This window comes from Pseudomonas sp. IPO3749 (assembly GCF_013386605.1).
GTDB lineage: Bacteria > Pseudomonadota > Gammaproteobacteria > Pseudomonadales > Pseudomonadaceae > Aquipseudomonas > Aquipseudomonas azotoformans_A.
Genome location: NZ_JACARN010000026.1, coordinates 1 through 53,908, shown reverse-complemented (window position 1 = coordinate 53,908; position 53,908 = coordinate 1). Strand labels below are relative to the sequence as shown.

The window sequence follows — 53,908 nt, the reverse complement described above, 5'->3', positions numbered from 1 at the left end:
CCAGCGCGGGGCAAGCCCGCTCACTACAAGACCAGGTTTGTACAAACAACCTACCGCTTCACAAGATGCCATCACTTTGCATCTATCCCCCCGCCCCCGACTAGCGTAAAAAAGTGCCCCTTACTCCGTGAAGTCAGAGGCCCGCTATGCCTGTCGCCGTCATTGATGGACAACCGCTGCACTACATTGACCAGGGCACCGGCCCGGTCGTCCTGCTGGGTTCAAGCTACCTGTGGGACGCCGGCATGTGGTCGCCGCAGATCGAAGCGCTGTCGCAACAATACCGTGTGATCGTGCCGGAGCTATGGGGCCACGGAGAATCCGGTGCGCTGCCCGCGAAGACCCATTCGCTGGACGACCTCGCGCGCCAAACCCTGGCCCTGCTCGACCAGTTGGACATCCCGCAGATCAACCTGGTGGGGCTCTCGGTCGGCGGTATGTGGGGCGCACGCCTGGCGCTGCTGGCCCCCGAGCGAATCAACAGCCTGGTGCTGATGGACACCTACCTGGGCGCCGAGCCCGAGGCCACGCGCCAGTACTACTTTTCGCTGTTCAAGATGATCGAAGACGCCGGTGCCATCCCCGAGCCGCTGCTGGATGTGGTCGCGCCGATCTTCTTCCGCCCGGGTATCGACCGTGAATCAGCGCTGTACCAGGATTTCCGCCGGCAATTGCAGGGTTACTCCAAGGAGCGCCTGTTGCAGAGCATCGTGCCCCTGGGTCGGCTGATCTTCAGTCGCGAAGACGTGCTGGAGCAACTGCCGCGCCTGGACGCCGACACCACCTTGGTGATGTGCGGCGAGCAGGACAAACCGCGCCCTCCCGCCGAGTCCGAAGAGATGGCGGGCCTGATCGGTTGCAGCCTGATCCTGATTCCTGAAGCCGGCCATATCAGCGCCAGGGAAAACCCGGACTTCGTCAACGAAGCCCTGCTGACCTTCCTCGCCAACAACGCCTGACCCGCCCTCCCCTGTGGTCGTCGCACTCACGCGGCGATCACAGGCGGAAGTGCCCCACCATGCCCTTGAGTTCCGCGCCCAACTGCGCCAGTTGAATACTCGACGCGGCGTTGCCCTGCATGCTCAGCGCCGACTGATCGGCACTGGCGCGAATGCTGGTGACGCTGCGGTTGATCTCTTCGGCCACCGAGCTTTGCTCCTCGGCCGCCGCGGCAATCTGCTGGTTCATCTGCTGGATCAACGACACCGCCACCGCAATGCTGCCCAAGGCACTTTCGGTTTCCAGGGCATCGCTCACTGCCAGCTTCACCAACTCGCCGCTTTGCTGGATCTGCTGCACGGATGACTGGGCCGCACTGCGCAAGGTACTGACCAGTCGTTCGATTTCTTCAGTGGATTGCTGGGTACGCTTGGCCAGGGCCCGCACTTCGTCAGCGACCACCGCAAAACCACGGCCCTGCTCGCCGGCACGGGCGGCTTCGATGGCGGCGTTGAGGGCCAGCAGGTTGGTCTGTTCGGCCACGCTCTTGATCACACTCAACACGCTGCCGATGTGCTGAATTTCCGCGCTCAAGCTCTCGATGCTGGCGCTGGCAGAGGTGCTGGAAGCGGCCAGCAATTCAATGCGCTGCAAACTCTGGCGCACCACCTGCTGGCCGCTGTCGACTTTGTCATCGGCGGTCTGCGCGGCTTGCGCGGCCTCTTCGGCGTTGCGCGCCACATCGTGCACAGTAGCGGTCATCTGGTTCATCGCCGTGGCGACCTGTTCGGTTTCTTCTTTCTGGCTGCTGACCTCGACGTTGGTCTGCTCGGTGACGCTGGACAATGAATGCGCCGAACTGGCCAGTTGCTCGATACCGGCTTGCAGGCCGCTGACCATCTGGCTAAGCCCATTACCCATCTGTTGCATCGCCTGCATCAACTGGCCGATTTCATCACGACGGCTGACCTCCATGCGCCCACTCAAATCGCCGTCGGCAATCTGCTGGGCTACCGCAATCACACTGCGCAGCGGCGCAACGATCAAACGGGTGATCACCCACGCCGCTATCAACCCCACCAACAACGCCAAAGCCGAAGAGCCGATGATCAGCATCGCGCTTTTTTTCAACTGCGCCTGCATCGACTGGTCTTCGGCGTCGTAGGCCTGGTTGACCCGACTGACGACCTCACCCGCCCGATCATGCAGCTGCTTGTAGACCACCTTTTCCTGCGCCAACAGCCCGGTGTACTCGCCGAGCTTTTCACTGAACGCGGCGATATGCCCGGCCACTTCGTTAAGCACGGTCTGGTAGCCGGAATCCTTGACTGCGGTTTTCAGTTGCTCGACCTGGGCGAGGGCCTGGTCGGCTTGCTCGATCTTGCCCTGCTCACCATTGTCCTCATCGACTTTTCGGCTCTGGTTCAAGCGTACGTGGGCTTCATTCATGGCTTGCAGCATCAGGCGCGACACCTGGCTGACCTGCCCCGCCTGCTCGATGAACTCGGCGCCTTCCTTGCCCTGGCTTTCCTTCAAGCCATAGGCGCCGTCATCCGCCAGCCCGGCCTGCAACACGTCAAGGTTGTTGGCCACGCTGGACACCGACCAACTGGCCATCTCCAACGCCAGGTCTTTGGTTTGGGTCAATTCGACAAACTCATCGAACGCCTTGCGGTAGGCGGCCAAGGCCTGTTCGACATCGGTCATGACCGGCACATTGGCCGCGGACTGGGCCTTGAGACTGGCCGCAAGCGCCGCCAAGGCATCAACGCTTTCATGCAGGGCATCGACGGCTTTGGGGTCGGCGTGCAGCGCGTAGTCCTGCTCGATCAGGCGCACCTTGAGCAAGCCGCTGTTAAGCGACGACATGGCCTTGAGGCCTTCGAAACGCTGGCCAACGGTTTGCAGGGACCACACCCCGATCGCCGCGACCAAGGCCGTCAACAGCAATACCAGGGTGAAACCCAAGCCCAGCTTTTTTGCCATACCAAGGTTGGCGAATTGTCGTTGCACGGCCGAAATCATTGCACTTGAATCCTCTTGCAATGGCGGTTGCCATCGAGCCCGGTTTACACAGGCGAGATTCGCAACCACAAGGCACTGAACACAAGTCGTTGGCGCCACAATAATGGCAAAAAGCTACACGCTCGTCGTTTTCAGAATGGTCGAGGTCGATCTGGCAGGCCCCATGGCGCGGAACAACGCCAAGGCCCGTTGATCATCGGCATACGCCACATTGATGCGCAGCCACTCACTGGGCTCGCTGGTTGGGCTGAACAGCGCTCCCGGCGACAATAAAACCCCGAGTCGCCGGGCACATACCTGCAACCGCGATGAGTCCCGTGCCCCCGGTCGCGCCCACACGAACATACCGCCGGCAGGCGCGGTGAACACCTCCCACTCCTCGTCCTCCAGCACCTGCAGCGTAGCTGTCATTTGCGTATTCAACCGCTTGCGCAAACGCTGTACCCATTTGCGATAAGTACCATTCGCCAGCAGCGTGGCCACCACCGCTTCGGCAAAGCGTGAGGTGCCGAAACCGGTCAGGGTCTTGAGGCTGGCCAACTGCGTGATGATCGCGGCGCTGGCGCTCAGGTAACCCACGCGCAAGGCACTGCTCAAGGTCTTGGAAAAGCTGGCGACGTAGATCACCCGGTCATCATGGGGCAATGCCGAAAGCCGCGTGCAACTGGCGTGTTGCAAGTCGCCAAGCACATCCTCTTCGATGATCAGGAAATTGTCGCGTCGCGCCAGCGCCAGCAAGCGCTCGGCGACCGCGCGGCTCAGGCTGGAGCCGGTGGGGTTGTGATACAGGCTGTTGATGAACAGGCACTTGGGCCGGTGTCGCTGCAGCAGCGCTTCCAGCGCCGGAATGTCCGGGCCCGCGGGGGTTCGCGGCACGTGCAGCAGTTGCACACCGTGGAATGCCAATTGCCTATAGAGGTTGGCGTACCCTGGCGTTTCGACCACCACGCAGTCGCCGGCCTTGAGCAAGGTGCGTATCAGCAAGTCCTGGGCATGACTCGCGCCCGCCGTGGTGAGGATACGGTCCTGGTGGGCCGCAATCTGGATTCGGCTCAGCCGCTTGAGCAGTTGCTCGCGCAGCGCCGGCAACCCCAGTGGCGTGCTGTAGTTGAACAGGCCGGCGGTGTCGGTACGGGTGACTTCACGAATCGCATAACTGATGTCATCGCTTTCACGCCAGGCATCGGGCAACCAGCCGCAGCCCAGCTTCAGCTCTCCCAGTGGACTATCGACAAAGCCGCCCCATTCCCGCTCGGCGCCTTCGTACCACTGGCCCTCATGCAGGGCCGGTGGCTGAGCCACGCTGAAACCCGAGCCCGGCTTGGAAACCAGCACACCCTGGGCGACCATCCGCTCGAACGCCTCGATCACGCTGGATTGGCTGAGCAGGTTATCGAGGGCCACCTGTCGAATGGACGGTAAGCGTGTGCCGGGGCTCACTCCACTTGTGCGAATCCATTGCGCCACTGCGCTGATGATTTGCTGCACCACCGGTACAAGGGCTTGTCGATCGATCCCTAAATCCATGCGCCACTCACTTCAACTGTCTGTTATTCAACCCAGAACAGTTAAGCACAGAAGCGCATTTCGGCCGCTCGCCAAGTTTTATTAAAGTATTGATTTTATTAGATTATTTACCTTCTGATACACATTCCGGCAGGGCACGGTGCCAGCTATGGAAACGCCCCACAGCCCCCCAAACCTTTTCGAATGAAGGGCGGCGTGAGGTCCTAGATCGCGGTCGCACCACCGTCCACCGCCAACGCTTGGCCCGTGGTAAAGGCCGCGCCGTCGCTGCACAGATAAAGCACCGCACTGGCGATTTCCTCAACCTTGCCGATGCGCCCGACCGGGTGCATGGCGGCGGCAAACTCAGCCTTGCGGGGGTCGGCTTCATAGGCGCGCCGGAACATATCCGTATCGATCACCGCTGGACAGACCGCGTTGACGCGGATTTTCTTCTTCGCATACTCGATGGCCGCCGATTTGGTCAGGCCGATCACCGCATGTTTGGAGGCCGCATAAATGCTCATCTTCGGCGCCGCCCCCAGGCCCGCGACCGAGGCGGTGTTGACGATCGCCCCGCCGCCCTGGGCCAGCAACAGCGGCAACTGGTGCTTCATGCACAACCACACGCCCTTGACGTTGACGCCCATGATCGCGTCGAACTCATCCAGGCTGCCATCGGCCAGCTTGCCCTTTTCGATCTCGATACCGGCGTTATTGAAGGCGTAGTCCAGGCGACCGTAGGCGGCGATGGTCTGGGCCATCAATTGCTGCACATCCGCCTCCAGCGTGACGTTGCAGCGCACGAACAGCGCCTCACCGCCGGCCTGGTGGATCAGGGCGACAGTGCCCTCGCCGCCCGCCACGTCCAGGTCTGCAACCACGACCTTCAAGCCTTCGGCGGCGAACGCCAGCGCGGTGGCGCGGCCAATACCGGCAGCGGCGCCAGTCACCAGGGCGACCTGGCCGGAAAACGTCATGCTCATAGAAGATGTCCTGTGGGAGAAATTAGCCGTGGGTCGAGTCTAGCCAACGCCGCGCGGGACGCGTCAGCACTATCAAACCGCCGGTTGGCGCCGCATGGATTGCAGTGATAAAAGGCACCGGACGACTATCAGCAACGCCTATCGACCGCCATTCGCACCCTCGGTGAACCTTGCCCCCGGCGCGTTCAAGGTCTATCACTTCAGGTTCATTTCCAGAAGAGTCGCTGCCATGACCGCCCAGACCAACCGCCAATTCCTGCTCGCCAAGCGCCCGGTCGGCGCAGCCACCCGGGACACCTTCACTTACCAGGAAGTCCCGGTAGGCGCGCCCCAGGATGGCCAGGTGCTGGTGCGCAACGAATACCTGTCCCTCGACCCGGCCATGCGCGGCTGGATGAATGAAGGCAAGTCCTACATTCCGCCGGTCGGCATCGGTGAAGTGATGCGCGCGTTGGGTGTGGGCAAAGTAATTGCGTCGAACAACCCGAAGTTCGCCGTCGGCGACTACGTCAATGGCGCGCTGGGCGTGCAGGATTATTTCCTGGGCGAACCGCGTGGCTTCTACAAGGTCGATCCGAAGCTCGCGCCGTTGCCGCGCTACCTGTCCGCCCTGGGCATGACGGGCATGACCGCCTACTTTGCGCTGCTGGACACGGGTGCGCCCAAGGCCGGCGAAACCGTGGTGATCTCCGGTGCAGCCGGTGCCGTGGGCAGCATTGCCGGGCAGATCGCCAAGCTCAAGGGTTGCCGCGTAGTGGGCATTGCCGGCGGCGCCGACAAGTGCAAGTTCCTCGTGGATGAACTGGGCTTCGATGCCGCCATCGACTACAAAAGCGAAGACGTGCCCGCTGCCCTCAAGCGCGAGTGCCCAAAGGGCGTGGACGTGTATTTCGATAACGTCGGTGGCGATATTCTCGACGCCGTCCTCAGCCGCCTGGCACTGAAAGCCCGCGTAGTCATCTGCGGTGCCATCAGCCAGTACAACAACAAGGAAGCCGTGAAAGGCCCGGCCAATTACTTGTCACTGCTGGTCAATCGCGCGCGCATGGAGGGTTTTGTAGTCATGGATCACGCCGCAGGCTTTGCCGCTGCTGGCCAGGAAATGGCCGGCTGGATGGCCCAGGGCAAGCTCAAGAGCAAGGAAGATATTGTGGAGGGGCTGGAGACGTTCCCGGAGACGCTGATGAAGCTGTTCAACGGCGAGAACTTCGGCAAGTTGGTACTGAAGGTCAACTGACACACTGTGGATCGAATTGTGGGAGCGGGCTTGCTCGCGAAAGCGGTGGATCAGCCAACTGATGTAATGACTGAAACTCCGCATTCGCGAGCAAGCCCGCTCCCACATTTTTTACCAGGTTCGACCTGAAATCAGGCGATCTCGGCAACCACTGCCGCCAACGCCTTGGCCGGATCCGCCGCCTGGCTGATCGGCCGCCCGATCACCAGGTAATCAGAACCCGCGTCCAGCGCCTGACGCGGCGTCAGAATACGCCGCTGGTCATCCTGTGCGCTGCCCGCCGGACGAATCCCCGGCGTCACCAACTGCAACGAAGGGTGCGCAGTCTTCAGCGCCTGGGCCTCCAGCGCCGAACACACCAGGCCATCGAGACCGGCTTTCTGCGCCAGGGCAGCCAGGCGCAGCACCTGCTCCTGGGGCTCGATATCCAGACCGATACCGGCCAGGTCTTCACGTTCCATGCTGGTGAGCACGGTCACGCCGATCAACAAAGGCTTGGGACCGCTGCGCTGTTCCAGCACCTCACGGCAAGCACTCATCATGCGCAGGCCGCCGGAGCAGTGCACATTGACCATCCACACGCCCATTTCGGCGGCGGCCTTGACCGCCATGGCGGTGGTGTTGGGGATATCGTGGAATTTAAGGTCGAGGAACACCTCGAAGCCTTTATCACGCAGGGTGCCGACGATTTCCGCCGCACAACTGGTGAACAATTCCTTGCCGACCTTGACCCGGCAAAGCTTCGGGTCCAACTGGTCAGCCAGCTTCAGTGCGGCGTCACGAGTGGGGTAATCCAGGGCGACGATGATAGGAGTCTGGCAGACGGACATTGGAATGGGCTCTCAGGCAAGTCGAAATCGGCGCGGATTGTAGCGCAAGCGGCGCCGTTGCGGGATCCGATGATCGGTAAATACTGACCAAGCGCCATCGGGCGGGCATTTTCTCCAATTATTTCAAAGCTGATACATTCACGACATGCCCCCAACACGCCCCACGGCTAGCCTCGCTCGCACGACCCACCGACCAGCACTTCCAGCCATGGGGCTGGACGCCTATGCTGACCGCAACGACCAGGCAGATGATCGCATTATGCAGACCCCTTCCGTCTCTTTGAACGACGAGCAAAAAGGCGCGGTGATCGCCGATGACAAGCGCTGGAACACCCGCGCGCTGATCGTTGACGACGATGTGCCGATCCGCGAACTGCTGATCGACTACCTCGCCCGCTTCGGCATCCTGGCCACTGGCGTCACCGACGGCACCGCCATGCGCCAGGCCATGCAGGCTGAAACCTTCGATGTGGTGGTGCTCGACCTGATGCTGCCCGGTGAAGATGGCCTGTCGCTGTGCCGCTGGCTGCGTGCGGAGTCGGACATTCCGATCCTGATGCTCACCGCCCGCTGCGAGCCGACGGACCGCATCATCGGCCTGGAGCTGGGCGCTGACGACTATATGTCCAAGCCGTTCGAGCCGCGTGAGCTGGTAGCACGGATCCAGACCATCCTGCGCCGTGTACGTGATGACCGCACCGAACAGCGCGCCAACATCCGCTTCGACACCTGGCGCCTCAACAGCGTGTTGCGCCAACTGGTGGCCGACGATGGCCTGGTGGTGCCGCTGTCCAACGCGGAATTCCGCCTGCTGTGGGTGTTCATCGAGCGTCCGCGCCGGGTGTTGAGCCGCGAGCAGTTGCTGGATGCCGCCCGTGGCCGCTCCATTGAAGCCTTTGATCGCAGCATCGACTTGCTGGTGTCACGCCTGCGGCAAAAACTCGGGGACGATCCTAAAGCCCCGCAACTGATCAAGACCGTGCGCGGCGAAGGCTACCTGTTCGATGCGCGGGATATCGGTTGATGCGCAACGCCCTCAACACGCTGTTCGGTCGACTGTTTGGCGTGTTGCTGGTGGCGATTGTGCTGGCCCATGTGCTGGCAATCTCATGGTTTCGCTATTACGGCCCACCCCCGCCGCCGCCCCAGGAAACCTTTGTCGAACAGCCCGACGGCACGATGAAGCTCCTGCCCAAGCACAAACGTCCGTGGTTTGGCGGCCCGGTGGTGCCGCTGACGTTCCAGTTCATCTCGTTGATCATCGCCGCCTGGTACGGCGCCAAGTTGCTGAGCCGGCCGATTCAGCGCCTGAGCGAAGCCGCCGAGCGCTTGAGCCTGGACCTCGACAGCCCGCCCCTCGACGAGTCGGGACCGCGTGAGGCCCAGCAGGCCGCGTCGACCTTCAACCTGATGCAACGGCGCATCCGCGAACAGGTCAGCCAACGCGCGCGCATGCTCGGCGCGGTCTCCCATGACCTGCGCACCCCGCTCTCGCGCCTCAAGCTGCGCCTGGAACAGATCGAAGACACCAAGCTGCAAGGCCAGATGCGCCAGGACCTGGACGATATGATCGGCATGCTCGACGCCACCCTGAGCTACCTGCACGAACAACGCACCAGCGAAACCCGGCACTGGCTCGACGTGCAGGCGTTGGTCGAGTCCATGAGCGAAAACGCCCAGGACCAAGGCTGCGACGTACAATTCGCCGGCACCTGCGCGCCGCTGCAGGTGCAGCCGATGGCCTTGCGTTCGTGCCTCAACAACCTGATCGACAATGCCCTGCGCTATGCCGGTACGGCGCGCATCGAGCTGACGGACAGCCGCGAGGCCTTGGTGATTCGCGTGATCGACCATGGCCCCGGCATCGCCGTCGACAAGCGCGAGGCGGTGTTCGAGCCGTTCTATCGGTTGGAAGGCTCACGCAATCGTAACTCCGGCGGCGTCGGCCTGGGCATGACGATTTCCAAGGAAGCCGCCGAACGCCTCGGCGGTCGGCTGCACCTGGAGGACACCCCCGGCGGTGGCTTGACCGCCGTGATGTGGTTGCCCAGGGCTTAAAGCGGTTTGTCTTCCCGACGCCCTTGGGCCTGGGTCGCGCTCCAATCCATCAACAGGCTGTAGGCCACCGCCAGCAGGGTCGGGCCGATAAACAGGCCGATGAACCCAAACGCGATCAAACCGCCGAACACGCCAAGCAACACGATCACCAGCGGCAGGTTGCCGCCACGGCTGATCAGGTAGGGCTTGAGCACGTTGTCCACGCCGCTGATGATGAAGGTGCCCCACACGCCGAGGAACACCGCGTAGGTGTAATCACCCTTCCACGCCAGCCAGGCCGTGGCCGGGATCCACACCAGCGGCGGGCCCATGGGGATCAGGCTGAGCAGGAAGGTGACGATACCCAGCACCAATGCACCCGGTACGCCGGCGATCCAGAAGCCGATCAACGCCAACAGCGCTTGGGCAGCGGCGGTGCCGATCACGCCGTTGACCACCCGCTGCACGGTGCCGGCCACCAGTTCGATGTAGTAGCCGGCGCGATCGCCGATCAAGCGTTCCAGCAGGCGGTGGACGAACATCGCCAGGCGCGGCCCATCCCGATAGAAAAAGAATACGAATACCAGGCTCAGGGTCAGTTCTAGAATCCCGCCACCGATTTGCGCACTGCGCGCCAGCAACCAATTACCCACCTGCCCCAGATAGGGCTTGATGCTGACCATCAACGCTGCGCCCTGCTGATCAATGCTGTCCCACATGCCCACCAGCCGCTCGCCGACAAAGGGGATCGAGCCGAGCCAGGCAGGCGCCTCCGGCAAGCCGTCGACCTGGATATCCTTGATCAATGCGGTTGCATCGCGCACATGGTCCGCGAGGTTGAAGCCCAGCCATACCAGCGGCAGCGCCACCAGCAACATCCAACCCAACGTCAGGATGCCGGCGGCCAAGGATTCGCGACCACCCAGCCAACGAATGAGCAGGACCATCAGCGGCCAACTGGCAAACGCCAGCACCGCGCCCCAGAACAGCGCCGACCAGAACGGCGCCATCACCCAGAAGCTGGCACCGAACAGCACCAGCAGCAGGATTTGCACCAGTAGGCGATCGTTATTGAGCATGTAGGATCTCGAAAGGAAGACTGTAGGAAGACAGCTTAGGCGAACGGCACGGGTCCGTTCGCCCTGTTACGCCTAGCGTATCAGATGCAGGTGCAGGCCCTTGGCGTCACCTGTGCCGGTTTCCATGCGTGCAGCGCGCACGCCTTTGTCGACCAACGCCTGGCGCCAGGCTTCGGCGGTCGGGCCGGTCAGGCTCACGCGCAACGTGGCATCCAGGTTCAGGCCACGGGAAATCAGGGTCAGCCAGGTGTCGTCAGGCTCGCCGCCCAATGCCGGGAAATCCAGCTCACCGGTGCTTTTCAACTCACGCAGCAGGGTCGCCGAGGTGGGCAGCAGTTCGGACAGCGGCGCGTTGGCGTCCAACTGTTCTACGTGCAGGTAGGCGCGGCGGTTGCCACGGGTGATGCCGTACAGCGCCACCAGGGAGTTTTCCTGGGGAGCCGCGAGGCGCAGCAGCAGGTATTCCTGCTGCCCGTCGGCACCGACCAGCTTGGCGTTGCCGAACACTTCATTGGCCCACAGGCTGCTTTCGCCGCAATCGCGCGCCTGACACCAGAACAACAACTGCGCGCCCTTCTCCTGCAAGGCTTCACGCGTCGCCTTGAACGCGGCGCTGGAGCTGTGCTCGGCGGGCAGTTCATAGGTGATGGCGGTGGTTTGGCCACGGGCGGTGGCCTGGCCTTCATAACGCAACTGGCCGCTGATCTTGCGGATCGCGCCCATGGGGTAGATGCGTTCTTTTTCTTCGGCGGGACGGTAGTCGACGATTTGCGAGTCGACCTGGCGGGCCACGGTGGGCAGGTCCTGGCTGCCCGGTACGTCGGCGGCGAATACCAGTGGGCTCAAAAGGCTCAAGCCCAGGATACGGATACATCCGTTACGCACGCTCATAAGATCAACGAGCCCTGGCCATCGGAGGTCGCAGCGGTGTTGAGTTTGTTCATGGTTGACTCCCTTTCAATCCGCCCAGCCTCGGCAGTTGACCGCCCCAAGTCAAGGCGCGGAGAAGAACCGATTGAAACAGTCTGCAACAAGGACCGCGCCGGACTCATCATTCAGGTGTAAATGATGGCCGCCTGGCAGCGTGGTGACCGTAAAGGGCAGCTGGGAAAGCAATTCGGAATGTTTCGCCAACATGCCGTCGGCAGCGACCACCAACTGGGTAGGACAACCCACGCGTCGCACGAAAGCCATCGCCTGTTCTTCAGTCAGACGAACCGGCGACGCCAGGGTCAGACGGCTGTCGGTACGCCAGGTGTAACCGCCTGGCACTGGCATCAAACCGCGCTGGGCCAGCAGTTCGGCGGCTTCGCGGCTGACCGCCACCACGCCTTTCATGCGAGCTTCCACCGCTCGATCCAGGGTGTTGTAGACCGGCTTGCGCTTGTCCTGCAGGTTCAATTGCGCTTGCAACGCCATGCCCAGGCGCTCGGCGGCGTTCTCGCCGCTGGCGGTCGGCGGGGTGACGCCGTCGATCAATCCCAGGTGCGTCACTCGCTCCGGCAACGCGCCGGCCAACACCAGGGACACGATGGCGCCAAGGGAATGGCCAAGCAATGCAAAACGTTTCCAACCCAGTTGCTCAGCGACTTGCAGAACGTCAAAGACGTAATCCCACAAGGCATAACCGGCACCGGTAGGACGATGCGCCGAATGCCCGTGCCCAGCCATATCCAGCGCAACGATGCGCAACCCCTGGAGTTTTGGCGCCAGCCGCGCAAAGCTGTTGGCGTTGTCCAGCCAGCCATGCAGGGCAATCACCGGCAAGCCGTCCTCGGGCCCGAACAGATGGGCCGCCAGTTCGATATGCGGCAGGCTCAGGCGCACTTCTTCGACCGGCGTACTCATGCGCAGCTGCGCTCGCGGGCTTCCCAGCGGGAGAACAGGTTCTTGATCAAGGTCGCGGTGTCGTGGGGGCGCTCAAGGGGGAACATATGGCCGCCGGGCATGGTGAGCATTTCGCCCATGGGCAGGCGCCCGACGCCACTGGCGTGGTGACGCATCACCACCCGGCTCTGCCGGCCGCGCACCACCGCCAACGGCACCTTCAACTGGCGCACTTGGCCGGGGCTGGTGTGGGGCACGCCACGGTAGATGCTGATTTCAGTGGCCGGGTCGAAGCGCAGGCGCAGGCGATCGCCCACTTGCAGCAGGCCGTGTTGCAGGTAGGCGTCGAAACATTCGGGGTCAAAGCCACGGAACAGGGTCTTGCCGGCGAAATAGCTGCGCGCGGCGTCCAGGTCGCTGAACTCCTCCCGACGGCCCAAGGTGCGGCCGGCCGGGGTCAGGCGGTCGATAAACCCGAAACGCTTGGCCGCGCGAATCACCCAACGGTCGGCGCGGGTCAGCACCGGTGAATCCAGCATGGCGACGCCGCGGTACAACTGCGGGCAACGCATGGCCGCGTGCAGGTGCAACACGCCGCCGAGGGAATGGCCAACACCCCACACCGGTTCCGGTTGCTGCTCTAGGTGATGGATCAACTCGTCCACCAGGTTCTGCCAGTTGTCGTCCACCGGAAACCTCGGGTCGTGACCGTGCTGCGGCAGGTGAGCCACCGCATATTCCGGGGCCAGGGCGGCGAACAACTTGCCGTAGGTGGCCGAGGGAAAGCCATTGGCGTGGGCAAAAAACACGTGCTGCGACATACCGGATCCATCTACAAAAACAGAGATTGATTGTCACCATGCCCGGCCGGCACAGCAATGACTGTAACTGCCAGGAATGATGACACTCACGCCACGCCTATCGCGCCGGTGGGTTCTCGCCTAGCGGCACCACCGCCATGGTCAGGCGCGACACGCAACTGGCCTTGCCCTCATCGTTGGTCAGGCGGATGTCCCAGACCTGGGTCGTGCGGCCAATATGCACAGCCTTGGCCACCGCCGTCACCCGCCCGCTGCGCACACCGCGCAGGTGGTTGGCGTTGACCTCCAGGCCCACGCAATAAAACTTGCTCGGGTCGATGCACAAGTAGGCCGCCATGGAGCCAACGCTCTCGGCCAACACCACCGAGGCGCCGCCATGCAGCAAGCCGTAGGGCTGATGGGTGCGATGATCGACCACCATGCTCGCGGTCAGGGAATCGTCGTCGAAGCGTTCAAAACGGATGTCCAGCAGTTCGCCGATGGTGTTTTTCTGGATTGCGTTGAGTTGGTCGATATTCGGTTGGGTGCGCCATAGGCTCATTTAAATTGTCCTTATTGGTTTTATTACGGCCCTAATCCTGCCACAGAACCGTTTCGGAACGCTCGCTCCAGGTTTGGAAATATTCGCCGTAAACCGATTCGATCACGTTGCGCTTGATCTTCAAGGTCGGCGTCAGAAAGCCGTTTTCCACCGCCCAGTTGTCTTTGACCACCACCAATTGGCGCAGGCGTTCATGCTTATCCAGCGCTTGGTTGACCTGTTCCAACCAGCGCTCCAGGCTGGCACGCAGGGCTGGCGAGTCGTCCCCGCCCGCCGATAACACGCACAAGCCTATCGGCGCGATCAGTCCCTCGCCCACCACGCACACCTGCTCGATACGCGCATGCTCGGCCAGGCGGTTTTCAATCGGCGCCGGCGCCACGTATTTGCCTTTGCTGGTCTTGAAGATTTCCTTGAGTCGCCCGGTCAGGCGCAAACGCCCCTCGGCGTCCTGCTCTCCTTTGTCGCCCGTGCGCAGGAAGCCATCGGCGGTAATGGTTTCGGCAGTTTTCTGCGGGTCCTTGTAGTAGCCGAGCATGGTCGCGCCGCTGCGCACCTGCACTTCCCCCGCCGGATCGATACGCACTTCCACACCGGGGCACGGTAGGCCGATCCAGCCGAGGGTCTGCTGGCCGGGGCGGCAGACATGGGAGTAGCCGCAACTTTCGGTCATGCCATACACCTCAAGCACATCCAGGCCCAGGCGTTGATACCAGCGCAGCAACGCCTCAGGCACAGGCGCCGCTCCCGAAAGCGCGATACGCAACGCGTCCAGCCCCAGGCCGGCGAGCACCTTGTGGCCCACGCGTTTGCCGATGAAGGGCAGGCGCAGCAAGGTATCCAGGCGTTTCGCGGGGATTTTGGCGTAGACGCCCAGCTGGAATTTGGTCCAGATGCGCGGCACGCCAAACAGTGCGGTCGGACGCGCCCTACGCAGGTCTGTCAGAAAGGTTTCCAGGCTTTCGGCGAAAAATACCGTTTGCCCGGTGTAGATCGAGGCCATTTCCACAAACATCCGTTCCGCCACATGGCACAGCGGCAGGTAAGACAGCAATCGGTCGCCCTCGCCCAAGCCAAATAACTCCGTACCACGGGTGGCGGCGAACCCCAGCGCGCCGAAGCTGTGCATCACGCCCTTGGGCAGGCCGGTCGTGCCGGAGGTATAAATGATGGTCGCCAGATCCGAGGCGACCGGCGCCGGGTCATCCTGGATCGGTGAGCAGGCTTGCAGGTCGGCCCAACTGAAATCGAATTCGCCCGCTGGGCACAATGGCAGGCTGATGGTCGGCACACTCGCAGGCACACCGGGCGCCATGGCGGGCCAGTCGTCGAGCTTGCCGATAAACACCAGCGCCGCCTCGGAATGGGTCAGCACATGGGCAACGGAGTCGGCGGTGAGGTTGGGATACAGCGGCACCGAGACATGCCCGGCCATCCAGATCGCCAGGTCAGCGATGATCCAGTGCGCGCAGTTTTTTGAGATCAGCGCAATGTGCGAGCCCTGGGGCAGCTCCCGGGCGCGCAACCAGTGCGCGGCGCAGCGGGCCTGGTGGCCGACGTCGCCCCAGGTGAGGCTTTGCACCTGGCCACCGCCCATCGGCTGCACCAGAAAGGTTTGGCGCGGATGTCGCGCTTCACGTTCGAAGAAGACCTGCAACGGCAAACGAAAAGCGACGGGCATGGGACGCGCTCCTTTGTGGTTCGACGATAGCCAACCAAGCACTTGCTTGGTTGACTATATAGCACACACAAAGCCGCGATAAATCCTACGGATTCTTCACGCTGACCAGGCTCATCAGACCCGCCAGCGGGAAATCCCCTTCCAGTTCCGCCAGGCTGGCGGTGTGCATCGGCTGTGGCTGGCGCTGGTGACCGTGCTGCAGAAAGCTGATCAGGCTGCCCACCAACGGCTGGTGGCTGACCAGCAGCACATTGTCATCGGTGTCGAGCTGTTCCAGCACCTGCAACGGGTTGCCCTCGGGGGTCAGCCACGGCACCGTGCGGATCTCCGGCTCGAAGCCCAGCGCATCACGCACCAGGTGTGCGGTCTGCTGCGCCCGCACATAGGGGCTGGCGATGATCGCGCTGAGGGGCTGGCCGATCAGGTGCGCAGCACTGCGCAACACTTCGCCACGGCCATGCTCGGTGAGGTTGCGTTCGGCATCGGTGCGCGCGTGCCCTTCGGCCTCGCCGTGGCGCAGGATCCACAGCTTCACAGTTTCGGCTCTTCATCACGCACCGGGTGCGGCGCTGGCGGCACGCTGTGGGCGGCTTCGCCCTCGGGTACGCGCGGAGTCGGCCAGTCGGCGAACGGCCACGGCTTCTGTTCGGTGTGGAAGCTGCCGAAACGGCCGATTTGCGCCAGGAATTGGCTGAGGCTGTCGCCAAAGTTCATCAGGCCCAGGTTCGGGGCGCCGTAGACCAGACGGTAGATCAACTGCACCACCACCAGCGCGCCGAGCAGGAACTGCGCCACTTGCCACACCAGGGCAAACACCAGCATCCACAGGATGCGCAGGGCAATGGATTCGTACTTGGGGGCTGCTTTCGGATCGTTCATGACGCGTTCCTCAGTTGAAACCACTGGTGGAAATAAAGTCGACATCGGTCTTGGGCTCGGCGCGCATCAGCAACTCGATGACCTGGTTCAAGGTGCGCCCTTCAAACAGGATCGCGTGCAACCCGGCGACCAGCGGCATATACACGCCGACTTCCTGGGCCTTGGCCTTGAGCACCTTGAGGGTGTTGACTCCTTCGGCCACTTCGCCCAGGCGCGTGACGGCGTCTTCCAGGCTCAGGCCCTGGCCAAGGGCGAACCCGACCTGGTAGTTGCGGCTTTTCGGCGAGGAGCAGGTGACGATCAAGTCGCCCACGCCCGCCAGCCCCAGGAAGGTCATCGGGTTGGCGCCCTGGTTCACCGCAAAGCGGGTCATCTCAGCCAGGGCGCGGGTGATCAGCATGCTCTTGGTGTTTTCGCCCATGCCCAGCGCCACGGCCATGCCAGCGATGATCGCGTAGACGTTTTTCAGCGCACCGCCGAGCTCGACGCCAAAACGGTCGCTGCTGGCATAGACGCGGAACGTGCGGCCATGCAACACAGCCTGGACGCGTTCGCAGAGCTCCTCATCTTCACTGGCGACCACCGTGGCAGTCAGCGCGTGTTCGGCGACTTCCCGTGCCAGGTTCGGCCCGGACAGCACGCCAATGCGCGCCTGGGGAGCGATTTCTTCGAGGATTTCGCTCATCAGCTTGAAGGTCTGCGCCTCGATGCCCTTGGTCAGGCTGACCAGCAGCTTGCCGGCCAGACGCTCGGCGTGGGGCGCCAGCACCGAGCGCAAGGCGCTGGAGGGCAACGCGACGAAGCACAGGTCGCACGCCGTGAGGGTTTCCAGCAGGTCGGTGACCGGCTCGACCGCCGGATGAATCTTGATGCCTTTGAGGTAACGCGGATTTTCCCGGTGCACCCGAATGGCCTCGGCCTGTTCGGGATCGCGCATCCACTGGCGCACAGCGTGGCCGTTCTCGGCCAGCAGGTTTGCCACGGCGGTACCAAAACTTCCGCCTCCCAGGACCGCAATAGGGCGCTGTTCAGTCATATGCAATCCGTTAATCCATACCAGTGGCGATGGCGGCATTATACGGGCCGACCCGCTGGCGGCCAGCCCCCGCATCAATTCGTGCGTTTGTCGGAAAATGCCACATTTTCATGAAGCAATTGCAAGTCCGACGACTGGCAAAAGGCCCCACCTCAGTTAACATGGGCGGCTATCCGCAATTATCAAGGCCGTGCCGTGTATTTGGGCCCTCCTCCTCGCTCATCCCTCTGGTTGATGTTGTTGTGCAGCGCACCGACGCTGGCCGACGACCTGTTCCTCGACAGCCAGCCGCTGCCCCAGGTATTGACGGCCACGCGCCTCAAACAGTCGGCCGCCGCTGTACCGGGCAGCATGACCGTGATCGACAGCGAGTTGATCAAGGCCAGCGGCGCGCGGGACATCAGTGAGTTGCTGCGCCTGGTGCCGGGGATGATGGTCGGTTACACCACCGGTAACCAGGCGGCGGTGAACTACCACGGCACCAGCGCCAGCGACGCGCGGCGCATGCAGGTGTTGATCGACGGCCGCTCGGTGTACCGCGCGGGCCTGGCCACCGTGGACTGGAGCGACATTCCGGTGGCCATGGAAGATATCGAGCGCATCGAAGTGTTCCGGGGCCCCAACACCGTCAGCTACGGCGCCAATGCCTTGATGGCGGTGGTGAACATTCTTACGCGCTCGCCGGCCAACAGCCACGGCACGCGGGTAAAAGTGGTGCGTGGCGAACGCGGCATCAATGACTTCTATGCCAGCCAGGGCGCGGGCTGGGAAACCGGCGACTTGCGCCTGTCCCTGTCCGGGCAGCAAGACGATGGCTTCGACAGCGATGCCTCCGGCGCCGACCGCCGCGACAGTCGCCGCCTCAGTCGCTTCAGCCTGGCGATCAGCCAGACGCTGAACACGCAGCAAAGCATCGATCTGCAACTGGATGCGAAGGAAGGCACTAACCAGAGGCCGTATACCTACAGCCCTGTCTTTGCCGGGATTACCGAAGGCGGTAACAATTCCGACGTCACCGCCAAGGACTACGCCGGCTCCCTGCGCTGGAACTTCGACTTCAACCCTGAGCACAGCCTGTATATCCAGGGCTCGGCCCAGCAATGGGACCGCCAGCAAGTCTGGAAAGCCTGTGACGCCAAGGTCTCGTTCAGCCCCGAGCTGACCCAACTGTGGCAGATGAACCCCAACTACGCCGAACTGCTGGCCCGGCACATGGACACCTACAGCCAAGGCAGCGCACCACCGGGCAGCGCCGCCGAACAGGCGTTGGCCAACCAGGTGCTGCAACAATGGCGTGACGGTGCCAGCCAAAGCGTCTGCGGCGATATCGACCAGAGCACCCGCGAGAGCCGCTACGACCTGGAGATTCAAGACACCCTCAGCCTGTCCGACAGCCTGCGCCTGGTCAGCGGCATGAACTATCGCTATGACCGCGCCGACTCCGACACCTACTTCAACGGCACCTTGGACGACACCACCTGGCGCCTGTTCGGCCAGTTGGAGTGGCGCGCCAGCGAGCATTGGCTGCTGCAAGGCGGCGCCATGTATGAAGACACCCACCTGAGCGGCAACTCGCTGACACCACGGGTGGCGGTCAACTACCTGATCAACCCGCGCCACGGCCTGCGCGCGGTGTACTCCGAGGCGATCCGCTCGCCGGACATGTTCGAGAACAACGTCAACTGGAGTTATCGCGTCACCAACCTCAGCTCCCCGGCCTACGGACAGACCACCGGGCAATACTTCGTAAAGACCCGGGGCCCGGGCAACCTCGATAAAGAGATGATGAAGTCACGGGAACTGGGGTACAACGGCTTCTTTGCAGACATCGGGCTGAACATGGATGTGAAACTGTTCTACGACGAGATCACCGACATGATCAGCTCGCCGCTGCGCAATAACCAGTACATTGCCAGCAACGCCAACAGCTCACGGTTCACCGGCGCCGAGTCGCAGTTCGACTGGCGCGTGAGCAACGCCGATCGTCTGCGGCTCACCTATGCTTACGTCGACGCCAGCAGCAGCAACCCGCTGGACAAAGCACAGACCGCGCGCAACAGTGGCTCCGCCGGCTGGTTGCGCGAGTGGGGCCAGGGTTGGTCCAGCGCGCTGTTCTACTATGGCGATGACGCACTCAACCAATATCGCTTCGAACGGGTCGACCTGCGGGTGGCCAAGCGCATTGCCCTGGGCAAAGCCAACGTGGAGCTGGCCGGCATGTTGCAAGAACGCCTCGACAACCAGCCCACCACCTGGGCTGACAACAATTATGACCATCGCCACGTGCTCTACTTCAGTGCCGAGCTAGAGTTCTGACATGGGCGACTCGTCACGGATGACTGGCCTGTTGATCACTCGGCTCTGGCGGCGTGCCCTGCTGCTCGCCTGCCTGCTGCTGGCCGCGCCGGCGTGGAGCGCCGACATTCTGCTGACCGCCGCCGAAGACGGTGCCGGTGTGCAAGCATTTGCCCAGGCCCTGGCCCAGCAACGCCCCGAAGACCGTGTCACCTTCACCGCCCTCAAGGACTTGCCGGCACCCGGTCGACTGCCGGCCAACACCCGTCTGATTTTGCTGGACCTGCCCGGCCTCGACTGGCGCCTGCAAGAACCTCAGGGCCCGCCAACCCTGGTGCTGCGTATCAGCCGGCTGCAAGCCCATCAGCGCCTGGGCAACATGCCGCACCCCCGCATCAGCCTGCTGTGGAGCGACCCGCCGCTGGATCGCCAACTGCGCCTGATCGCGGGCATCCTGCCGCAGGCGCGGCGCATCGGCGTGCTCTATGGCGCCGACAGTGAGTTCCTGCTGCCCGAACTGCGCCAGCATGCCGCGCCGCTGGGCCTGGAGATCGTGCCGCAGCTGTGGGACAACATTAATGACAGTCGGCCGCTGCAGACCCTGTTCCGCAACAGTGACGTACTGCTCGGCCTCGACGACCCGCAGTTGTACAACCCGAAAACCGCGAAGAACCTGTTGCTGAGCAGTTACGCCCAGCAATTGCCGCTGATAGGCCCGAACGCGGGCTTCGTGCGGGCCGGCAGCCTGGCCAGCACCTACAGCGACCAGGCCGACTGGCTGGCCGTGCTCGACCGCCTGCTCGACCACTCGCCGGCCAACTGGCCGCGCTCGCTGTACCCGGAACGCTTCAAAGTCGTGGGCAACCCGCAAGTCGCGCGCTCACTGGGGATCGAACAGGTGGATGAAGCCAGTGTCGGCGCCCGATTGGCCGAAGGAGAAAAACGCCCATGACCTTGCGTCGTCGTTGGGACATCAACACCCGCACCCAGCTCATCACTCTGGGCCCGGCGCTGTTGCTGACGTTGCTGTTGATCAGCTTCTTCACCTTCGTGCGTATCCAGGATTTGCGCCAGGAACTGGACCACACCGGTCAACTGATCGCCAACCAACTGGCGCCCGCCACCGAGTACGGGGTGATATCCGGCAACAATGATGTGCTCGACAGCCTGTTGCGCGCCACGCTGGCCACGCCCCATGTGCGTTTCCTGGAGATCCAGGACAGCAGCGAGAACATTCTGGTGTATGTCGAGCAGCCGTCGGAGAAGCACGACCGTTCGCTGTCGGTGAAAGTGTTCCAGGCGCCGATCCGCCTGCAACATATCCAGCTGGGCAATGATTTTTTCCAGGACAACCTCAATGAACCCAAGGCGCCGCGCGCGGACTACCTGGGCCGGGTGATCGTCGGCATGTCCAACGATGCGTTCAGCCAGCGCCAACAGGAGATCCTGTTCAAGGCCGGCATCCTCGCGCTGTTCGCCCTGCTGTTTACCTTCCTGCTCGCACGGCGCCTGGCCGCCAGCCTATCGCAGCCGATCAGCGCCATGGGCCATGCGGTGAAGGCGATCCAGCAAGGCGACTACCAGACACCGCTGCCGATTGTGGATGACTCGGAGCTGGGCGACCTGTCGCGGCATATCAACAACCTTGCCGAGGGCCTCAACCAGGCCAGTCGCGAACAGCAACAGGCCATGGCCCAGTTGATCCAGACCCGCGAAGAAGCCGAGCGCGCCAACAACGCCAAGTCGGACTTCCTGGCGATGATGAGCCATGAACTGCGCACGCCCATGAACGGCGTGCTGGGTATGTTGCAGTTGCTGGAAACCACCGAGATGACCGAGGAACAGACCGAGTACGCGGCGCTTGCGTCGGAGTCCACCGAGCATTTGCTCAAGGTCATCAACGACATCCTCGACTTCTCGCGTATCGAACGCGCCGCCCTGGAACTGGAGCATATTCCGTTCAACCTGGCGGACCTGATCAACAGCTGCGCCCAGGCCTTCCAGCACAGCGCCCAGCAACGTGGGCTGGCGCTGCAACTGGCGATCCCGCTGGGGATGGACGCCTTGCACGTGCAGGGTGACCCGACACGGATCCGCCAGATCCTGGTGAACCTGATCGGCAACGCGCTGAAGTTCACCGAGCACGGCAGCGTCAGCGTCGAGCCCCATTGGCAGACCCTCGACCATGAACTGGTGTGGTTCACCTGCACCGTGCGCGACAGTGGCATCGGCATTTCCGCCGAACGCCTGGAGGCGATGTTCGACGCGTTCCAGCAGGCCGACAGTTCCATTTCAAGACGTTACGGCGGCACCGGCCTGGGCCTGCCCATCGCCCGAACCTTGGCCGAACGCATGGGCGGCACCCTGCGCGCCCAGAGCGAGGAAGGCCGCGGTTCGGTGTTCACCCTGGAAATCCCCCTGGCCATCGACCAGCACAGTGTGCCGGCGATTGCCAGCGACGCCGACGGCAAAGCCAGCGCGGGCGATGGTCGCCATGTGCTGCTGGTGGAAGACAACCCGGTCAACCGCACCGTGGTCGAAGCCATGCTGCGCAGCCTGGGGTTTGAAGTGAGCCTGGCCACCGACGGTGCCGAAGCGATCCGCAGCGCCGAGAGCCTGATTTTCACCGCCATCCTGATGGATTGCCGGCTGCCGTTGATCGACGGCTACGAAGCCACCCGGCAGATTCGTCAGTTGCCGGGCTGCGCCGACTTGCCGATCATCGCCCTGACCGCCAACGCCTTGCAGGGCGACCGTGAAGCCTGCCTGGCAGCGGGAATGAACGATTACCTGGCCAAGCCGTTCAAACGCACGGATTTGCAGCAAATCCTACAGCGTTGGGTGCAATAGCGCCGCGCCATCAGCCAACTCCGACTGGCGTGAAAGGCGAAAGTGCGGCAGTCTTAGGCACCCGAACGGGCCGATAAACAGGCCCGGTTTAAAATTTCAGTGAACAAGTGTACATTCAGTGCCTTGCCGCTGTGACTTTCACTACAACGCAATAGTCTATGTGTAGGCTGCCGACATGAGGCATGAACGCTTCATTCGGTTCGGGAAGATTTACCCTACCCTGCCGCATGGGATTATTGAGGAGCTCGCATGACCAAACAAAACGCCTTTACTCGGGAAGACCTGCTGCGCTGCAGTCGCGGTGAGCTGTTCGGCCCAGGTAACGCGCAACTGCCCGCCCCGAACATGCTGATGGTGGATCGCATCACCCATATCAGCGAAGAGGGTGGCAAGTACGGCAAAGGTGAATTGGTCGCCGAGCTGGATATCACCCCGGACCTGTGGTTCTTTGCCTGCCATTTCGAAGGCGATCCCGTAATGCCAGGCTGCCTGGGCCTTGACGCCATGTGGCAGCTGGTCGGTTTCTTCCTCGGCTGGCAAGGCTTGCCGGGCCGCGGTCGCGCCCTGGGTTCGGGCGAAGTGAAGTTCTTTGGCCAGGTCCTGCCGACCGCCAAGAAAGTCACCTACAACATTCAAATCAAGCGCGTCCTCAAGGGCAAGCTGAACCTGGCCATCGCCGATGGTTCGGTGAGCGTCGACGGTCGCGAGATCTATACTGCCGAAGGCCTTCGGGTCGGCGTATTCACATCCACTGACAACTTTTAAGGGTTATCCGCATGCGCCGCGTCGTTATCACTGGTCTGGGCATTGTTTCTTGCCTGGGCAATGACAAAGAGACCGTCACCGCTAACCTGCGTGCAAGTCGCCCTGGCATCCGCTTCAACCCGGAATATGCCGAAATGGGTCTGCGTAGCCAGGTTTCCGGCTCCATCGACCTGCCCCTCGAAGAACTGATCGATCGCAAGATCTATCGCTTCGTCGGCCACGCTGCCGCCTACGCCTACCTGGCCATGAAAGACGCAATCGCCGACTCCGGCCTGAGCGACGACCAGGTCTCGAACGTACGCACCGGCCTGATCGCCGGCTCCGGCGGCGCATCGACCCTGAACCAGATGGAAGCGCTGGACATCCTGCGCGAAAAAGGCGTGAAGCGCGTTGGCCCGTACCGTGTCACGCGGACCATGGGCAGCACCGTTTCCGCCTGCCTGGCCACGCCGTTCCAGATCAAGGGCGTGAACTACTCGATCTCCTCTGCCTGCGCCACCAGTGCACATTGCATCGGTACTGCGGTTGAGCAGATCCAGCTGGGCAAGCAGGACATCGTGTTCGCCGGCGGCGGTGAAGAAGAGCATTGGAGCCAGTCGTTCCTGTTCGACGCCATGGGCGCACTGTCCACCCAGTACAACGAAACCCCGGAAAAGGCCTCCCGCGCCTACGACGCCAAGCGTGACGGTTTCGTCATCGCCGGCGGTGGCGGCATGGTGGTGGTCGAGGAGCTGGAACACGCCCTGGCCCGTGGTGCCAAGATCTACGCGGAAATCGTCGGCTACGGCGCTACTTCCGACGGCTACGACATGGTTGCCCCGAGCGGTGAAGGCGCCATCCGTTGCATGCAGATGGCCATGTCCACCGTTGATACCCCAATCGACTACCTGAACACCCACGGCACCTCGACTCCGGTCGGCGACGCCAAGGAAATGGAAGGCGTGCGTGCGGTATTCGGCGACAAGGCTCCGGCGATCAGCTCTACCAAGAGCCTGTCGGGTCACTCCCTGGGCGCTGCTGGCGTTCACGAAGCGATCTACTGCCTGCTGATGATGGAAGGCAACTTCATGGCCGGCTCGGCCAACATCGACGAGATTGATCCGGTGGTGGCTGACATGCCGATCCTGACCAAGACCGTTGAGAATGCAAAAATCGACACCGTGATGAGCAACAGCTTCGGCTTTGGTGGCACTAACGCTACCCTGGTGCTGAAACGCTGGCAGGGTCAGTAAGACCTGTAGCTTGATTGCATGAAAAAGCCCCGACTGGTTCGGGGCTTTTTTGTGGGCAATTGCCAACCCTGTGGCGAGGGAGCTTGCTCCCGTTGGGCTGCGAAGCAGCCCCGGCGACTGCTGCGCAGTCGAACGGGAGCAAGCTCCCTCGCCACACAAAGCGGTTACACCGAAAACCGCGCCACCATCGTGTTCAGGTCCACCGCCAACCGCGACAACTCCTGGCTCGCCGCGCTGGTCTGGTTCGCCCCCGTGGACGTCTGATGCGCCAGGTCGCGGATGTTCATCAAATTGCGATCCACCTCCCGCGCCACCGCCGCCTGTTGCTCGGATGCGCTGGCGATTACCAGGTTGCGCTCGTTGATCAAGGTAAACGCCGAGGCGATTTCCTCCAATGCCGTGCCCGCCGACTTGGCGATGTCCAAGGTCGAGCGTGCACGGGTGTTGCTGTGTTGCATCGAGCTGACCGCCTGATCGGTGCCCTGTTGAATCCCGCTGATCATCTGCTCGATTTCCTGGGTCGACTGCTGGGTGCGATGGGCCAACGCCCGCACTTCATCGGCCACCACCGCAAACCCACGTCCGGCATCCCCGGCGCGCGCCGCTTCAATCGCCGCGTTTAACGCCAGCAGGTTGGTCTGCTCGGCAATCGAGCGAATCACGTCCAGCACCTTGCTGATGCCATACACCTTCTGCGCCAGGTCCTCGACCTGGGTCACGTTGTCGGTGACATCGGTGGCCAGCGCCTCGATTGACACCACGGTCTGATGCACCTGCTCACGCCCATGCTGGGCAATGCGGTCGGACTCGCGTGAAGCCTGGGACGTGGCCACCGCGTTGCTTGCCACCTCCTCCACCGCCGCCGTCATCTGGTTCACCGCGGTGGCGGCCTGCTCGATTTCCTGGTTCTGCTGGTGCAGGCCGCGAGTGGCATCTTCAGTTACGCAACTGAGTTCCTCCGAGGCGGACGCCAACTGGTTCGACGATTCGGCAATACGCCGGATGGTGTCGCGCAGGTTGTCCTGCATGCCCTTGAGCGCCTGCTGAAGGCGCGCCGGCTCATCGTTGCCACTCACATGGATCTCGCCGGTCAGATCGCCACTCGCCACGCCCTGGGCGACTTTCAGCGACTGGGCCAAGGGCAACACGATGCTGCGCGTCAGCCACACGGCCAGGCCGATGGTGATCAGTGCGGTGAGCACGATCATGCCGATCACCCAACTGCGCGACTGGCTGAATACGCTTTGCGCCAGGCTGGCAGCCTGATTGGCATTGGCTTTGTTGAGGTTGACCAAGTCATGCAGGGTCGTGGCCATCTCGTCGGCAAGCTGGTTCATCTCACCGTTGACCACTCGGATCGCGTCTTCGAGCTGGTTGGCCTTGGAAAACCCTACGACCTGCTCCTGACGTTGCAGGTACTGCTGCTCTTGGGCCTTGAAGCGATCAAACAGCGTACGCTCCTCGGGCAGCACGATCAGCGCTTCATAAAGCGTTTGCGCATGGTGCAGGCCGTTTTTGAGGTCGCTGAGTTTTTGCTCGTTCTGCGCCAGCGCCTGGGGATCGCGGTTGACCAGCAGGCGCAAGGTCAGCGCCCGGATGCGCAGCAGGTCCTGGCTCATCTCCCCCACGGCCATCACGCTGGGCAGCCAGTTATTTTCCACCTGGTCCGACTGCTGGCGCATATTGGCCATCTGCAACAGGGCGAAACCGCCCAGGGCAAATACCATCAACGCCAACAGGCCAAATCCCAGGCCTGCGCGCGGGGCGATATTCAGACTTCTGATACTCATGCCTTGGCTCCTTCCAAATGCGCTGCATCCATTTGCAGCTGGCTCTTGAAAGGTATCGGCCTATGAGCGCCTTTGCGTAAGACGAAAACGCGATATCAACGCGACGCACCATCGCGGGTAGCTTTAGGCAGGATGGCCAGGAAGTTGTCCCGCGCCACTTTTTGGGCGACGGCCTCCGGCAAGGCATCCAAAAAGGGATCGAAGCTTCGTATTTTCTTACCCAACTTGTTGAAACGCCCTACTACGTCCGAACCCAACATAAACCGCTCAGGGAAGCGCTTCACCAGCGCTACCCACTCGGGGCGAGGCTGGCCGGCATCATCCAGCAGATACGGCGTGAGCATGCTCCAGGACAGGTCGATGTACAGGTTGGGATAGGCCTCCAGCAGGCGACTCAAAGTCGGCAACAAAAAGTCCATCTGCACCTGATGACGATGAATTTCCTTGCTGGTGCCGGCATGGGCCCAGATAAAGCGCGTGTGCGGATGATTGCGCAGCGGTTCTTCCACTTCAGCCAGGTAAAGCGGATTGCGCTCACGCTTGGAGGTGATGTTGGAGTGCAGCATCACCGGCAGGTCGTTTTCTGCCGCCAGGTGATAGATGCGGGTCATGGCTTCGTTATTGGCACGCGGGGTGTCACCTGCGGTGATGGCCGTGAGGTCGTCATGACGGGTGAAGACTTCGCCAATGCCCTGCCACAGCCCTGGGTTGAGGTCGAGCATGCGCTGGATATGGGCGGCCGAATTCTTATCGTTGGGGTTGAAGCCGGACAGGAACGGATGGAAGTGGCGGCGCTGCTCGGGGGTCAGCTTGTTGACCGCTGCGGCGACGATCACGTCGGTGGCGCTGTACCAGTAGGCATCGGCGTCATCACCGGCGTAGTAACGCGGCCGCTTGGGTTCATCTTCGTGCCATTTTTTCGCAACGGGTATGCCGGAAATCATCACATGCTCGATGCGGCTGTCGGCCATGGCCTTGAGCAGCTTGTCCATCCCTGCGGTTTCCTGGAAGAAATCCACGTAATGCAGGTGCGCATCGCTGTAGGTATAGTCGCGGGCCTGCACAGCAAGGCTGCTGGCGGTGAGCAACAGGGCCAGCGTCAGGCGGGTCCAGGGCACGATAAAACCTCGATAAGGGCTGATACGGGTAGACCTTGCTCACGCTGCCTGGGTTCATCCGGCAAAAAAAAGGCGGAACACCGAAGTGCCAGCATGCTCTATAACTGCATGACCTTCATCCTGCCACCCTGTGAGGTTTACCATGCCTGTTACCGTGAATACCCTGAACCAGGACAACTTCCGTCATAGCGTCAATATCAATAACCACGAGTTGTTTACCGACCTGCCCAAAAGCCTGGGCGGCGACGATTCGGCGCCCTCCCCCCACGACTACTTCGACGCCGCCCTGGCGTCGTGCAAAGCCCTGACCGTCAAGCTCTACGCACAGAAGAAAGACATCCCGCTGACCGGCGTGACCGTGGAAGTCACCCACGACGCCACTGAAGAGCAAAAGGGCAAATACAAGCTCAACGTCAAGCTGACGCTCAAGGGCGTGCTCACCGACGAGCAACGCGACGAACTGCACCGTGTGGCGGATCGCTGCCCGGTGCACAAGCTGATGACCACCGCCGAAGTCACCATTGAGACAAAGCTGTCGGAAGGCGCCTTCAGCCAATAGCAGCAACATCCTACCGAGCGGGTTATGCTCAGCTTCATCTAACCCGCTCAGACTGGGACGTGCCATGACCCCCCTCACCGTGATCCGCCCTCGCCTCGAAGACGTCGAAGGCCAACCGATCCTGCGCCCGCTGCCGTCGCGGGAATGCCGCAGCGTCGGGCCCTTTGTGTTCTTCGACCATATGCTGCTCACCCGCTATGCACCGGGCGATGGCATGAATATCCGCCAGCATCCGCATATCGGGCTGTCGACCCTCACCTATCTGTTTGAAGGTGCTTTGCAGCATAAGGATAGCCTGGGTTCGGATCAGGTGGTGCAGGCCGGTGATGTGAGCTGGATGACCGCCGGCAGCGCGATAGCCCATGTCGAACGCACCCCCGAGCCGCTCAAGGCCAGCGGTTTTAGCCTGCACGGGCTGCAAGTGTGGCTGGCCTCGCCCAAGGACCATGAGACGGGACCGGGGCATTACAGCCATCACCCGGCAGCGAGCCTGCCGGTGAGTGACAACCTGGGCGTGCAGGTCCGCATGATCGCGGGCGATGGGTTCTGCCTCAAGTCGCCGGTGCCGGTGCTGTCACCCACACTGTACGCCGAGGTGCAGATGCAGACGACCACGACGCTGCTGGTTCCGGATGAGCATGAGGAACGAGCGGTGTACGTGCTGGAAGGTGAAGCACAGTTGGACGGTGAACTGCTTGAGGTGCATAGCCTGGTGGTCTTGCCCGCCGGTCAGGAGATGACGCTGTTCGCCGAGAGCGATTGCCACTTGGTGGTATTTGGCGGCGCGCCGCTGGATGGGCCGCGGCGGATCAACTGGAATTTTGTCGCGAGTGATCCGGCGGTGATCGAACAGGCCAGGCAGCGCTGGGCGGCTGGGGATTGGCCGACGGTGCCGGGTGAGTCCGAAAGAATCGAGTTGCCGGTGAGATAGCATTCGCGAGCAAGCCCGCTCCCACATTTTGATCTGTGAACACCCTCAAATGTGGGAGCGGGCTTGCTCGCGAAGAGGCCAGCACAGGCGCTGAAAAATCAGCCCTGGAACACTTCATCCAACAAATCATGCATCGACTTGAACGCCCGCTTGGCCGTCTTCGCGTCATACATCATCTTGCCCGGCACATTGGCATGGGGATCGGTGAACGAATGCACCGCGCCGCCATAGCTCAGCAATTGCCAATCCACACCGGCCGCGTTCATTTCATCTTCGAACGCCGGCAGTTGCGCTTTCGGCACCAATGGATCGGACGCACCATGCAGCACCAGCACTGAACCCTTGACGTGCTTGGCACCGGCCGGGTTCTGGGTGTCGATGGTGCCGTGGAACGAGACCGCCGCCTTCAAGGGCGCACCGGTCCGCGCCAGTTCCAGCGAGCAGAAACCGCCAAAGCAGAAACCGAAGGTCGCCAGCTTCGAAGTATCAACCTCGACCTGGCCCTGCAACTGCTCAAAGGCAGCTTGCATACGCTTGAGCAACTGTGGATTGTCATTTTTCAACGGCATCATCGCCGCGCCAGCTTCATCGCCATTCGACGGACGCACGGTCTGCCCGTACAGGTCGGCGATCAGCACCACGTAGCCCTTGCTGGCCACGCTCTTGGCGATCTCTTCGGCACCCGCACTCACCCCCATCCAGTTCGGCGCCATCAGCAGGCCCGGCAGCGGGCCCTTGTGGCTGGCATCGAACGCGAGGCGGCTTTCATAAGACTGGCCATCAATCTGATAGACCACGGAACGTACAGTGACTTGGCTCATCATTTACTCCAGTTGAGGTGCACTAGAACGAAAAAACCCGCCGAAGCGGGTTTTTCTACATCAGGGTCAAACCGACAGTTCAACCAACAGCTTGTTCAGGCGGCGCACATAGGCGGCCGGGTCTTTCAAGCTGTCGCCAGCGGCCAGGGCCGCTTGGTCGAAGAGGATGTGCGACAGGTCGCCAAACCGCTCTTCGCTTTGCTCGCCGTCGAGTTTCTCGATCAGCGGGTGAGCCGGGTTGAATTCGAAGATTGGCTTGGAATCCGGCACTTTCTGGCCGCTGGCTTCGAGGATCTGGCGCATCTGCATGCCCAGGTCCGCTTCGCCGATGGCCAGGATCGCCGGGGAGTCGGTCAGGCGGTGGGAAACCCGCACTTCGCTGACCGCCTCGCCCAGGGACGCCTTGATCCGCTCAACCAGGCCTTCTTTGGACTTGGCGACTTCTTCGGCTTCTTTCTTCTCTTCTTCGGAGTCCAGGTTACCCAGGTCCAGGTCACCACGGGCCACGTCGACGAACGACTTGCCGTCGAACTCGTTGAGGTAGCTCATGAGCCACTCATCGATACGGTCGGTCAGCAGCAGCACTTCGATGCCTTTCTTGCGGAAGACTTCCAGGTGCGGGCTGTTCTTGACCTGGGCGTAGGTTTCGCCGGTCAGGTAGTAGATCTTGTCCTGACCTTCCTTGGCGCGAGCCAGGTATTCGGCCAGGGACACCACTTGCTCGCCGCCTTCTTCGTGAGTCGAAGCAAAACGCAGCAAGCCAGCGATTTTTTCTTTGTTGGCGAAATCTTCCGCCGGGCCTTCTTTCATGACCTGACCGAAGTTTTTCCAGAAGCCTTTGTATTGCTCAGGCTCGTTCTTCGCCAGTTTTTCCAGCATGTCGAGCACGCGCTTGGTCAGTGCCGACTTCATGGAGTCGATGATCGGGTCTTTCTGCAGGATTTCCCGCGACACGTTCAGCGACAAATCGTTGGAGTCGACCACGCCTTTGATAAAGCGCAGGTACAGCGGCAGGAAGGATTCCGCCTGGTCCATCACGAACACGCGCTGCACGTAGAGCTTCAGGCCTTTCGGCGCTTCACGCTGGTACAGGTCGAACGGAGCACGGGCCGGTACGTAGAGCAGCGAGCTGTATTCCAGCTTGCCTTCGACCTTGTTGTGGCTCCAGCTCAGCGGGTTTTCGTAGTCGTGACCGATGTGCTTGTAGAACTCCTGGTATTCCTCGTCCTTGATCTCGGTACGCGGACGGGTCCACAGCGCGCTGGCGCGGTTGACCACTTCCCATTCCTGGGCAGGAGCCTCTTCGCCTTCGGCAGCCGCTTGTTCTTTCGGCAGCTCGATTGGCAGGGCGATATGATCGGAGTACTTCTTGACGATGTTGCGCAGGCGCCAGCCATCGGCAAATTCATCTTCACCGTCTTTGAGGTGCAGGACGATGCGGGTACCACGGTCGGCCTTGTCGACAGTGGCGATTTCGAATTCGCCCTCGCCTTTGGACGACCAGTGCACGCCTTCGCTGGCGTCGAGGCCGGCACGACGGCTGAACACTTCCACTTGGTCAGCCACGATGAAGGCCGAGTAGAAGCCCACGCCGAACTGGCCGATCAGGTGCGAATCTTTCTTCTGGTCGCCCGACAGGTTCTTCATGAAGTCGGCCGTACCGGATTTGGCGATGGTGCCCAAATGGGTAATCGCGTCTTCGCGGTTCATGCCGATGCCGTTGTCTTCGATCGTGACGGTCTTGGCGTCCTTATCAAAGCTCACACGGATTTTCAGTTCGGCGCCACCTTCCAGCAACTCAGGCTTGGACAGGGCTTCGAAACGTAATTTGTCGACAGCGTCAGAGGCGTTCGAGATCAATTCGCGAAGGAAGATTTCCTTGTTGGAATACAGCGAATGGATCATGAGGTGCAGCAGTTGCTTCACCTCGGTCTGGAAGCCCAGGGTTTCCTTTTGAGTTTCCACACTCATGGTCATCAAACTCCAATTGGATGGCAGTGGCCGCACCCTTGAGGGTTGGCGGCGGGTTGTCATCAAAGTTGGGGGCTAAGACCAGGATTTCAAGGGCGGCTCTGTTCCTCGATCTTGAAATGCGCCCGAGCGGTGGCGATGGGCTCGGCCGCCGTGCTTTGCCAGGCGGTGATCGCCACGTTCGCCACCCGTCGGCCCTGGCGCCACACCTGGCATTTGGCGTAGGTGTCGCGAAACTGCCCGGCGCGCAGGTAATCCAGGGAAAAATCGATGATTTTCGGGATGCCCGGCGCGCCCGTGAACACCAGCAGGTGCAGGGCCGCCGACAGCTCCATGAAGCCTGCGATCACGCCGCCGTGCAGCGCCGGCAATATGGGGTTACCAATATTGTCCTTGTTGGCTGGCAGGCGAAACAACAGCTCATCCCCTAGCCGCGTGCATTCAATACCGATGAGCTTGGCGTAGGGAATCAAGTTGAGCAGCGCCTCGTAATCGCCACGCTCATGGGCCTGTTCCAGGCGGGTCTTGAATCGGTGCGTCATGCCTGCTCTCCCTTGATCGTGCTGCCCAATCCTTGTGTGCCCCTGAGGCGTTTGCCCATGCGCATGAACGTGCCCACCACATGGGCGATGGGTTGCTGGGGGTCATCCTGGTAGGCAAAGCCGCGGGTGAAGATCACATCGGTGGTCACCCGGTAGCATTGGGCGAAGCCATACACGGGTTTGTGGGGCGCCGCGGGATGCATGTAGTCAACGCGTAGGTCGAGGGTCGGGCACACTTCGAATTCCGGCAGCACACACAGGGTGGCCATGCCGCAGGCGGTGTCCATCAGGGAGGTCAGCGCGCCGCCATGGATCACGCCCGACTGGGGATCACCGACCAAATGCGCCGCGTAGGGCATGATCAAGGTGATGCCCTCCTCGCTGGCCTGATGAGCGGTAATGCCCAGCACCTGACAATGGCGCAAGGCTGAAACAAAGCGCGTCGCGCGCTCTAACAGGGGATTTTCGGTCATTCGTTCCAGACTCTTATTAGTGTTGATCTGCAGAAGGGGTGGAGCGGGCAAAAGTTCCGGTTACTCATGGATTAATATATCTATGGAATAAAAGGAACTAATGCCGAACCGTCATGCTCGAAAGGCCAGTAGATATCTTCAATAAGGAGAAACACCCATGCGCAAGACTTTAGCTATTTCCATGATGCTCGCCGCTGCCCTCGGTCTCGCTGCCTGCGACAAAAAATCCGAAGACAAAGCCCAAGACGCCGCCGCGCACTCTGAGCAAGCTCAGAAAGATATGGCGAAGGCTCAGGATAAAGTGAACGACGCTGCGAAAGAAAACGCCGATGCTGCCAAAGCTCAGGCCGAATCGAACGAAGCCGCCGCAAAAGAAGCAGCACCTGCTACCCCTGCCACCGGTTCTTGAGACCGCGGTTTGAAATAGCTTGGCTGCAAAAAGAAAGCCCGCTTAGATAGCGGGCTTTTCTTTGTCTGGCGTTTTTATTTGAAGGCCTTAGTTAGCCCACTTCTTTAGCCGGCTCCGGCGGCGGCGTGTCCGTCTGCGTATACACCATCACTTGCAGCACGTCGGAATGAAACTCCCGGCGGTACAGCACCAACACCACCCCACTGCTCATCAACATGAACAACCAAGGGCTGACAAACCACGCCAGCATGGTCATGCCGAAGTAATAAGAACGCAGGCCGAAGTTGAACTGGTTGGCGGCCATGGAAATCACCCGCGCAGCGCGCAAGGCAAACGCATTGCGCTCCTGCTCCGACACATGCCGCTCACCGATCATCGGCGCCGAGCCCACCAGCACCGCCGCGAAGTTGTACTGGCGCATGCACCAACTGAATGTGAAGAACGCATAGACGAACACCAGCGCCAGGCACAGCAACTTGATCTCCGACATGCCTTGGGACGCCTGCTGCACCATGGGGATATCCGCCAGCAACGACACCGCGCGCTCGGAGGCGCCGAGCACGGTGAGAATGCCCGCGAGGATGATCAAGGTGCTGGAGGCGAAGAACGAGGCATTGCGTTCCAGGTTGCCGATCACACTGGCGTCGGCGATGCGGTTGTCGCGCAGCAGCATGCGGCGCATCCAGTCTTCTCGATACAGGTGCAGCACGCTGGCCAGGCAGGCCGTGTCGCGGGCTTTCCAGGTGGCATAACGGGTGTAGCCACCCCAGCACAGGACGAACCAGAGCGCGGCAAGCAGGTGGATCTGATTGGTTTCGATAAACGACATGCGGGTCCTTATGACGAGCGCGTTTGAACTTGAAGTTTTCCTAACCCCTTCGACGTTAGCCCAAGCTAAAAGACACTGCCTGACGCCCAAAAAAAATGCCCCGTATCGATTGATACGGGGCATTTCGGCAGAGCCTTCAGCGGATCAAGCGATCGCTTCGCTGCGCTTGCCAAGCATCCGATCAATCACCACGGCCACCACCAGGACCATCACCGACGGCACCAGCCAGGCCAGGCCTTGCTCACTCAGCGGCAGGTTGGTCAGTTGCGCCGGCAACCAGTCTGCGAAACCGGCGCCCTTGAGTGCGTCGATGCAACCAAAGATGAACGACACCAGCATCACCGGGCCGACAATGCGGCCCTGCTCCTGCCAGAAGTCTTTGCAGAAGCTCAAGGCCACCAACACGATGCACGGCGGGTAGATCGCTGTGAGCACCGGAATCGAGAACGCGATCAGCTTGGTCAGGCCCAGGTTGGAGACGAACAGCGAGAACAGCGCCAGGATGACCACCAGCGTCTTGTAGGACAGCGGCAGGATACGGCTGAAGTACTCGGCGCACGCGCAAGTCAGGCCCACGGCAGTGACCAGGCACGCCAGGGAGATCAGCACGGCCAGGAAGCCACTGCCCAGGGAACCGAAGGTATGTTGCACGTAAGCATGCAGCACCGCTGCGCCGTTGCTCGCGCCCGCGGCAACCGCATGGCTGCCCGAACCCAGGCGGAACAGGCTGACGTACACCAGCGCCAGGCCCACACCGGCGATCAGGCCCGCGATGATCGCGTAGCGGGTGATCAGCTTCGGCGACTCGACACCACGGGAGCGAATGGCGTTGACGATCACGATGCCAAACACCAGGGCGCCCAGGGTATCCATGGTCAGGTAACCATTGATGAAGCCTTGGGAGAACGGTGCAGCCACGTATTCCGGGGTGGCGACGCCCACTTCACCGGCCGGCAAGGCAAAGGCGGCGATACCGAGGACGGCCAGTGCGATGATCTTCAGCGGTGCGAGGAAGCGACCGACGGTGTCCAGCAAACGCCCTGGGTACAGGGAAACGAAGAACACCACCAGGAAATACACCGAGCTGTAGAGGAACAGTGCCAGCGGGCTTTCGCCGGTCAGCGGCGCCAGGCCCACTTCAAAGGACACGGTCGCGGTACGCGGGGTGGCGAACAGCGGCCCTACCGCCAGATACGCCGCCGCCGCGAGCAGGCCACCGGCGATCTTGCCGATCGGGCTGCTCAGCGCGTCCATACCGCCACCGACCTTGGCCAGGGCGATCACGGTGACCACCGGCAAACCCACTGCGGTGATCAGAAAGCCCAGCGCTGCCATCCAGACATGAGGTCCGGACTGCAAACCAACGATAGGCGGGAAGATGATGTTGCCGGCGCCCACGAACAGGGCAAACGTCATAAAGCCCAACGCCAGGACATCCTGGCTTTTCAACACTTTCATTTCGGGAAATACCACACTACTGAATCGGAATTTAGAGAGGGATTCCCTATGGATGAGGGAAATACTGCCGGCCCTTATGGGAGCCGACCGGTCTAGCGCGGGGCTTCCTTTTGGGATGCGCACGCATAAAGAGGCGGGTAGATTACAGAATCGGGCTGACAAACGCACTGTTGAGGGGCGGACTGTCCGATAAGCGACATCTTAATGTCGCGTTTTCATACTTAAATGATGGATCAGCAAACCGCAGTAAGCACAAAGGCCACCCGAAGGTGGCCTTTGTGTGGGTGAAGCGTCAGCTAAGCGCGAGGCTTACTTGACAGCCCAACCGGTCAGCTCGGACAAAGCCTTGCCGATGTCTGCCAGCGAACGCACGGTTTTAACGCCTGCGTCTTCCAGGGCAGCAAACTTCTCGTCTGCAGTACCCTTGCCGCCAGAGATGATTGCGCCAGCATGGCCCATGCGCTTGCCAGCAGGGGCAGTCACACCAGCGATGTAGGAAACAACCGGCTTGGTCACGTGTGCCTTGATGTAGGCAGCCGCTTCTTCTTCAGCCGAACCGCCGATCTCACCGATCATGACGATCGCTTCGGTCTTCGGGTCTTCCTGGAACAGTTTCAGGATGTCGATGAAGTTCGAACCTGGGATCGGGTCACCGCCGATGCCGACGCAAGTCGACTGACCGAAACCGGCGTCAGTAGTCTGCTTGACAGCTTCGTAGGTCAGGGTGCCGGAACGGGAAACGATACCGACTTTGCCTGGCAAGTGAATGTGACCTGGCATGATGCCGATCTTGCATTCGCCTGGAGTGATCACGCCTGGGCAGTTAGGGCCGATCAGGGTAACACCCAGCTCGTCGCACTTAACTTTAGCGTCCAGCATGTCCAGGGTAGGAATGCCTTCGGTGATGCAGACGATCAGCTTGATGCCGCCGAATGCCGCTTCCAGGATCGAGTCCTTGCAGAAAGGAGCCGGAACGTAGATCACGCTGGCGGTGGCGCCAGTGGCAGCTACAGCATCTTTCACGGTGTTGAACACTGGCAGGCCCAGGTGTTCGGTGCCGCCTTTGCCCGGAGTTACGCCGCCAACCATCTTGGTGCCGTATTCGATGGCTTGCTGGGTGTGGAAACTACCTTGCGAACCGGTAATACCCTGGCAGATAACTTTGGTGTCTTTATTGATCAGGACGCTCATTACTTGCCCTCCGCAGCTTTGACAACTTGTTGAGCAGCGTCGGTCAGGCTGGTAGCCGCGATGATGTTCAAACCGCTTTCTGCCAGTACTTTAGCGCCCAGTTCAGCGTTGTTACCTTCAAGGCGGACAACAACCGGGATTTTAACGCCGACTTCTTTCACTGCACCGATGATGCCTTCGGCAATCATGTCGCAACGAACGATGCCGCCGAAGATGTTGACCAGTACTGCAGCGACGTTGGAGTCGGACAGGATGATCTTGAAGGCTTCGGTTACGCGTTCTTTGGTAGCACCACCGCCCACATCGAGGAAGTTGGCTGGTTTGCCGCCATGCAGGTTGACGATGTCCATGGTACCCATGGCCAGGCCAGCACCGTTGACCATGCAACCGATGTTACCTTCCAGGGCTACGTAGTTCAGTTCGAACTTGGCAGCGTGCGCTTCGCGCGGATCGTCTTGCGACGGATCGTGGAAAGTCTTCAGCTTAGGCTGACGGTACATGGCGTTGGCGTCGATGTTGATCTTGGCGTCCAGGCAGTGCAGATCGCCGTCAGCCTTGATCACCAGCGGGTTCACTTCCAGCAGGGCCAGATCGTGATCCTGGAACAGTTTGGCCAGACCCACGAAGATCTTGGCGAACTGGGCAACTTGCTTGCCTTCCAGGCCCAGCTGGAAAGCCAGCTCGCGACCCTGGAATGGCTGAGCGCCAACCAGTGGATCGATAGTGGCTTTCAGAATTTTTTCTGGGGTTTCTTCGGCGATCTTCTCAATGTCCACGCCACCTTCGGTGGAAGCCATGAACACGATGCGACGGCTCGAACGGTCAACGACAGCGCCCAGGTACAGCTCTTTAGCGATATCAGTGCACGATTCAACCAGGATCTTGGTGACTGGCTGGCCATTGGCATCAGTCTGGTAAGTCACCAGACGCTTGCCCAGCCACTGCTGTGCGAAGGCCTTGGCGTCTTCTTTGCTGCGAACCAGCTTAACGCCGCCCGCTTTACCGCGACCACCAGCGTGGACCTGGGCTTTGACAACCCACTCAGTGCCGCCGATTTTGTCGCAAGCTTCTGCTGCTGCTTCCGGGGTGTCTACTGCGTAGCCCTTGGAAACTGGCAGGCCGTATTCAGCGAACAGCTGCTTACCCTGATACTCGTGAAGATTCATGCTTTTTACCGTCTTCGTTAGGTACTGCGCATTCGGCGCTGCGCTCATTATGAGTGCCGCGCCACCTGTGACTGCTGCTTGCGCAACTTGCGGGGCTCAAGGCCCGTAAAGCTGCGCAAGGCTGCGTCCAGCGGATATTCCGCGGTGAGTCTTGCGCGCAAGGCTCACGACGGGCAACTCCGCCGTGGTTTCTTATTATCTCGCTTAGCGCTTCTTGCGGTTGGCGATGTGGATGGCGCCGCCATTCACTGCCAACGCTGCTTCGTGCAACGCTTCGGACAGGGTCGGATGGGAGAAGACCATCATGCCCAGGTCCTCGGCACTGGTGCCGAATTCCATACCGATCGCGCCTTGCTGAACCAGTTCTGCAGCGCTCGGGCCAATCACGTGGACGCCCAATACGCGGTCAGTCTTGGCATCAGCGATGACCTTGACAAAACCACCGGTGTCGTTGGCTGCCATGGCACGGCCAGAAGCGGCAAACGGGAAGGTGCCGACGTTAACTTCAACGCCTTCAGCTTTCAACTGCTGTTCGTTCTTGCCGACCCATGCAATTTCCGGGTGGGTGTAGATAACCGATGGGATCAGGTCGTAGTTCATCTGGGTCTTGTGGCCCTTGATGCGCTCGACAACCATGATGCCTTCTTCGGAAGCCTTGTGTGCCAGCATCATGCCACGCACCACGTCGCCGATGGCGTAGACGCCAGGCACGGTGGTTGCGCAGTGATCGTCAACGTGCACGTAGCCGCGCTCGTCGAGGGTCACGCCGCTGTCGGAAGCCAGCAGGTCGGTGGTCACTGGACGGCGACCCACGGCTACGATCAACTTGTCGAAAGTGATGGTTTTTTCGCCATCCTTGTCGGTGTAGTTGACGACAACTTCTTCACCGTTGACTTTCGAACCGGTCACGCGAGCGCCCAGCTTGATGTCCAGACCTTGTTTGGTCAGGGTTTTCAGCGCTTCTTTGGACACAGCGGTGTCGGCAGCCAGCAGGAACGTGTCCAGGGCTTCCAGCACAGTCACTTCGGAACCCAGGCGGGACCATACCGAACCCAGTTCCAGGCCGATCACGCCAGCGCCGATCACGCCCAGGCGCTTAGGCACAGCCTGGAATTCCAGGGCGCCGGTCGAATCAACGATCACATTCTGGTCAACGGGAGCAGGCGGGATGTCGATTGGACGCGAACCTGGGGCCAGGATCACGTTCTCGGCTTCGATGATTTCGGTCGAGCCGTCTGGCTTGGTGATTTCAACTTTCTTGCCAGCCAGCAGCTTGCCGTGGCCTTGCAGGGAAGTCACGCCGTTGGCCTTGAACAAGGTGGCAACGCCGGAAGTCAGCCCTTTAACGATGTTGGCTTTACGGCCGACCATTGCTGGCACGTCCATGGTCACGCCAGCATGGTTGATGCCGTGGATCGCGAAACCGTCTTGGGCTTCGTGGAATTTCCAGGAGCTGTCCAGCAGCGCCTTGGAAGGAATGCAACCGACGTTCAGGCAAGTACCGCCCAGTGCCAGTTTGCCTTCCTTGTCGGTGTATTTTTCGATGCAAGCAGTCGAGAGGCCCAGTTGTGCGGCCTTGATGGCAGCAACGTAGCCGCCAGGACCTGCACCAATCACTACAACGTCAAATTTCTGCGTCATGAAAATAGTTCCTCTATTCAGCGACAAGCTTCAAGCGACACGTTGCAAGCCAAGCTGCTTTTTCCTACAGCCTGTAGCTCGCAACGTGCAGCTGCGTCTTTAGATGTCCAGCAGCAGACGAGCCGGGTCTTCCAGCAGGTTCTTGATGGTCACCAGGAAAGTCACGGCTTCTTTACCATCGATCAGGCGGTGATCGTACGACAGCGCCAGGTACATCATTGGGCGGATCACGACTTGGCCGTTGATGGCCATCGGACGCTGGATGATGTTGTGCATGCCCAGGATTGCGGCTTGTGGCGGGTTGACGATCGGCGTCGACATCATCGAACCGAAGGTACCACCGTTGGTGATGGTGAAGGTACCGCCGGTCATCTCGTCGATGGTCAGCTTACCGTCACGGGCTTTCTTGCCGAAGCCGGCGATGCCGCCTTCGATTTCAGCCAGGCTCATCAGCTCGGCGTTACGCAGTACCGGCACAACCAGGCCACGGTCGCTGGACACGGCAACGCCGACGTCTGCGTAGCCATGGTAAACGATGTCGCCGCCGTCGATGGAAGCGTTGACAGCCGGGAAGCGTTTCAGCGCTTCGGTGGCCGCTTTCACGAAAAAGGACATGAAGCCCAGGCGTACGCCGTTGTGGGACTTCTCGAACAGATCCTTGTACTTCGAACGCAGGGCCATGACTTCGGTCATGTCGACTTCGTTGAAGGTGGTCAGCATCGCCATGTTCGACTGTGCTTCAACCAGACGCTTGGCCACGGTGGCACGTACGCGAGTCATCGGTACACGCTTCTCGGTGCGGTCGCCAGCGGCGAACACTGGAGCAGCGGCAGCCGGGGCAGCAGCCTTGGCAGGTGCGGCAGCTGGAGCGTTTTTCTTGGCTTCAACAGCAGCAACCACGTCTTCCTTGGTGATGCGACCGTCTTTGCCGGTGCCTTTGACGGACGCCAGGTTGATGCCGTTCTCTTCAGCCAGCTGACGGGCAGCCGGTGCAGCGATCGGGTCTTCAGCACCAGCAGCCGGAGCGGCGGCAGGGGCAGCGGCGGCTGCCGGTGCAGCAGCAGGAGCAGCGGCAGCAGCGCTGCCCTCTTCGATCGAGCCCAGTACCTGGTTCGACAGAACGGTAGCGCCTTCTTCAGCAACGATTGCGCCCAGCACGCCGTCAGCTTCGGCCAACACTTCCAGAACGACTTTGTCGGTCTCGATGTCGACGATCAGGTCGTCACGCTTTACAGCGTCGCCTGGTTTCTTGTGCCAGGTGGCAACGGTGCCATCGGCAACCGATTCCGGGAATGACGGGGCTTTGATTTCGATAGCCATTATCTGTGGGTCCTTAAAATTCGGTTTCAGTCAGCGCGAAGGCGTTAAACAGTGAAAGCATCTTGCAGCAGTTTTTCCTGCTGCTCGGCGTGCATCGACGCATAACCACACGCAGGTGCTGCAGAAGCATCACGACCGGCGTACTCCAGGTTCAGCGCCTTGTTGTGGTTACCCATGCTGCGACGCAAATGATGCTGGCTGCTGTACCACGCGCCCTGGTTCATCGGTTCTTCCTGGCACCACACCACGTTGGTGAGGTTGGTGTAAGGCGCGATGGCCTCCATCAGGTCGTCTTCCGGGAACGGGTAAAGCTGCTCGATACGCACGATGGCGATGTCTTCGCGGCCTTCGGCACGGCGTTTTTCCAGCAAGTCGTAGTAGACCTTGCCGCTGCACAGGACCAGGCGAGTCACTTTTGCCGCGTCCAGCGTGTCGATTTCTGGAATCACGGTCTGGAACGAACCATCCGCCAGATCTTCCAGGGTCGAGATGGCCAATTTATGACGCAACAGCGACTTCGGCGTCAGCACTACCAGCGGCTTGCGCAGCGGGCGGATTACCTGGCGACGCAGCAAGTGGTAGATCTGGGCCGGGGTAGTCGGCACGCACACCTGGATGTTGTGCTCGGCGCACAGCTGCAGGTAACGCTCCAGACGGGCCGAGGAGTGCTCAGGACCCTGGCCTTCATAACCGTGTGGCAGCAACATGGTCAGACCGCACAGGCGACCCCACTTGTGCTCGCCGCTGGTGATGAACTGGTCGATTACCACTTGGGCGCCGTTGGCGAAGTCGCCGAACTGGGCTTCCCAGATCACCAGCGCGTTTGGCGTGGTGGTCGAGTAACCGTATTCGAACGCCAGAACCGCTTCTTCGGACAGGAACGAATCGTACAGGTCGAAACGTGGCTGGCCTTCGTACAGGTTCTGCAACGGGATGTAGGTGCCCGCGTCTTTCTGGTTGTGCAATACCGCGTGACGGTGCGAGAACGTACCACGGCCGATGTCCTGGCCGGTCATGCGGATCGGGTGACCTTCGAACGCCAGGGTCGCGTACGCCATGGTTTCGGCGTAACCCCAGTTGATCGGCAGGCCGCCGGCTTGCATCTTCTGACGGTCTTCGTAGATCTTCGCCACTTGGCGCTGAACCACGAAGCCTTCAGGAATTTCCAGCAGCTTGGCGGACAATTCCTGCAAGGTTTTCAGATCGAACGACGTATCGTGACGCGCAGTCCAGGCGTGGCCCAGGTACGGACGCCAGTCGACGAACAGCTCTTTGTTCGGCTCTTTGACCAGGCTTTTTACAACATGCAGACCATTGTCCAGCGCGTTGCGGTATTCATCGACCTTGGCCTGAACACGCGCATCGTCAACCACACCGGCCTTGGTCAGGCTTTCGGCGTACAGCTCACGGGTGGTGCGCTGCTTGGTGATCTGCTGGTACATCAACGGCTGGGTGCCGCTTGGTTCGTCAGCTTCGTTGTGACCGCGACGGCGGTAGCAGACCAGGTCGATCACGACGTCACGCTTGAACTGCATGCGGTAGTCAATGGCCAGCTGGGTCACGAACAACACGGCTTCCGGATCATCGCCATTCACATGGAGGATCGGCGCCTGGATCATCTTGGCAACGTCGGTCGCGTACTCGGTGGAGCGTGCGTCCAGCGGGTTGCTGATGGTGAAGCCAACCTGGTTGTTGATGACGATGTGAACCGTACCGCCAGTCTTGAAGCCGCGGGTCTGCGACATCTGGAACGTTTCCAGGACCACGCCTTGACCGGCGAATGCCGCGTCACCGTGGATGGAAATCGGCAGGACCTTTTCACCGGTGGTGTCGTTACGACGATCCTGGCGAGCACGGACCGAACCCTCGACCACTGGAGAAACGATTTCCAGGTGGGATGGGTTGAAGGCCATGGCCAGGTGAACTTCACCGCCTGTGGTCATCACGTTGGACGAGAAGCCCTGGTGGTATTTAACGTCACCGGAACCCAGCTCGACCTTCTTCTTGCCTTCGAACTCGTCGAACAGCTCACGCGGGTTCTTGCCGAAGGTGTTGACCAACACGTTCAGGCGACCACGGTGGGCCATGCCGATCACGATTTCCTTGGTGCCGTAGGAACCGGAACGCTGGATCAGCTCGTCGAGCATCGGGATCAGGCTTTCGCCGCCTTCCAGGCCGAAACGCTTGGTGCCCGGGTATTTGGTACCCAGGTATTTTTCCAGGCCTTCGGCAGCGGTTACGCGCTCAAGCAGATGGCTGCGTACGTCGGCGGACAATACCGGACGACCGCGCACACCTTCCAGGCGATGCTGGAACCAGTGGCGTTGCTCGGAATCGGTGATGTGCGTGAACTCAGCGCCGATGGTGCGGCAATATGTCTGCTGCAACGCTTCGTGAATTTCGCGTAGGCTCGCTTCCTCTTTGCCGATGAACAGGTCGCCGGCACGGAAGGTCGTATCAAGATCGGCATTGGTCAAGCCGTAATGATTGATCGACAGGTCAGCAGGTGCAGGACGCTTCCAGAGCCCCAGCGGGTCAAGCTGGGCCGCCTGGTGGCCGCGCATCCGGTAGGCCTGGATCAGTCGCAGTACTTCAACTTGCTTCTTCTCGTGCTCACTGCTCACGCTGCCGGCGGAAACCGGTTGGGCGCGGCGCTGGTTCTTTGCCAGCAGCACAAATTGATCGCGAATTGTGGCGTGCGATACATCGGTGGCAGCGTTGCCGTCTGAAGACAACGTCTGAAATTTGGTGCGCCATTCTTCTGGCACAGCGTTAGGGTCGTGCAGGTAGAGCTCATAAAGCTCTTCCACATAGGCAGCGTTACCACCTGAAAGATAGCCGCTGTTCCACATGCGCTGCATCACGCTTTCTTGCATGCTTGGTCACCCTCGATTTGGGGACACCACCGGCGAAAACACCGAGTTTGCTTGCAAAAGGCCAAGTGCAGCGACCAAAACAAGCCACTTAGGATCACGCTGATAGTTCGGGTACCAACCCGAATGCCCCTGCTTGTCTCATTTCTTCAAAATAAGAGCCGCGGCTTTGTAAGTCGCTGCTCAAGTTAAAACTACGGCGCCGGTTGAAGCCTGCGCCGTAGCATTTACGGGCACAACGGTCCTGCTTTTACTACAACGTCAGTTACACGCCGCTCTGCAGCAGCATGTTACGGATGTGACCAATGGCCTTAGTCGGGTTCAGGCCTTTGGGACATACGTTGACGCAGTTCATGATCCCGCGGCAGCGGAATACGCTGAACGGGTCATCCAGCGAAGCCAGACGCTCGGACGTCTTGGTATCACGGCTGTCTGCCAGGAAGCGGTACGCTTGCAGCAGGGCAGCTGGACCCAGGAACTTGTCCGGGTTCCACCAGAAGGACGGGCAAGAGGTCGAGCAGCAAGCGCACAGGATGCACTCGTACAGACCGTCGAGCTTCTCGCGCTCTTCCGGGGACTGCAGACGCTCGATGGCCGGAGCCGGCGTGTCGTTCTGCAGGAACGGCTTAACTTTCTCGTATTGCTTGTAGAAGATGCTCATATCGACGACCAGGTCACGGATAACCGGCAAACCTGGCAGTGGACGAACGATCAGCTTGTTGCCTTTGACCACGGCGGACAGCGGCGTGATGCACGCCAGGCCGTTTTTGCCGTTGATGTTCATGCCGTCGGAACCGCACACACCTTCACGGCAAGAGCGACGATAGGAGAAACCTTCGTCCTGCTCTTTGATCAGTGCCAATACATCCAGCACCATCAGGTCTTTACCACCGGTATCGACCTGGAATTCCTGCATGAACGGCGCAGCGTCCTGATCAGGGTTGTAGCGATAAACACTGACTTTCAACATGGCAGCCACCCTTAGTAAGTCCGAATCTTCGGTTCAAACGTCGGAACCGTCTTCGGCGAGAAGTTCACGGCACGCTTGGTTACGCGCTTGTCACCCGGGAAGTACAGGGTGTGGCACAACCAGTTTTCGTCGTCGCGATCTTCAAAGTCTTCACGGGCGTGGGCACCACGGGATTCTTTACGAACCTCGGCAGCGATTGCGGTCGCTTCGGCCACTTCCAGCAGGTTTTGCAGCTCAAGGGCTTCGATACGAGCGGTGTTGAACGCCTGGCTCTTATCGTTGATCTTGACGTTGGCGATACGCTTGCGCAGATCAGCCAGCTGGGCGATGCCCTTCTGCATGTATTCGCCGGTACGGAACACACCGAAGTAGTTCTGCATGCAGCTTTGCAGCTCGCGACGCAGGGTCGCCACGTCTTCGCCGTCGGTGCGCTCGTTCAGAGCGTTCAGGCGAGCCAGGGCAGCTTCGATGTTGGCGTCGGTGGCGTCATCGTATTCGATGCCGTCAGTCAGCGCTTTTTCCAGGTGCAGGCCAGCAGCACGGCCGAATACCACCAGATCGAGCAGCGAGTTGCCGCCCAGACGGTTGGCACCGTGTACCGATACGCAAGCCACTTCGCCTACGGCGAACAGACCGTGGATGATTTCGTCCTGGCCTTCGGCGTTCTGGGTGATCGCCTGGCCGTGGATGTTGGTCGGCACGCCGCCCATCATATAGTGGCAAGTCGGAACAACCGGCACCGGAGCAACCACCGGGTCAACGTGAGCAAAGGTCTTGGACAGCTCGCAGATACCTGGCAGACGGCTGTGCAGCACTTCTTCGCCCAGGTGATCGAGCTTGAGCAGTACGTGGTCGCCATTCGGGCCACAGCCGTTACCGGCGATGATCTCTTTAACCATCGAACGGGCCACAACGTCACGACCGGCAAGGTCTTTCGCGTTCGGAGCATAACGCTCCATGAAACGCTCGCCGTGCTTGTTGATCAGGTAACCACCTTCACCACGGCAACCTTCTGTAACCAGTACACCAGCGCCGGCAATACCGGTTGGGTGGAACTGCCACATTTCGATGTCTTGTACCGGTACGCCAGCACGCAGTGCCATGCCGACGCCGTCACCGGTGTTGATCAGGGCGTTGGTGGTGGAAGCGTAGATACGGCCTGCACCGCCCGTCGCCAGCACGGTAGCCTTGGCGCGGATGTAGGTGGTTTCACCGGTTTCGATGCAGATAGCGATCACACCGACGAATTCGCCCTGGGCGTTTTTCACCAGGTCGACAGCGTAGTACTCGTTCAGGAACGTGGTACCGGCTTTCAGGTTGCCCTGATAAAGGGTGTGCAACAGCGCGTGACCGGTACGGTCGGAAGCGGCGCAGGTACGGGCAGCCTGCCCGCCTTTACCGTAATCCTTCGACTGACCGCCGAATGGACGCTGGTAGATGCGGCCTTGCTCGGTACGGGAGAACGGCAGACCCATGTGGTCCAGCTCGAACACCGCGGCCGGGCCTTCCTGACACATGTATTCGATAGCGTCCTGGTCACCGATGTAGTCGGAACCCTTGACGGTATCGTACATGTGCCAGCGCCAGTCATCGTTCGGATCGGCAGAGGCGATGGCGCAGGTGATGCCACCCTGGGCCGACACGGTATGGGAACGGGTCGGGAACACTTTGGTGATCACGGCAGTCTTGTGACCGCCCTGGGCCAGCTGCAGCGCAGCGCGCATGCCAGCACCGCCGCCACCAATGATGATGGCGTCGAATGAAATAGTTGGAATGTTAGCCATGAATCAGATACCCCAAAGAATCTGCACACCCCAGACGAAGTAAGCGAACATCGCGACGCCGCAGACTGCCTGGAAGAGAAAACGTACTGCAGTCGCGGACTTGCCCAGCGCCATCGGCGTCAGGTAGTCGGTCGCGATGGTCCACATGCCGACCCAGGCGTGTGCGCCCAGGGCTACAAGGGCCAGCAGACTGAAGATTCGCATCGCATTGTGGGAAAACAGGCCATGCCATTGCTCATAGCTGATGCCTGGATTTGCGACGAGGTATCCGATCAGGAAAATGAAATAAGCCGCGAGAACGACCGCAGACACACGTTGTGCCATCCAGTCATAGAGGCCCGAACGCGAAAGGTTCGTAACGCTGGTTACCATATCCAAACTCCTGCCAGAACGATCAGCACCACGGAAATGGCGATGATGATTTTCGAGCCCAGGCGGCCGCCTTCCAGCGTCTCACCGATACCCGCATCCATGATCAAATGGCGCACACCGGCTACCAGGTGATACAGCAGAGCGGACAGGAGGCCCCATGCTACGAACTTGGCCAGCGGGCTGGTCAAGCATGCCTTCACCTCGGCGTAACCTTCCTCGGAACCCAGGGATTTGCTCAATGCATAAAGCATGATGCCCAAGCCCAGGAACAGGATGATGCCGGAAACACGGTGCAGGAACGACGTAACGCCGGTGATGGGGAGTTTGATGGTCCTTAGGTCTAGGTTTACAGGTCGTTGGCTATTCACGGCTTTTTTTCACACTGAAGAGCCCCTAACAATCAGGGCAAAGTTGTTGGGGAGTGCACTGGTCAGGTAAGCACCACCCAGGGAGTGCGACCCCCAATGAAAGCAAGCCCAAAAGCCCTTGGCGGTCGGTGGCCGAGTATAGACAGTTAGGTTACTAATGACAACGCGCGCACCTCACCCTAATAGCGGATTGCGCTGACGGGATAAAAGGCGTAAATGGCAGTCAATTTCGAGGAAAAAGTACGGTTAAAGCCTTCTGGTGCAAGACTTTAGGCAAATTGACATCTGGATTTATATCAATATAGTGGTGCGGGCCCTGCGTGGGGGGTCTGTCTGATGATTTGAAGCATAAATAGGAGGCCACATGGCTGACAAAAAAGCGCAGTTGATCATCGAGGGCGCAGCCCCCGTCGAGCTGCCCATTTTAACCGGCACCGTTGGTCCCGATGTTATCGACGTACGGGGCCTGACGGCCACGGGCCGTTTCACATTCGACCCAGGCTTCATGTCGACCGCCTCTTGCGAGTCGAAGATCACCTATATCGATGGTGATAATGGCATTTTGCTGCATCGCGGCTACCCGATCGAGCAGCTTGCTGAACAGTCGGACTACCTGGAAACCTGCTACCTGCTGCTAAATGGCGAATTGCCAACAGCCGAGCAGAAAGCCCAGTTCGTCAGCACCGTGAAGAACCACACCATGGTTCACGAGCAGCTGAAGACCTTTTTCAACGGCTTCCGTCGCGACGCCCACCCGATGGCCGTCATGTGCGGTGTGGTCGGAGCCCTGTCGGCCTTCTATCACGACTCCCTCGACATCAATAACCCGCAGCATCGCGAAATTTCCGCGATCCGCCTTGTTGCCAAGATGCCGACCCTGGCCGCAATGGTTTACAAGTACTCCATGGGCCAGCCCATGATGTACCCGCGCAACGACCTGACGTACGCGGAAAACTTCCTGCACATGATGTTCAACACCCCGTGCGAGATCAAACCGATCAGCCCGGTGCTCGCTGCCGCGATGGACAAGATCTTCATCCTCCACGCCGACCACGAGCAGAACGCATCGACCTCTACCGTGCGCCTTGCCGGCTCTTCGGGTGCGAACCCGTTCGCCTGTATCGCCGCCGGTATCGCCGCACTGTGGGGCCCTGCCCACGGCGGTGCGAACGAAGCCGTATTGACCATGCTCGATGAAATCGGCGATGTGTCCAACATCGACAAGTTCATCGCCAAGGCCAAGGACAAGAACGATCCGTTCAAGTTGATGGGCTTCGGTCACCGGGTCTACAAGAACCGCGACCCGCGCGCCACCGTGATGAAAAAGACCTGCGACGAAGTGTTGAAGGAACTGGGCATCAAGAACGATCCGCAACTCGAACTGGCCATGCGCCTGGAAGAGATCGCCCTGACCGACCCGTATTTCATCGAACGCTCGCTGTACCCGAACGTCGACTTCTACTCGGGGATCATCCTCAAGGCGATCGGCATTCCAACCAGCATGTTCACCGTGATCTTCGCCCTGGCGCGGACCGTGGGCTGGATCTCCCACTGGAAAGAAATGCTCTCCAGCCCGTACAAGATTGGCCGCCCGCGCCAGCTGTACACCGGCTACGAGTCGCGTGACATTACCAAGCTGGAAGATCGCAAGTAAGCCTCGCTTAGTTGCACTGAAAACGGCCTCCCTTAGTGGAGGCCGTTTTTGTTTGTGCAGTTGTAGTGAGCGGGCAAGCCCGCTCACTACACCCAGTATTCAGGCAAAAAAATACCCCGGCCTTTCGACCGGGGTATTTTCCTATCCAGCTACAACCTTAGTGAGACACCGCCCCACTCGACCCCAGGCCAGTCTGCGAACGCACAAACTGCGGGAAGTACAGCGCACGCTCTTTCTCTGCCGCCGCCGACTTGTCGGTGATGGAGAAGAACCAGATGCCGACGAACGCAATGATCATCGAGAACAGCGCCGGGTACTCATAAGGGAAGATGGCTTTTTCATGGTGCAGGATCGACACCCAGATGGTCGGGCCCAGCACCATCAGGCCAACGGCACTGATCAAGCCCAACCAGCCACCAATCATCGCGCCGCGCGTGGTGAGGTTTTTCCAGTACATGGAAAGCAGCAACACCGGGAAGTTACAGCTGGCGGCAATGGAGAACGCCAGGCCGACCATGAACGCAATGTTCTGGCTTTCGAACAGGATACCCAGGCCGATAGCCAGCACGCCCAGCGCGACAGTGGTGATCTTCGAGACGCGAATCTCATCCTTGTCGTTGGCCTTGCCTTTCTTGATTACGCTGGCGTACAGGTCATGGGACACCGCCGACGCACCGGCCAGGGTCAAGCCGGCAACCACCGCGAGGATGGTGGCGAAGGCCACGGCCGAGATGAAGCCCAGGAAAATACTGCCACCCACCGCGTTGGCCAGGTGCACCGCCGCCATGTTGTTGCCGCCCAGCAAGGCGCCTGCGGCATCCTTGAACGCCGGGTTGGTGCTGACCAGCAGGATCGCGCCAAAGCCGATGATGAAGGTCAGGATGTAGAAGTAACCAATGAAACCGGTGGCGTAGAACACGCTCTTACGGGCTTCTTTCGCGTCGCTGACGGTGAAGAAGCGCATCAGGATATGTGGCAGGCCAGCGGTACCGAACATCAGCGCAAGCCCGAGGGAGAAGGCTGAAATCGGGTCTTTCACCAAGCCGCCGGGGCTCATGATCGCCTCACCTTTAGGGTGAACCTTGATCGCCTCGGAGAACAGGGCATTGAAGTCGAAGTTGACGTGCTTCATCACCATCAGTGCCATGAACGAGGCACCGGACAGCAACAGCACCGCCTTGATGATCTGTACCCAGGTGGTCGCCAGCATGCCGCCGAACAGGACATACATCACCATCAAGATACCGACCAGGATCACCGCAACGTGATAGTCCAGGCCAAACAGCAGCTGAATCAGCTTGCCCGCACCCACCATCTGCGCGATCAGGTAGAACGCCACCACCACCAGCGAACCACAGGCCGAGAGGCTGCGGATCTGGGTCTGGCCCAGGCGATAGGACGCCACGTCGGCAAAGGTGTACTTGCCCAGGTTACGCAGGCGCTCGGCGATCAGGAACAGAATGATCGGCCAGCCCACCAGGAAGCCGATCGAGTAGATCAGGCCGTCATAACCGGAGGTGTAGACCAGCGCGGAAATCCCCAGGAAGGACGCCGCCGACATGTAGTCACCGGCAATCGCCAGGCCGTTCTGGAAACCGGTGATCTTGCCGCCGGCCGCATAGTAGTCGGCCGCCGATTTGTTACGCTTGGAAGCCCAGTAGGTGATGCACAGGGTGGCGCCGACAAACGCGACAAACATCACGATGGCCGAAACGTTCAGGGGTTGCTTGTGCACTTCACCGGTCAATGCGTCCGCAGCCCAAAGGGCCGGAGCAAAGAACGAAGCGCCGAGTAGTGTCAGTAGACGACCGATCATTGCGCAGCCTCCTTGAGAATCGCATTGTTCAGATCGTCAAACTCGCCATTGGCCCGGCGCACGTAGATGCCGGTCAGGATGAAGGCAGACACAATCAGCCCGACGCCCAGGGGAATGCCCCAGGTAATCGACGAACCGGGGCTGAGCTTGGCCCCCAGTACTTGTGGCCCGTAGGCGATCAACAGGATGAAAGCGGAGTAAAGCCCTAGCATGATCGCCGAGAGAATCCAGGCGAACCTTTCCCTTTTTCTCACCAGCTCCTTGAAACGCGGGCTGTTTTGAATCGAGAGGTAAATGCTGTCGTTCATTGTTTTTATCCTCGCAGCACAGCTTTTTTATTATTGGAACGTATCCACTGTATGCGGCTGCCGTAGAGGTTCCAGACGACCTTAGTATTAGAACGACATCGGGGTTGCCGCCAGTTTTGCAGTGATTGAATTGACAGCCTCTGACCCAGAAACGACAAAGCCCGCCTGGAGAAAACGCCAGGCGGGCTTGCAAGGTACTATTTAGACGCTTCGGGGGTTATTTACCGGTCCACTCGGCGACACGCTCAGGGTGCTTGGCAACCCAATCCTTGGCGGCGGCATCAGGCTTGGCGCCTTCTTGAATCGCCAGCATGACTTCGCCGATTTCGTCCTTGGAGGCCCACTGGAATTTCTTCAGGAAGGCTGCGACTTCCGGCGCCTTCTTCTCCAGGCCCTTGCTGCCGATGCTGTTGACGGTTTCAGCAGCACCATAAATCCCTTTTGGATCGTCCAGGAAACGCAGTTTCCACTTGGCGAACATCCAGTGTGGTACCCAACCGGTGACCGCAATGGATTCCTGTTTGTCTTCGGCACGGGTCAACTCGGCGATCATCGCCGCGCCCGAACTGGCTTGCAGCTTGTAATCGAGGCCGTATTGCTTGATGGCTTCGTCAGTCTTGAGCATCACGCCAGAACCTGCGTCGATGCCGACGATCTTATTCTTGAAGGTGGTGTCGGTCTTGAGGTCTTCGATGGACTTGGCTTTGACGTATTCCGGCACGATCAGGCCGATCTTCGCATCCTTGAAGTTGGGGCCGTAGTCGACCACCTTGTCCTTGTTCTTGGCCCAGTATTCACCGTGGGTGACCGGCAGCCAGGCGGAGAGCATGGCGTCGAGCTTGCCGGTGGCCACGCCCTGCCACATGATCCCGGTGGCAACGGCTTGCAGTTTCACGTCATAACCGAGCTTGGCCTTGATCACTTCTGCCGCCACGTGGGTGGTGGCCACGCTGTCGGACCAGCCGTCCACATAGCCGATGCTCAGGGTCTTGCTGTCGGCGCTGGCCAGTGTGGAGCTCATCGCAACTACCAGAGTGGCAGCTGCGCCCAAGAGTCGTCGCATCTTCATAGTACTTCCCCGAAAGTGCTGCGCCCGGCGGATGCCGAGCGACGTCAACCTGTTGTTATGTGGTGCACCGCGCCCCCTTCACGCGCATCGATCCGGTTGCAGTGACATCAGTGGAGTGCTGACACGTCGATCATCAACCTGCCGGGGCCTTCGACCTGCTCTGTCAGCGACCTCATACAAGCAGGAAACGACATCACATAGCCAGCAGGACGCTTTGTAGGACTTGACGTCAAAATCCCGCCCGAACTTTGCATGTCAAAATTATGCAGCCCCACTGGGACGGGGCAAATCCGGGTAAGATGCGCGCCTTTGCTCCTACAGTTAAGCCAACCATGCCCGCGACTGCCCGCTTCCCCGCCCTGCCCTATTTTTTCGCCTTGATCCTCGGCCTGCTGGCCCTGATCGGTTACTGGTATGGCCTCGGCCGGCCGGTGGTATTGCCCGACGTCGCCAGTGCCACGCACAAGATGCAGTGCGCGTCCTATACCCCTTTCGATAAAGACCAATCGCCGTTCGACCAGCCATTCACGCTGCGTCCGGAGCGCATGGACGCTGACCTCGCCCTGCTGGCGACTCGCTTCGAGTGCATCCGCACCTATTCCATGACCGGCCTGGAAGCCTTGCCGGATATGGCGCGCAAGCACGGGCTGAAGGTGATGGCCGGCGCCTGGGTCAGCAGTGACCCGGTCGCAACCCAAAAGGAAATCGACGAACTGATCGCCTCGGCCAACGCCCATCCGGACGTGGTGACCTCAGTGATCGTCGGCAACGAAGCGCTGCTGCGCAAGGAAGTCACCGCCGCACAGCTGGTGAAACTGATCCAGACCGTCAAAAGCCAGATCAAGCAGCCGGTGACCTACGCGGACGTGTGGGAGTTCTGGCTGCAACACCCGGAAATCGCCCCGGCCGTGGATTTCCTCACCATCCACTTGTTGCCGTACTGGGAAGATGACCCGTCCGGCATCGACCAGGCCCTCAAGCACGTGGGCGATGTGCGCCAGACCTTCGGCAACAAGTTTGCCCCCAAGGACATCCTGATCGGTGAAACCGGCTGGCCAAGCGAAGGCCGCCAGCGTGAAACCGCCGTGCCGAGCCGGGTCAATGAAGCGAAATTCATGCGTGGTTTTGTCGCCATGGCCGAGGCCAATGGCTGGCACTACAACCTGATCGAAGCCTTTGACCAGCCGTGGAAACGTGCGAGCGAAGGCGCCGTGGGCGGTTACTGGGGCCTGTTCGATGCGGATCGCCAGGACAAGGGCATCCTCGCCGGGCCGGTGACCAATGTGCCGTACTGGCCGCTGTGGCTGGGCGTCGGCGGGATGATCCTGCTGGGCACCCTGGCATTGGGGGGGCGCGTACGCAGCACGCGTGCCGCGCTTGCCCTGCCGTTGTTGGGCGCCTTTGCAGCCTGCTCCATTGGCACCTGGGCCGAGCTGACCCGCGTGACGGCACGTTTCAATGATGAATGGGTGTGGGCAGGTTTGCTGCTGGTGTTGAACCTGCTGGTGCTGGCCCATGCGGCCTTGGCCTTGAACGCGCAGGAAGGTTGGCGTGAGCGGGCGTTCAACTGGCTGGAGCAACGCGCAGGCTGGTTGGTGGCGATCGCTGGGTTCGCGGGCGCGGTGATGATGCTGGCGTTGGTGTTCGACCCGCGCTATCGCAGCTTCCCGAGCGCGGCGCTGGTGTTGCCGGCGTTGGTGTACCTGATTCGCCCGGTCACTGGCCCGCGCCGGGAGATTGCCTTGCTGGCCTTTATCATCGGTGCCGGCGTGGCGCCGCAGTTATACCGTGAAGGTCTGTTGAATCAGCAGGCTTGGGGTTGGGCGGTGGTCAGCGTGCTGATGGTTGGGGCTTTGTGGCGGTGCTTGCGGGTGCGCAAGGCTTAAACCTAACCTGTGGCGAGGGAGCT

At 60.6% G+C, this 53,908-nt stretch carries 47 protein-coding genes and 2 pseudogenes; 14 read left to right on the top strand and 35 right to left on the bottom strand.

Annotated elements, in window-relative coordinates:
• Window positions 1–146: 146 nt before the first annotated feature.
• Window positions 147–959 (top strand): alpha/beta fold hydrolase, encoded by an 813-nt coding sequence (locus HX812_RS12465; protein WP_038847207.1) that lies wholly within the window; start codon window positions 147–149, stop codon window positions 957–959.
• Between the two features lie 37 nt (window positions 960–996).
• Here the strand turns inward: HX812_RS12465 and HX812_RS32400 are convergent, their stop codons facing one another.
• The 4 genes and pseudogenes from HX812_RS32400 to HX812_RS12450 all read right to left on the bottom strand — a co-directional run bounded on the left by HX812_RS32400 (window position 997) and on the right by HX812_RS12450 (window position 5,456).
• Window positions 997–1,839, bottom strand: coding sequence for a methyl-accepting chemotaxis protein (locus tag HX812_RS32400; protein ID WP_370590780.1), 843 nt, complete (start codon window positions 1,837–1,839; stop codon window positions 997–999).
• A 15-nt stretch (window positions 1,840–1,854) separates the two neighbouring features.
• Window positions 1,855–2,055 (bottom strand): annotated as a pseudogene (locus HX812_RS32395) (HAMP domain-containing protein); the annotation flags it as partial.
• Between the two features lie 1,023 nt (window positions 2,056–3,078).
• A complete protein-coding gene (locus tag HX812_RS12455; protein WP_038847203.1) occupies window positions 3,079–4,491 on the bottom strand; it encodes a PLP-dependent aminotransferase family protein in 1,413 nt (470 codons plus the stop codon).
• Between the two features lie 203 nt (window positions 4,492–4,694).
• Entirely contained in the window at window positions 4,695–5,456 is a 762-nt protein-coding gene (locus HX812_RS12450; protein WP_033897656.1) for an SDR family oxidoreductase, read from the bottom strand.
• 229 nt (window positions 5,457–5,685) lie between these two features.
• Between HX812_RS12450 and HX812_RS12445 the strand changes: the two genes are divergently transcribed.
• Window positions 5,686–6,693 (top strand): NADP-dependent oxidoreductase, encoded by a 1,008-nt coding sequence (locus HX812_RS12445; protein ID WP_038847201.1) that lies wholly within the window; start codon window positions 5,686–5,688, stop codon window positions 6,691–6,693.
• Window positions 6,694–6,824: 131 nt separating this feature from the next.
• Here HX812_RS12445 and pyrF read toward each other — a convergent pair whose 3' ends face one another.
• Entirely contained in the window at window positions 6,825–7,523 is a 699-nt protein-coding gene (gene pyrF, locus HX812_RS12440; protein WP_010211681.1) for an orotidine-5'-phosphate decarboxylase, read from the bottom strand.
• 259 nt (window positions 7,524–7,782) lie between these two features.
• Here pyrF and HX812_RS12435 point away from each other — a divergent pair, with 259 nt between their 5' ends.
• Together HX812_RS12435 and HX812_RS12430 are read left to right on the top strand one after the other, a co-directional pair.
• Window positions 7,783–8,547 carry a response regulator gene (locus HX812_RS12435; RefSeq protein ID WP_033897703.1) on the top strand — a complete coding sequence of 255 codons (765 nt, stop codon included), beginning with the start codon at window positions 7,783–7,785 and terminating at the stop codon, window positions 8,545–8,547.
• Window positions 8,547–9,581 (top strand): HAMP domain-containing sensor histidine kinase, encoded by a 1,035-nt coding sequence (locus HX812_RS12430; RefSeq protein WP_038843946.1) that lies wholly within the window; start codon window positions 8,547–8,549, stop codon window positions 9,579–9,581. Before HX812_RS12435 ends, HX812_RS12430 begins: the two co-directional genes overlap by 1 nt.
• Here HX812_RS12430 and HX812_RS12425 read toward each other — a convergent pair.
• The 9 genes from HX812_RS12425 to HX812_RS12385 all read right to left on the bottom strand — a co-directional run bounded on the left by HX812_RS12425 (window position 9,578) and on the right by HX812_RS12385 (window position 17,424).
• On the bottom strand, window positions 9,578–10,639 hold the full coding sequence (locus HX812_RS12425; RefSeq protein WP_038843948.1) for an AI-2E family transporter: 1,062 nt from the start codon (window positions 10,637–10,639) through the stop codon (window positions 9,578–9,580). The genes HX812_RS12430 and HX812_RS12425 overlap by 4 nt on opposite strands.
• 72 nt (window positions 10,640–10,711) lie before the next feature.
• Window positions 10,712–11,530, bottom strand: a complete 819-nt coding sequence (locus HX812_RS12420; protein ID WP_038843950.1) for a DUF4892 domain-containing protein — start codon at window positions 11,528–11,530, stop codon at window positions 10,712–10,714.
• Window positions 11,531–11,632: 102 nt separating this feature from the next.
• Window positions 11,633–12,487: an alpha/beta hydrolase gene (locus HX812_RS12415; protein ID WP_038843953.1), complete on the bottom strand. Its 855-nt coding sequence runs from the start codon at window positions 12,485–12,487 to the stop codon at window positions 11,633–11,635.
• Entirely contained in the window at window positions 12,484–13,287 is an 804-nt protein-coding gene (locus HX812_RS12410; RefSeq protein WP_038843955.1) for an alpha/beta fold hydrolase, read from the bottom strand. The genes HX812_RS12415 and HX812_RS12410 overlap by 4 nt, the downstream gene beginning before the upstream one ends.
• Window positions 13,288–13,384: 97 nt before the next feature.
• On the bottom strand, window positions 13,385–13,828 hold the full coding sequence (locus HX812_RS12405; protein WP_038843957.1) for a hotdog fold thioesterase: 444 nt from the start codon (window positions 13,826–13,828) through the stop codon (window positions 13,385–13,387).
• 31 nt (window positions 13,829–13,859) lie between these two features.
• Window positions 13,860–15,509 carry an AMP-binding protein gene (locus HX812_RS12400; protein WP_038843959.1) on the bottom strand — a complete coding sequence of 550 codons (1,650 nt, stop codon included), beginning with the start codon at window positions 15,507–15,509 and terminating at the stop codon, window positions 13,860–13,862.
• A gap of 85 nt (window positions 15,510–15,594) precedes the next feature.
• Complete coding sequence (gene sixA, locus HX812_RS12395; protein WP_038843961.1) at window positions 15,595–16,044, bottom strand: phosphohistidine phosphatase SixA; 450 nt, start codon at window positions 16,042–16,044, stop codon at window positions 15,595–15,597.
• Window positions 16,041–16,388: a DUF4389 domain-containing protein gene (locus tag HX812_RS12390; RefSeq protein WP_038843963.1), complete on the bottom strand. Its 348-nt coding sequence runs from the start codon at window positions 16,386–16,388 to the stop codon at window positions 16,041–16,043. Before HX812_RS12390 ends, sixA begins: the two co-directional genes overlap by 4 nt.
• Window positions 16,389–16,398: 10 nt before the next feature.
• Complete coding sequence (locus HX812_RS12385; RefSeq protein WP_012723107.1) at window positions 16,399–17,424, bottom strand: NAD(P)H-dependent glycerol-3-phosphate dehydrogenase; 1,026 nt, start codon at window positions 17,422–17,424, stop codon at window positions 16,399–16,401.
• A gap of 195 nt (window positions 17,425–17,619) precedes the next feature.
• Here HX812_RS12385 and HX812_RS12380 point away from each other — a divergent pair, with 195 nt between their 5' ends.
• The 5 genes from HX812_RS12380 to fabB all read left to right on the top strand — a co-directional run bounded on the left by HX812_RS12380 (window position 17,620) and on the right by fabB (window position 24,566).
• The gene (locus HX812_RS12380) at window positions 17,620–19,740 is read left to right on the top strand and encodes a TonB-dependent siderophore receptor (protein WP_371318417.1); all 2,121 of its coding nucleotides are present in this window, start codon (window positions 17,620–17,622) and stop codon (window positions 19,738–19,740) included.
• Between the two features lies 1 nt (window position 19,741).
• The gene (locus tag HX812_RS12375) at window positions 19,742–20,671 is read left to right on the top strand and encodes an ABC transporter substrate-binding protein (protein ID WP_038843965.1); all 930 of its coding nucleotides are present in this window, start codon (window positions 19,742–19,744) and stop codon (window positions 20,669–20,671) included.
• Window positions 20,668–22,569, top strand: a complete 1,902-nt coding sequence (locus tag HX812_RS12370; protein ID WP_033897642.1) for an ATP-binding protein — start codon at window positions 20,668–20,670, stop codon at window positions 22,567–22,569. Before HX812_RS12375 ends, HX812_RS12370 begins: the two co-directional genes overlap by 4 nt.
• Window positions 22,570–22,818: 249 nt before the next feature.
• Entirely contained in the window at window positions 22,819–23,334 is a 516-nt protein-coding gene (gene fabA, locus HX812_RS12365; RefSeq protein WP_010211704.1) for a 3-hydroxyacyl-[acyl-carrier-protein] dehydratase FabA, read from the top strand.
• Window positions 23,335–23,345: 11 nt separating this feature from the next.
• Window positions 23,346–24,566, top strand: coding sequence for a beta-ketoacyl-ACP synthase I (fabB, locus tag HX812_RS12360; RefSeq protein WP_016974674.1), 1,221 nt, complete (start codon window positions 23,346–23,348; stop codon window positions 24,564–24,566).
• 164 nt (window positions 24,567–24,730) lie between these two features.
• On the opposite strand, the gene HX812_RS32390 is transcribed toward fabB, so the two are convergent.
• From HX812_RS32390 to HX812_RS12350, 3 genes and pseudogenes are all read right to left on the bottom strand, one after another.
• Window positions 24,731–25,594: a methyl-accepting chemotaxis protein gene (locus HX812_RS32390; RefSeq protein WP_371317968.1), complete on the bottom strand. Its 864-nt coding sequence runs from the start codon at window positions 25,592–25,594 to the stop codon at window positions 24,731–24,733.
• A pseudogene (locus tag HX812_RS32385) lies at window positions 25,586–26,356 on the bottom strand (MCP four helix bundle domain-containing protein); the annotation flags it as partial. The pseudogene HX812_RS32385 and the gene HX812_RS32390, both read right to left, overlap by 9 nt.
• Window positions 26,357–26,451: 95 nt before the next feature.
• Entirely contained in the window at window positions 26,452–27,474 is a 1,023-nt protein-coding gene (locus tag HX812_RS12350; RefSeq protein WP_038848910.1) for an amidohydrolase family protein, read from the bottom strand.
• A gap of 142 nt (window positions 27,475–27,616) precedes the next feature.
• On the opposite strand from HX812_RS12350, the gene HX812_RS12345 reads away from it, so the two are divergent.
• On the top strand, window positions 27,617–28,033 hold the full coding sequence (locus HX812_RS12345) for an OsmC family protein (protein WP_033897639.1): 417 nt from the start codon (window positions 27,617–27,619) through the stop codon (window positions 28,031–28,033).
• Window positions 28,034–28,097: 64 nt separating this feature from the next.
• Window positions 28,098–28,964 carry a pirin family protein gene (locus tag HX812_RS12340; protein ID WP_038848907.1) on the top strand — a complete coding sequence of 289 codons (867 nt, stop codon included), beginning with the start codon at window positions 28,098–28,100 and terminating at the stop codon, window positions 28,962–28,964.
• 98 nt (window positions 28,965–29,062) lie between these two features.
• Here HX812_RS12340 and HX812_RS12335 read toward each other — a convergent pair whose 3' ends face one another.
• From HX812_RS12335 to HX812_RS12320, 4 genes are all read right to left on the bottom strand, one after another.
• Complete coding sequence (locus HX812_RS12335) at window positions 29,063–29,785, bottom strand: dienelactone hydrolase family protein (protein WP_038850333.1); 723 nt, start codon at window positions 29,783–29,785, stop codon at window positions 29,063–29,065.
• A 66-nt stretch (window positions 29,786–29,851) separates the two neighbouring features.
• Window positions 29,852–31,756 (bottom strand): molecular chaperone HtpG, encoded by a 1,905-nt coding sequence (gene htpG / locus HX812_RS12330; protein ID WP_038850343.1) that lies wholly within the window; start codon window positions 31,754–31,756, stop codon window positions 29,852–29,854.
• Window positions 31,757–31,845: 89 nt separating this feature from the next.
• Entirely contained in the window at window positions 31,846–32,298 is a 453-nt protein-coding gene (locus HX812_RS12325; protein ID WP_038850334.1) for a PaaI family thioesterase, read from the bottom strand.
• Window positions 32,295–32,771 (bottom strand): PaaI family thioesterase, encoded by a 477-nt coding sequence (locus tag HX812_RS12320; protein ID WP_038850335.1) that lies wholly within the window; start codon window positions 32,769–32,771, stop codon window positions 32,295–32,297. Before HX812_RS12320 ends, HX812_RS12325 begins: the two co-directional genes overlap by 4 nt.
• A gap of 157 nt (window positions 32,772–32,928) precedes the next feature.
• Between HX812_RS12320 and HX812_RS12315 the strand changes: the two genes are divergently transcribed.
• A complete protein-coding gene (locus HX812_RS12315; protein ID WP_010211724.1) occupies window positions 32,929–33,180 on the top strand; it encodes a hypothetical protein in 252 nt (83 codons plus the stop codon).
• A 91-nt stretch (window positions 33,181–33,271) separates the two neighbouring features.
• Here the strand turns inward: HX812_RS12315 and HX812_RS12310 are convergent, their stop codons facing one another.
• From HX812_RS12310 to sdhC, 11 genes are all read right to left on the bottom strand, one after another.
• The gene (locus tag HX812_RS12310) at window positions 33,272–34,009 is read right to left on the bottom strand and encodes a DUF599 domain-containing protein (RefSeq protein ID WP_033897634.1); all 738 of its coding nucleotides are present in this window, start codon (window positions 34,007–34,009) and stop codon (window positions 33,272–33,274) included.
• A gap of 144 nt (window positions 34,010–34,153) precedes the next feature.
• Window positions 34,154–35,467 (bottom strand): branched-chain amino acid transport system II carrier protein, encoded by a 1,314-nt coding sequence (gene brnQ / locus HX812_RS12305; RefSeq protein ID WP_033897633.1) that lies wholly within the window; start codon window positions 35,465–35,467, stop codon window positions 34,154–34,156.
• Window positions 35,468–35,776: 309 nt separating this feature from the next.
• On the bottom strand, window positions 35,777–36,658 hold the full coding sequence (gene sucD, locus HX812_RS12300) for a succinate--CoA ligase subunit alpha (RefSeq protein WP_010166265.1): 882 nt from the start codon (window positions 36,656–36,658) through the stop codon (window positions 35,777–35,779).
• Entirely contained in the window at window positions 36,658–37,824 is a 1,167-nt protein-coding gene (gene sucC, locus HX812_RS12295) for an ADP-forming succinate--CoA ligase subunit beta (RefSeq protein ID WP_003210567.1), read from the bottom strand. Before sucC ends, sucD begins: the two co-directional genes overlap by 1 nt.
• A gap of 204 nt (window positions 37,825–38,028) precedes the next feature.
• Window positions 38,029–39,465 (bottom strand): dihydrolipoyl dehydrogenase, encoded by a 1,437-nt coding sequence (lpdA, locus tag HX812_RS12290; protein ID WP_033897632.1) that lies wholly within the window; start codon window positions 39,463–39,465, stop codon window positions 38,029–38,031.
• 99 nt (window positions 39,466–39,564) lie between these two features.
• Window positions 39,565–40,785 carry a 2-oxoglutarate dehydrogenase complex dihydrolipoyllysine-residue succinyltransferase gene (odhB, locus tag HX812_RS12285; protein ID WP_016979561.1) on the bottom strand — a complete coding sequence of 407 codons (1,221 nt, stop codon included), beginning with the start codon at window positions 40,783–40,785 and terminating at the stop codon, window positions 39,565–39,567.
• 44 nt (window positions 40,786–40,829) lie between these two features.
• A complete protein-coding gene (locus tag HX812_RS12280) occupies window positions 40,830–43,661 on the bottom strand; it encodes a 2-oxoglutarate dehydrogenase E1 component (RefSeq protein ID WP_016979562.1) in 2,832 nt (943 codons plus the stop codon).
• Window positions 43,662–43,923: 262 nt separating this feature from the next.
• Window positions 43,924–44,628, bottom strand: a complete 705-nt coding sequence (locus HX812_RS12275) for a succinate dehydrogenase iron-sulfur subunit (RefSeq protein WP_003172807.1) — start codon at window positions 44,626–44,628, stop codon at window positions 43,924–43,926.
• A gap of 11 nt (window positions 44,629–44,639) precedes the next feature.
• On the bottom strand, window positions 44,640–46,412 hold the full coding sequence (gene sdhA / locus HX812_RS12270) for a succinate dehydrogenase flavoprotein subunit (RefSeq protein ID WP_016979563.1): 1,773 nt from the start codon (window positions 46,410–46,412) through the stop codon (window positions 44,640–44,642).
• 3 nt (window positions 46,413–46,415) lie between these two features.
• Window positions 46,416–46,784, bottom strand: a complete 369-nt coding sequence (gene sdhD / locus HX812_RS12265) for a succinate dehydrogenase, hydrophobic membrane anchor protein (protein ID WP_016974690.1) — start codon at window positions 46,782–46,784, stop codon at window positions 46,416–46,418.
• Entirely contained in the window at window positions 46,778–47,152 is a 375-nt protein-coding gene (gene sdhC, locus HX812_RS12260; protein ID WP_016979564.1) for a succinate dehydrogenase, cytochrome b556 subunit, read from the bottom strand. Before sdhC ends, sdhD begins: the two co-directional genes overlap by 7 nt.
• A gap of 364 nt (window positions 47,153–47,516) precedes the next feature.
• On the opposite strand from sdhC, the gene gltA reads away from it, so the two are divergent.
• Window positions 47,517–48,806 carry a citrate synthase gene (gene gltA, locus HX812_RS12255; RefSeq protein ID WP_003210575.1) on the top strand — a complete coding sequence of 430 codons (1,290 nt, stop codon included), beginning with the start codon at window positions 47,517–47,519 and terminating at the stop codon, window positions 48,804–48,806.
• 157 nt (window positions 48,807–48,963) lie between these two features.
• Here the strand turns inward: gltA and HX812_RS12250 are convergent, their stop codons facing one another.
• From HX812_RS12250 to HX812_RS12240, 3 genes are all read right to left on the bottom strand, one after another.
• A complete protein-coding gene (locus HX812_RS12250; protein ID WP_038850336.1) occupies window positions 48,964–50,622 on the bottom strand; it encodes a cation acetate symporter in 1,659 nt (552 codons plus the stop codon).
• Window positions 50,619–50,930: a DUF485 domain-containing protein gene (locus tag HX812_RS12245; RefSeq protein WP_016972153.1), complete on the bottom strand. Its 312-nt coding sequence runs from the start codon at window positions 50,928–50,930 to the stop codon at window positions 50,619–50,621. The genes HX812_RS12250 and HX812_RS12245 overlap by 4 nt, the downstream gene beginning before the upstream one ends.
• A gap of 217 nt (window positions 50,931–51,147) precedes the next feature.
• Entirely contained in the window at window positions 51,148–51,999 is an 852-nt protein-coding gene (locus HX812_RS12240) for a glycine betaine ABC transporter substrate-binding protein (RefSeq protein WP_025857941.1), read from the bottom strand.
• A 332-nt stretch (window positions 52,000–52,331) separates the two neighbouring features.
• Here HX812_RS12240 and HX812_RS12235 point away from each other — a divergent pair, with 332 nt between their 5' ends.
• Complete coding sequence (locus HX812_RS12235; protein WP_038850337.1) at window positions 52,332–53,885, top strand: glycosyl hydrolase family 17 protein; 1,554 nt, start codon at window positions 52,332–52,334, stop codon at window positions 53,883–53,885.
• Window positions 53,886–53,908 lie beyond the last annotated feature (23 nt).

Excerpts from the sequence above, each read along its gene's own strand:
- fabB (WP_016974674.1), top strand. The coding sequence starts at position 23,346 with ATGCGCCGCGTCGTTATCACTGGTCTGGGCATTGTTTCTTGCCTGGGC.
- HX812_RS12415 (WP_038843953.1), bottom strand. The coding sequence starts at position 12,487 with ATGAGTACGCCGGTCGAAGAAGTGCGCCTGAGCCTGCCGCATATCGAA.
- HX812_RS12435 (WP_033897703.1), top strand. The coding sequence starts at position 7,783 with ATGCAGACCCCTTCCGTCTCTTTGAACGACGAGCAAAAAGGCGCGGTG.
- gltA (WP_003210575.1), top strand. The coding sequence starts at position 47,517 with ATGGCTGACAAAAAAGCGCAGTTGATCATCGAGGGCGCAGCCCCCGTC.
- HX812_RS12345 (WP_033897639.1), top strand. The coding sequence starts at position 27,617 with ATGCCTGTTACCGTGAATACCCTGAACCAGGACAACTTCCGTCATAGC.
- HX812_RS12455 (WP_038847203.1), bottom strand. The coding sequence starts at position 4,491 with ATGGATTTAGGGATCGATCGACAAGCCCTTGTACCGGTGGTGCAGCAA.
- HX812_RS12465 (WP_038847207.1), top strand. The coding sequence starts at position 147 with ATGCCTGTCGCCGTCATTGATGGACAACCGCTGCACTACATTGACCAG.
- fabA (WP_010211704.1), top strand. The coding sequence starts at position 22,819 with ATGACCAAACAAAACGCCTTTACTCGGGAAGACCTGCTGCGCTGCAGT.
- brnQ (WP_033897633.1), bottom strand. The coding sequence starts at position 35,467 with ATGAAAGTGTTGAAAAGCCAGGATGTCCTGGCGTTGGGCTTTATGACG.
- HX812_RS32390 (WP_371317968.1), bottom strand. The coding sequence starts at position 25,594 with ATGCAGGACAACCTGCGCGACACCATCCGGCGTATTGCCGAATCGTCG.
- HX812_RS12245 (WP_016972153.1), bottom strand. The coding sequence starts at position 50,930 with ATGAACGACAGCATTTACCTCTCGATTCAAAACAGCCCGCGTTTCAAG.
- HX812_RS12315 (WP_010211724.1), top strand. The coding sequence starts at position 32,929 with ATGCGCAAGACTTTAGCTATTTCCATGATGCTCGCCGCTGCCCTCGGT.
- HX812_RS12425 (WP_038843948.1), bottom strand. The coding sequence starts at position 10,639 with ATGCTCAATAACGATCGCCTACTGGTGCAAATCCTGCTGCTGGTGCTG.
- HX812_RS12310 (WP_033897634.1), bottom strand. The coding sequence starts at position 34,009 with ATGTCGTTTATCGAAACCAATCAGATCCACCTGCTTGCCGCGCTCTGG.
- HX812_RS12280 (WP_016979562.1), bottom strand. The coding sequence starts at position 43,661 with ATGCAAGAAAGCGTGATGCAGCGCATGTGGAACAGCGGCTATCTTTCA.
- HX812_RS12320 (WP_038850335.1), bottom strand. The coding sequence starts at position 32,771 with ATGACCGAAAATCCCCTGTTAGAGCGCGCGACGCGCTTTGTTTCAGCC.
- HX812_RS12375 (WP_038843965.1), top strand. The coding sequence starts at position 19,742 with ATGGGCGACTCGTCACGGATGACTGGCCTGTTGATCACTCGGCTCTGG.
- HX812_RS12370 (WP_033897642.1), top strand. The coding sequence starts at position 20,668 with ATGACCTTGCGTCGTCGTTGGGACATCAACACCCGCACCCAGCTCATC.
- sdhA (WP_016979563.1), bottom strand. The coding sequence starts at position 46,412 with ATGGCTAACATTCCAACTATTTCATTCGACGCCATCATCATTGGTGGC.
- HX812_RS12335 (WP_038850333.1), bottom strand. The coding sequence starts at position 29,785 with ATGAGCCAAGTCACTGTACGTTCCGTGGTCTATCAGATTGATGGCCAG.
- sucD (WP_010166265.1), bottom strand. The coding sequence starts at position 36,658 with ATGAGCGTCCTGATCAATAAAGACACCAAAGTTATCTGCCAGGGTATT.
- HX812_RS12340 (WP_038848907.1), top strand. The coding sequence starts at position 28,098 with ATGACCCCCCTCACCGTGATCCGCCCTCGCCTCGAAGACGTCGAAGGC.
- HX812_RS12405 (WP_038843957.1), bottom strand. The coding sequence starts at position 13,828 with ATGAGCCTATGGCGCACCCAACCGAATATCGACCAACTCAACGCAATC.
- HX812_RS12250 (WP_038850336.1), bottom strand. The coding sequence starts at position 50,622 with ATGATCGGTCGTCTACTGACACTACTCGGCGCTTCGTTCTTTGCTCCG.
- HX812_RS12410 (WP_038843955.1), bottom strand. The coding sequence starts at position 13,287 with ATGTCGCAGCACGTGTTTTTTGCCCACGCCAATGGCTTTCCCTCGGCC.
- sucC (WP_003210567.1), bottom strand. The coding sequence starts at position 37,824 with ATGAATCTTCACGAGTATCAGGGTAAGCAGCTGTTCGCTGAATACGGC.
- odhB (WP_016979561.1), bottom strand. The coding sequence starts at position 40,785 with ATGGCTATCGAAATCAAAGCCCCGTCATTCCCGGAATCGGTTGCCGAT.
- htpG (WP_038850343.1), bottom strand. The coding sequence starts at position 31,756 with ATGAGTGTGGAAACTCAAAAGGAAACCCTGGGCTTCCAGACCGAGGTG.
- lpdA (WP_033897632.1), bottom strand. The coding sequence starts at position 39,465 with ATGACGCAGAAATTTGACGTTGTAGTGATTGGTGCAGGTCCTGGCGGC.
- HX812_RS12235 (WP_038850337.1), top strand. The coding sequence starts at position 52,332 with ATGCCCGCGACTGCCCGCTTCCCCGCCCTGCCCTATTTTTTCGCCTTG.
- HX812_RS12430 (WP_038843946.1), top strand. The coding sequence starts at position 8,547 with ATGCGCAACGCCCTCAACACGCTGTTCGGTCGACTGTTTGGCGTGTTG.
- HX812_RS12390 (WP_038843963.1), bottom strand. The coding sequence starts at position 16,388 with ATGAACGATCCGAAAGCAGCCCCCAAGTACGAATCCATTGCCCTGCGC.
- HX812_RS12275 (WP_003172807.1), bottom strand. The coding sequence starts at position 44,628 with ATGTTGAAAGTCAGTGTTTATCGCTACAACCCTGATCAGGACGCTGCG.
- HX812_RS12385 (WP_012723107.1), bottom strand. The coding sequence starts at position 17,424 with ATGACTGAACAGCGCCCTATTGCGGTCCTGGGAGGCGGAAGTTTTGGT.
- HX812_RS32400 (WP_370590780.1), bottom strand. The coding sequence starts at position 1,839 with ATGGTCAGCGGCCTGCAAGCCGGTATCGAGCAACTGGCCAGTTCGGCG.
- sdhD (WP_016974690.1), bottom strand. The coding sequence starts at position 46,784 with ATGGTAACCAGCGTTACGAACCTTTCGCGTTCGGGCCTCTATGACTGG.
- HX812_RS12400 (WP_038843959.1), bottom strand. The coding sequence starts at position 15,509 with ATGCCCGTCGCTTTTCGTTTGCCGTTGCAGGTCTTCTTCGAACGTGAA.
- HX812_RS12325 (WP_038850334.1), bottom strand. The coding sequence starts at position 32,298 with ATGACGCACCGATTCAAGACCCGCCTGGAACAGGCCCATGAGCGTGGC.
- HX812_RS12420 (WP_038843950.1), bottom strand. The coding sequence starts at position 11,530 with ATGAGCGTGCGTAACGGATGTATCCGTATCCTGGGCTTGAGCCTTTTG.
- HX812_RS12445 (WP_038847201.1), top strand. The coding sequence starts at position 5,686 with ATGACCGCCCAGACCAACCGCCAATTCCTGCTCGCCAAGCGCCCGGTC.
- HX812_RS12450 (WP_033897656.1), bottom strand. The coding sequence starts at position 5,456 with ATGAGCATGACGTTTTCCGGCCAGGTCGCCCTGGTGACTGGCGCCGCT.
- HX812_RS12240 (WP_025857941.1), bottom strand. The coding sequence starts at position 51,999 with ATGAAGATGCGACGACTCTTGGGCGCAGCTGCCACTCTGGTAGTTGCG.
- pyrF (WP_010211681.1), bottom strand. The coding sequence starts at position 7,523 with ATGTCCGTCTGCCAGACTCCTATCATCGTCGCCCTGGATTACCCCACT.